The following is a 54,470-nucleotide window of genomic DNA, read 5'->3' as shown; positions in this document are numbered from 1 at the left end:
CCACACATGGGCGCGGAGCCCGGCGGCCCTCGCGCCTTCCACGTTGACGGCCCGGTCGTCGAAGAACACGCAGTCGTCCGCTCGCGCCCCGAGGCGTGAGGTGAGCAGGTCGAAGATCTCCGGGTCGGGTTTGGCGCAGTGGACGTCGGCTGAGAAGACGCGCACGCGGAAGTGCTGGGCCCACGGCTGTCGCTCGGCGAAGCGGGCGAAGGAGCTCGGCGCGTTGGACAGCAGGGCGAGCCGAACCCCGTTCGCGGTGAGTTCGTCGAGCAGTCGGGCGGAGGCCTCGTGGAGGCACGACCAGCCCTCGATGTCGATTCGGGTGAGATCGTGCACCGCGTCGGCGTCGAGCCGCGCCCCCGCGGAGTCGGCGACCGCCTTCCAGTACGTCTCGTCGGAGCAGCCACGGTCGTAGGCGTCGCGGTGGGCCCAGTAGGCGGGCTCGAACTCCGCCTGTGTCACACCGAGCCGGGCGGCGAGCCTGGGCAGCGCCTCGGTGCGGGTGCAGAGCACCTCGCCGTAGTCGAACACCACCCAGCTCATGCGCTCGTCCCCGTCTCGATCCGGCGGAGGGCGTCGGCCACGTCGTCCGAGGTGACGTCGCGGTGCAGCACGAACCGCACCTTGCCCGCCATCGGCAGCGCGAGGATGCCGAGCGCACGCAGGGCGTCGAGTGTGGCGGGCACGTCGGTGACCCCCGCGAGGACGATGTTGGTCTGCGGTTCGGAGACCTCCCAACCGAGCTCCCGCAGACCCGCGGCGAGGGCGGAGGCCTTCGCGTGGTCGTCGGCGAGGTCGTCGACGCGGTCGAGCGCGACGAGGCACGCCGCGGCGAGCACACCGCCCTGCCGCACGCCGCCACCGAGCATCTGCCGCATGCGCCTGGCCTGCTCCACGAACTCGGCGCTGCCCGCCACCACCGAACCGACAGGCGCCCCGAGTCCCTTGCTGAAGCAGGCCGACACGCTGTCGACACCGGCGGTCAACGCGGCGGGCGGCACTCCGAGCGCGACGGAGGCGTTCCAGATGCGGGCGCCGTCGAGGTGCACCCGCAGGCCCGCGTCGCGGGCGGCGGCCACCAGGAGCGCGTGCTCGTCGGGTGGTGTCACGGCCCCACCCGCGGCGTTGTGGGTGTTCTCCAACGACAGCAGCGTGGTCCGCAGCGTGTAGTACGGTCCGCTGCCGCCCGCCGCGGCCCGCACGGTCTCGGGGGTCGGCCGTCCGGGGCCACCGTCGTGGTCGAGCGGGTCGGGCATCCCTCCGGCGAGCCAGGCCGCCGAACCCAGTTCGTTGACGAGCACGTGCGCACCGCGGGGCGCGAGGAAGCGATCACCGCGTCGCAGGTGCGTCGAGAGCGCGACGAGGTTGGCCATCGTGCCGCTGGGCGTCCACAGCGCCGCCTCCGTGCCCAGGACCTCCGCGGCTCGTTCCTCCAGCCTGCGGATGGTCGGGTCGGTGTCGATGACGTTGTCGCCGACCTCGGCGCGAGCCATCACCGACCGCATGTGTTCGTCCGGCCGGGTGAGCGTGTCGGAGCGGAAGTCGAGGGGTGGCAGTTGGGCTGAGCTGGAGTCGACCGTCACGGGCCCGATGACATCACACGTGGGCGCGGGCTCGCCCCGGACCCCACTGATGGGTGACACTGCTCCTCGCGTGCAACCGTGGGGCCGGGGCCTTCCGTCTCCACCGTCGACAACAAGACCGACCGGAGACGTCTGCGTGGCCCACCATGACGACGAGTTCGCGGAGTACTTCGCGGCGAAGCGGGACTCCGTGCGCCGAACGGCGTACCTGCTGTGCGGGGACTGGCACCGTGCCGACGACCTCGCGCAGACAGCCTTCGTGTCGCTGCACCGCAGGTGGCGGCGGATCCGCGACCGCGCGGCCGTGGACGCCTACCTACGGAGGACGCTGGTACGTGCCGCGATCGACGAGTCGCGGCGGCCCTGGCGGCGCGAACAGTACACCGACGAGGTGCCCGAACCGCGGGTGGCGGGCGGCGGCGACGTGTTGGCCGAGAGGGTGAGCACACGTGAGGACCTGCTCGCCGGGCTCGCGAGGGTGCCTTCGAAGCAGCGTGCGGTGCTGGTGCTGCGTTACTTCGAGGGACTCGACGTGAGCAGTGTGGCGCGGGCGCTCGGCTGCAGTGAGGGCAACGTCAAGAGCCAGACGGCACGGGGGTTGGCGAACCTTCGGGCGGCGTTGGGCGAGGAGGTGGACACGCGTGGACGAGCGGCTGGATGAACGTCGGCTCCAACAGCTGTTGCGGGACGCGGCGGGTGAGGCGCCCGAGCCGTCCTTCACGATGGACGACGTGACCACCGCGTCGCGCCGCGCCACGGCCCGGCGGCGTTCGCTGGTGGCCATCGCGGCGGCCGTCGTGATGGGCGCGGGCACCGTGACGGGGGTGGTGCTGACCGGGTCCGAGCAGCAGGACGGCAGGTCCACGGCACTCGCGCCGAACGAAAGGCCGCTGTCGGGAGAAGTCGCGGAAAAAAATCCGGAGGGCGGGCAACCCGGCGACGGCGGTGAGCGTGGATTCGGTGTCGAGAGCTTCCCCGACGTCTCGCCGAAGCAGGGCGGCGGCACGGACGGGGAGGACGGCACCCCCGGGTGCCAGGTGATCGACCGGGAGCTCGCCACCGCCCTCGCTGGCGAGCTCCCGGTCGACCCGATCGGTGAGGCGATCCCCTACGACTCGTGCTTCGTGGAGGGCAACAGGGCAGCCGCCTACCGCGTGCCCGGTGGCACCGTCGCGGTGGTCTTCGATCAGGGGCCTGACGGCTCCTTCGGCGTTCCTCACGAGTTCGGGAATGCCGCTGCCTCGGTCCGCGTGGACGGTGGCTTGATCGCCGTGATCGGCATCGCGGACACCGCGGACCACGCGGACGTGCCGCTGCGGGACGAGCTTCCCGAGCTCGCCGAACGCGTCGCCGCCGCGCTGGATCGGTGAAACACGCCTAGCCGAACGCCGTGTTGGCCAGCCACAGGTCGAGCAGTCCCGCCTCGCCGCGTACGTCGAACGTGCTGTCCGGCGTGCGGCGGCGGTAGACGAGCAGCAGCAACTCCGTCAGCGGGGCTCGCACGGTGACGGTGGCGTCCCCGGTCCGCTCGTACTCCCTGCTCCAGCGGATCGACTCGCCGGTGGCGTCCACCCACCAGGAGGTGTCGGCGTCGGTGGCGGCGAACCGGAGTGTGTGGTCCTCGCCCAGCAGTTCGCGTTTGGTCGGGTCCGCCTCCAGTTGCTGCGGGAGCGAGATGAGTTCCAGCCACTCGTCGAGGCCGTCGGCGGCGGTGTCGTGATCGAGTGTGAAGGCGTCGCCGACGGCCAGCGCGGCGTCGGCCCGGTGGATCACGGTCTCGTGCAGGAATCGCCGGGCCCAGAACGCCGAGGTACGGCCGGGCACGGCCGTCCACAGCCGGAGGTCAGGGCCCGCGGCCGCCAGGGTTTCGGCGAGACGGGCGGCGCCCGAGGTGAGCCACCCGGCGAGTACACCGTGGTCGACGTCCGTGTCGGCCGACAGCGTGCGCAGCTCCGTGTCCGGTGGCGGCTCGGTGGCTCTGGTCGTGACGATCGTCTCCACCCAGCGGTGGCCCGCGCCGACATGGCGTGCGAGCTGCGCGAGGTTCCAACCGGGGCAGGACGGCACGGCAGTGTCGAGATCGGCGAGGTCGGCGCCTACAAGGTGCCCGGCGAACAGCTCGGTCTGCGCTGTGATGCCCGCGCACAGACGATCATGGTCGAGAGAGTTCATGACAGGTGGACAACTCCTCGGCGTCGAACTCATCGCTGCGGGCGGTCACCATCACGTCCCGTCGTCGGGAAGGTGGCAGACTATCCCGCCATGACCTCAGCAGCCAGTACGCCGAAGGGTGAGCGCAGGCGCGCCGCTCTCGTCACGGCTGCGTCCGAGTTGCTCGCGGAGGGAGGGTTCGACGCCGTGCGGCACCGTGCCGTGGCGGAGCGCGCCGGCCTGCCTCTGGCGTCCACGACCTACTACTTCGACTCCCTCGACGAGTTGGTGTGTGCGGCGGCGGAGCACCACGGGCGCGCCGAGTTGGAGGCCGGGCGGGCGAAGCTGGCGGCGCTGCCCACCGAGAACCGGCGGGTGGACGTACTGGTGGAGCTGGTGCTCGACCTGTTGCTGGGCCCGGACCCGCACTACGAGGCCGTCGTGTTGCGGTACGAGCGGCTCGTGGGCACGGGAAGGCGCCCTCACCTGCGCCCCCTGATGCGGCGGTTGTCCGCCGAGTTGCGCGAACTACTCATGGAGATCTTCGTGCGCTCGGGTTTCGAGATGGACGCCGATCGCCTCGAGAAGCTCATCGCTTTGGTGGACGGCTCCGTCGTCAACGCGCTCGTCGCGGTCGACCCCGAGCCGAGGGCGGTCGCTGCGCGTGTTCTCCGGGATGCGCTGAGTTGACCTGAGCGGGTCGAGGTGTCCACTGAGTGGGACCAGCACGCCCTTGGCGCCCCTGAGCTCGGTGTGTCGACCACAGCGTGGCTAGCCTGACCGTGTGACGGACAAGCCCCGAATCCCGAACGTGCTCGCAGGCCGGTACGCCTCACCGGAGTTGGTCCGGCTGTGGTCTCCGGAGTACAAGATCAGACTCGAAAGAGACCTGTGGCTCGCCGTGCTCAAGGCACAGCGGGAGCTCGGGGTCGAGGTGCCGGACGGCGTGGTGGCCGACTACGAACGCGTCGTCGACCGCATCGATCTCGACTCGATCGCGGCGCGCGAGCGCGTGACGCGTCACGACGTGAAGGCGAGGATCGAGGAGTTCAACGCCCTCGCCGGGCACGAGCACGTCCACAAGGGCATGACCTCGCGCGACCTCACCGAGAACGTGGAGCAGTTGCAACTCCGGCGGTCGCTGGAACACGTCCGGGTGCGGGTGGCCGCCGTGCTGGCGCGGCTGGCGGAGCTGGCCACGCGGCACAGCGAGCTGGTGATGGCGGGGCGTTCGCACAACGTCGCCGCGCAGGCGACCACGCTCGGCAAGCGCTTCGCGACGGCCGCTGACGAACTGCTGGTGGCGTTCGACCGCCTCGACGACCTCATCGCGCGTTATCCGTTGCGGGGCATCAAGGGCCCGGTCGGTACCTCCCAGGACATGCTCGATCTCCTCGGCGGCCCGGAGCGGCTCACGGAGCTGGAGGAGCGGGTGGCGGCGCACCTCGGGTTCGAGCGCGTGTTCACCAGCGTCGGCCAGGTGTATCCGAGGTCGCTCGACTTCGACGTGCTCTCCACGCTGGTGCAGCTCGCCGCCGCTCCGTCGAGCCTGGCCACCACGATCCGGCTCATGGCGGGCCACGAGCTGGTGACGGAGGGGTTCAAACCCGGCCAGGTGGGTTCGTCGGCCATGCCGCACAAGATGAACACGCGCTCCTGTGAGCGCGTCAACGGTCTGGCCGTGGTCCTGCGCGGTTACCTGTCGATGATCGGCGAGCTGGCCGGGGACCAGTGGAACGAGGGCGACGTGTCCGACTCCGTGGTGCGCAGGGTCGCGCTGCCGGACGCGTTCTTCGCTCTCGACGGCCTGCTGGAGACGTTCGCGACAGTGCTGGCGGAGTTCGGCGCCTTCCCCGCCGTGGTCGACCGGGAACTGGCGCGCTACCTGCCGTTCCTCGCCACCACGAAGGTGCTCATGGCCGCGGTCCGCGCGGGTGTGGGCAGGGAGACCGCGCACGAGGTGATCAAGGAGCACGCGGTCGCAGTCGCGCTGGCCATGCGCGAGCAGGGCCAGCAGGACAACGACCTGGTCGAGCGGCTCGCGGCCGACGACCGGCTGCCGCTGGACGTCGACGACCTCGAAAAGCTGCTCGCCGACCGGCTCTCGTTCACGGGCACGGCGGGCGCCCAGGTGGAGGGTGTCGTCGCGCGGGTGGAAGAGGTGGTGCGCCGGTTCCCCGAGGCGACGTCGTACGAGCCGGGCCCGATCCTCTAGGCGCCCGCGCGTTCATGCTGACGCTGCTGCTGGTCGGCATCGCCGGCTTCCTCGCCCAGCTCGTGTCGGGCACGCTCGGCATGGGTTACGGCATGACCTCCACCACCGCGTTGGTGGCCTTCGGTACCGCGCCGGCGATAGCGTCGGCGTCGGCCCACTTCGCTCAGGTCGGTACGTCGCTCGCGTCCGGGGTCTCGCACTGGCGGTTCCGTAACGTCGACTGGCGGACGGTGGGCATCCTCGCGGGTCCGGGCGTGGTGGGGGCCGTGTGCGGCGCGGTGTTGCTCGTGTCGTTCTCCGACGGCTTCGCGTCGGCGTGGATCAGCGTGATCCTGTTCGTGCTGGGCCTGTACGTGCTGGTGCGGTTCGCGTTCCTGCGGCTCGGCAAGTTGATCACCGACAAGCGCCCCGGCGCGCGCTTCCTCGCTCCGCTGGGACTCGTGGCGGGGTTCATCGACGCCACGGGCGGTGGTGGCTGGGGCCCCGTTGCCACCACGACGTTGCTGTCGAGCGGGCGACTGGAGCCGAGGAAGGTCGTGGGCTCGGTGCAGATGGCCGAGTTCGCGGTGACGGTGGCGGCGAGCGTCGCGTTCCTTGTGGTGCTGTCGTTGCACGGCATGGACTTCGGCGTCGTCGCGGGCCTGCTGCTCGGTGGCGTGCTCGCCGCGCCGATCGGGGCCGTGCTGGCCCGCCGGATGCCGCCGAGACTTCTGGGCACGGCGGCAGGAGGGCTGATCGTGCTGACCAACGGATGGCTGCTGCTCGACGTCCTCGGCGCCTCCCCGGCGGTGATCGCGGTGGTCTACGTCGGACTGGTCGGGTTGCTCGTGTCCGCCGGGGTGGCCGCCGTGCGGTCGATGCGCGAGGAGAAGCGCATCAACGCGCTGGTCGGCGAGGACGGGGTGAGCGACTCCGCCCGCGCCCGGCGCTGAGTGTTCAGAGCGTCATCACCTCGCCGTGGGCGGCGGTGCGTACCTCGGTGCCGTCCGGCGCGAGGTTCGTGTAGAGGCCGATGTAGACGGCGGGTCTGGCGAGCATGCCGTCGTGGACGGGGATCGCCAGCCGCGGCGACACCGCGCGCAGGTAGTTCACGGCCTCCCCTGCCTTCAGCCAGGGCGCCGCCGTGGGCAGCGCGAGCACGTCGACGCGGTGTTCCGGAACGAAGAACGAGTCACCGGGGTGGTAGAAGGCTCCGCCGTCGACCACGTAGCCGACGTTGGGGACGACGGGCAGGTCACTGTGCACGGTCGCGTGCTGGCCTCCGACGACGTCGATCCGCGTGCCGCCGAGGTCGAAGGTGTCGCCGGGATGGGCGGTGGTGACCTCGATCTCCAGGTTGTCGATGGTCTTCGTGGTGCCCGGGTCGACGATGAGGCGTGCGGAGGGGTTGGCCGCGAGCAGGTCCGGAAGTTTCTCCGTGTCGATGTGGTCGTAGTGCTGGTGGGTGATGAGCACGGCGTCGAGGTCGCGCACGGACTCGAAGCCGCTGGAGAAAGCGCCGGGGTCGAACAACAGCCGGGCGTGTTCGGTCTCCAGCAGTACGCAGGAGTGGCCGAAGTGAACGAGCTTCACGGTAGTCCCCTTGTTGGCGAGTTGGCAGTAACCTGTCGCTTCCCTACGCTGTCAGCATGACGAGCACCGAGCAGGCCGTCGAGACGTTCGACTCACTCGATCCGAGGACGGACAGGGTCGTCGGCACCTACCCCGTGCACGGCCCGGACGCCGTCGACGCCGCCGTGCGCAGGGCTCGCGGCGCCGCCGAGTGGTGGGCCTCGCTCGGGTTCGCGGGCCGCGCCGAACGGCTGCGTCGCTGGAAGGGCGTGCTCGCGCGGCGGATGTCCGAGTTGTGTGACGTGGTCAGCGCCGAGACCGGCAAACCGGCGGGGGACGCACAGCTCGAGACCGTCCTGGCCGTCGAGCACATCGAATGGGCGGCCCGCAACGCGCGCAGGGTGCTCGGCCCGAAGCGGCGCGCGTCCGGCCTGCTGCTGGCCAACCAGGCCGCCACCGTCGAGTACCGGCCGCTCGGCGTCGTCGGGGTCATCGGTCCGTGGAACTACCCGGTCTTCACACCGCTGGGCTCGGTGGCCTACGCGCTGGCGGCGGGCAACGCGGTGGTGTTCAAGCCCAGCGAGTACACACCCGGGGTCGGCGCCTGGCTGGTGGAGACGTTCGCGGAGGTCGTGCCCGAACAGCCCGTCCTCCAGCTCGTCACCGGATTCGGCGCCACGGGCGCGGCACTCGTGCGCGCCGACGTCGACAAGATCGCGTTCACCGGCTCGGCCGCCACCGGAAGGAAGATCATGGCCGCGGCGGCGGAACGCCTGACGCCGGTGGTCATCGAGGCGGGCGGCAAGGACCCACTGCTCGTGGACGCCGACGCCGACCTGGACGCCGCGGCCGACGCCGCGGTGTGGGGCGCGTTCTCCAACGCGGGCCAGACGTGCGTCGGAGTCGAACGCGTCTACGTGCACACGGCCGTGTACGACGAGTTCGTCGCCAGGCTCACCGAGCGTGCGCGGCAGGTGCGGCCGGGCGAGCACTACGGGCCCATGACCATGCGCTCGCAGCTCGACGTGGTGCGCAGGCACATCACCGACGCCCTCGCCAGGGGCGGGCGCGCGCTCGTGGGCGGTGTCGACGCCGTCGGCGAGCGCTACGTGCGGCCCACGGTGCTGGTGGACGTGCCCGAGGACTCCACGGCCGTGCGCGAGGAGACGTTCGGTCCGACGGTCACCGTGACGCGAGTGTCCGACATGGACGAGGCGGTCGAGAAGGCCAACGACTCCGCGTACGGGCTCGGCTCCACCGTGTTCTCGCGACGTCGCGGCATGGAACTCGCCAGGCGGCTGCGGACGGGCATGACGGCGATCAACGCGCCACTGTCGTTCGCGGGCATCGCGACGCTGCCCTTCGGCGGCATCGGCGATTCCGGGTTCGGGCGCATCCACGGCCCCGAGGGGCTGCGGGAGTTCGCGCGGCCCAAGGCCATCGCTCGGCAGCGGTACCGCATGCCGCTCGCCATGACCACGTTCTCGCGCACACCGAGGACCGACGAACTGGTGGGCAGACTCGTGTCGATGTTGCACGGCAGGCGCTGACGCCGGGCACGGGAACGGCGCCGTTTCCCTCCAAAACCCCCCCACGGCACACCGGGTTCCGTGCTACAAACGTCGGGTTCCTCGTACCGGGATCGACAGGGGGAGTAATGGGTCAGCCACCGGGCTGGTATCCACAGCAGCCGCGGCAGTACCCGCCGCAGCAACCCTCCTCGCCGTACGGGGCGGGGTGGCCGCAGCAGCCGGGCCACTTTCCCCAGCCCGGCCATCCCGGTGCCGGACCGCGCCCGGCGAGCCCCGCGATGGCGTACACCGCCGCCGCGCTCTTCGTCCCCGCGATCGTCATGGCGGTCATCGCCGCGGTGATCGGATGGAGTGGGGTACCCGGAAACGAGGTGCAGGCGGGCATGTACCTGTCGCTGTTCGGGCTCGCGTTCGCTTACGAGATCACCGGCAACGTCGACTTCGCCATCGCCGCGACCGTGACCCTGGCGAGCACCACGGCCGTGTTCACGCTGCTGGTGGCGCTTCGGGTGAACGCGTTCCGTTGGCTGCTCGCCGTGGTGGGGGTCGTCGCCGTCGCCTATCACGGCTACGCGGTGGTCTACCTCCTCGGTGCCGGCGTCGGCGGGCTCGTCGTACTACCTGCCGTAACGTTGCTGTTCTGGGTGGTCCCCACCCTGGTGGTGATGCTGCCGCCCGTCGGCAGGGCGATGCGCCGGAGCGGGCAGCAGAGCGTGGCGGGTGCGTTCGGACCGGGCTACGGTCCCGGTCACTGATCGTCCGAAGTTTCGGACGACGTCTGATACTCTGGCCGGATGGCTCGTCTCGTGCCCGCTGTGCTCCGTGCCGCCGACATCCTCGAAATCTTCCTCGGCGACGACGTCACGTTGTCGGCGAGTGAGATCGGACGCCGGCTCGACCTCCCCCGGTCCACGGCGCACGAACTGCTCACCACGCTCGTCGAGCGGCACTACCTGGTGCGCCGGTCGGGCGAGGAGACGACGTACCGGCTCGGACCGAAACTGCTCGAACTGGGATCGCGCTACCAGCAGCGGCTGGAGTTCGCCGCCGAGGCCGACGCCGTCGCGCGCCAGGTCGCCGCGGAATGCAGGGAGACCGTACACGTCGCCGTGCTCGACGGCATCGAGGTCGTGTACGTGTCCAAAGTAGATTCCACCCACTCCGTGCGGCTCATCTCCGAGGTGGGCAGGCGGCTTCCCGCGCACTGCACGGCGGTGGGCAAGGTCCTGCTGGCGGGCCTGCCCGACGCGGAGTTGTCGGCGCGGTTGAAGGGACACCGCCTCGTCGCGCTCACCGACAACAGCATCACCTCGCGTACCGTGCTGCGGCAGCAGCTCGCGCGGGTGCGGGACACGGGTGTGGCCCACGAACGCAGCGAGTCGAACCCGGACGCGGGCTGCGTCGCCGCGCCCGTGGTGGACGCGGCGGGCGAGTGGGTGGCGGGCATGAGCATCTCCATCCCCACCTCGCGCCACTCCGACGAGGCGTGGCCCAGGTGGGAGAAGCTGGTGCGAGAGGGAGCCGCCGAACTGACGCGCAGGCTCGGTGGTCGCCCCGTGTCCTCCTGACACGAGGAAGGGCCGCCTTCCCGGCCGACACGGCGAGAAGGCGGCCCTTGCTACGAGAGCGTCATCTCGGTGACAGGTGCGCGGGCACGTTCTGGAACGCGACCGGGCGCAGGAACCGCGCCGACGCGGTGATCCCCACCGACGTGTGCAGGGGCGAGGTGGTCGCGGGATACGGGCCGCCGTGGTGCATGGCCGCCGTCACGGACACACCCGTCGGCCACCCGTTCCACAGCACCCGGCCGACCCGCTGCGCCAACTCGGCCAGCAGCGGGCGGGCGACGTCGTCGGACTCCTCGCCGTGCACGGTGCCGGTGAGCTGGCCCTCCAGGGACCGCGCCACCGCGAGTAGTTGCTCGTCGTCGTCGTAGGTCACCACCAACGACGCCGGACCGAAGCACTCCGTCGCGAGCGTGTCCGGGTCGGCGAGCAGGTCGGCCGCCGTCGTGGCGAGCAGCGTCGGCGTGGGGCCGTCCTCGCCGAGCACGCCCTCGACGAGCACCCGCACGGAGCCGTGCCCGCGAAGCGTCTCCAGCCCCGCCGTGTAGCCGTCGGTGATGCGGTCGTTGAGCAGAGCGGCGGCGCCCTTGGCTCGGGCGTGCTCGGTGGCGAGTTCGAGGATCCGGGAGCCGGACGGCACGAGCAGCAACCCGGGCTTGGTGCAGAACTGGCCGGTGCCGAGCGTGAACGAGTCCACGTACCCCGTCGCGATCTCCCCGGCCCTCGCCTCGGCGGCCGACCTGGTGACGAACACCGGGTTCACGCTGCCGAGCTCGCCGTAGAACGGGATGGGCTCGGGGCGGGACACCGCGAGGTCGAACAGAGCCCGGCCGCCGCGCAGCGAGCCGGTGAAGGCCACCGCCTTCGTCCTCGGGTCGAGCACCGCGTCCCGGCCGTCGGCTTCGCCGTGGAACAGCGCGAACGTCCCTTCCGGCGCGCCGGCGGAAGTCAGCGCCTTGCGCACGAGCTCGGCCGTGGCGTCCGAGAGCTTCGGATGTCCCGGATGCGCCTTCACCACGACGGGGCAGCCAGCGGCCAGCGCCGAGGCCGTGTCACCGCCCGCCACGGAGAACGCGAACGGGAAGTTCGACGCCGCGAACACGACGACGGGGCCGAGCGGCAGCAGCACACGACGCAGCGCGGGACGCGGACCGGTGGGCCAGTCGGGGTCGGGCTCGTCGGAGATGACCTCGAACCCCTCCCGTACCTGGGCCGCGAACGACCGTAGCTGGAACGTGGTGCGCACCAGTTCACCGCGCAGTCTGCCCTCGGGAAGCCGGCTCTCCTCCCGCGCGAGCGGGACGAGCTCGTCGGCGGCCGCGTCGAGGGTGTCCGCGACGGCATCGAGCGCCGCCGCCCGCTTCTCGTCGGGCAGCTCGGCCCAGGGCCGCGCCGCCTCCGCCGCCGCGCCGAGCAGCGCGTCGGTCACGTCGGTCATGCGTCACCGTCCTTCTTGGTTCCGCGGAACTGCCAGTCCTCGGCGAACAGGTCGAACTTCGCCGCCTGGAACGGGTGCTCGGCCACGAAGTCGGTGTCGAGCTCCACGCCGAGGCCCGGCGCCGTCGGCAGCGCGAAGTAGCCGTCCTCGACGGGGGGCAGGCCGGGAGCGGCCTGCTTGACGTGCTCGTCGGCGAAGTCGTTGAAGTGCTCCTGGATCTTGAAGTTCGGCGTGCACGCCGCCAGGTGCAGGTTCGCCATGGTGAGCACGGGGCCGCCCACGTTGTGCGGGGCCACCAGAACGAAGTGCGTCTCGGCCGTGGCCGCGAGCTTGCGGGTCTCGGAGATGCCGCCGAGGTGCCCGATGTCGGGTTGGATGATGTCGGCGGCCTGGAGTTCGAACAGCTCGCGGAACTCGGCACGCTCGTGGATGCGCTCGCCGGTCGCCACCGGAGCGTCGACGTGCTGCGCAACCTTCGCCAACGCCTTGAGGTTCTCCGGTGGGACCGGCTCCTCCAGCCAGCTCGGGTCGAACTTCGCGATCGACGTGGCGATCCGCACGGCCTCGGCGGGGGCGAACCGGCCGTGCATCTCCACGAGGATCTCCACGTCGGGGCCCACGGCGTCCCTCACGGCCTCGACGAGCTCGATGGACCGGGTGCGCTCCTCGGGCTCCAGCTCCCACTGGCCGGGACCGAACGGGTCGAACTTCAGTGCGCGGTATCCACGCTCGACGACGCGCTTCGCGGCGGCGTGGAACTCCTCGGCGGTGCGCTCGACGGTGTACCAGCCGTTGGCGTACGCCTTCACGCGGTCGCGCACCTTGCCGCCGAGGAGCCGCCACACCGGCTGGCCCAGCGCCTTGCCGACGATGTCCCAGCAGGCCATCTCGACGCAGGCGATGCCGGACATCATGATCTCGCCCGGCCTGCCGTAGTCGCCACGCTTCATGCGCTGCACCAGCGACTCGATGTCGAACGGGTCGGTGCCGATCACGTGCCGGGGCACGGCCTCGGACAGGTAGCCCTTCAGTGCCTCGGTGTGGCCCAGCATCCTCGTCTCGCCCACGCCGGTCAGACCCTCGTCTGTGGTGACACGGACGAAGGTCAGGTCACGCCAGGGCGTACCCATCACGAAGGTCTCGACGTCAGTGATCTTCACTTCGCGCTCCTCATCGAGTCGGTGAAAGCGGTGGTGTTCGGCACGGCCAGATCCTGCGCGGGCAGGGAGGACGCCACGGCGTCGGTGGCGTACCTGGAGAGGGTCTCGAGCCCGATCTCGGCGCGGCGCACCCGCTCGCGGCTGAGGCTGACGGCGGTCGCGGTGAGGTGCGTGCCGCTCGGGTAGATGTTCGGGGCGTTGCGGAGCCCGAACTTCAGATACACCGGCGCGGCGACCCGGACGATCTCGGCGATCTCGAAGTGACGCACGAAGCCGCCGAGGTCGTCCGGTGATTCCACGTAGATGTCGATGGGAATGTCGATGGCCGCCCTCACGGCCGCGAGCTGGGCCAGCGACAGGTCGGTCGGCACGTTGTACGTGTTGGCGCCGTGCTCCTCGGCGATGCGGATCGACGCGGGGTTGGAGAGTCCCATCTGCACGCTGATCTTGAACTGGAGATCGGCGGGCAACTCGCCGGCCTCGCGCATGCGGGAGGCGACGGCGAGCACGCCGAGGTCGGTGACGAGGACGCTGCGCACGCCGGCCTCGGCCGTGCGGCGGATGTCCTCGAGGACGTGGACGAGTTGTTCGGTGCCGCGCGCCTGCGCGGCCACGGGGCCGCCACCCGTCGCGAGTGACGCGGCGCCGGTGTCCCAGCCCGCGACAGGGCGGGCGAACAGGCTGAGCTCGACACCCCGTCCTTCGGCCAGTGCGGCCATGGTGGTCAGCTCTTTGCCGGTGAGCAGCATGCCACCGCTGCCCTGGGACACCCGGTGGACGGTGACGCCCCGGGCGTCCGCCTCGTCGAAGACGGCCTCCATCGCCTCGACTCCCTCGACGCTGGGGATCTCGACGCGGTACGAGGCCCCGTCGGGGAAGCGTTTCGTACTGCTCGGCAGCTCACCGGGGTCTGTCGAAGGCAGGCCCAGCGAGCGCAGGAAAGTTCGGGACCGTTCCACCGCACCCACCAATCTTGTCCGAAATACCGGATAGCATCCGTAGCTGCGAACGAGATTAGGCGCGTGAGCGTTGACAGCGCAAGGGGTGGCCCTTACGGTTCCCGCCAACGTAATGACGGACGGGGTCCGATATTTCGGACATTAGCGATCGGGGAAGACAACGGTGCACCCTGACACCCCGCGGGTCTCGCCGCGCACGATCCGCGCGATCACTCTGCGACTGCTACCGCTGCTCGCGGTCCTGTACGTGATCGCCTACATCGACAGGTCGAACGTCGGCTTCGCGAAACTCACGCTCCAGGAGGAGCTCGGCCTCTCCGCCACGGTCTTCACGCTGGGCCAGGTGTTCTTCTTCGTGGCGTACGCGGTGCTGGAGGTGCCGAGCAACCTCGCACTGCACCGCTTCGGGGCGCATCGCTGGATCGCCCGCATCATGGTGACGTGGGGAATCGTCACCATCGCGACGGCGCTGGTGAGCGAGACCTGGCAGTTCTACCTCGCGCGCTTCCTGCTCGGCGCGGCCGAGGCCGGGTTCTTCCCCGGCGTGATCTACTACCTCACGCGGTGGTTCCCCTCGGCGCACCGCAGCGCCGCCATCGGTCTGTTCATGCTCGCAGGCCCCATCTCGTTCATCGTGGGCAACCCGCTGATGGGCGCGCTCAACGACCTGGACGGCGTGTGGGGCCTCGACGGCTGGCAGTGGATCTTCATCGCGACCGGTGTCCCTGCGGTGCTCGCGGCTCCCGTGGTGTTGTGGCTGCTGCCCAAGGACCCCGACAGCGCCGCCTGGCTCGACGAGGGTGAGCGCCGGGCTCTGAAGAGCGTCCTCGACGCGGAGAACGCGCAGGCCGGCGACCAGCCGCACAACGCGTGGAAGGTGCTCGGCGACCGCAGGGTGCTGGCCATGGCGGTGTTCTTCCTGTGCTTCCCGCTCGCCACCTACGGGCTCGCGTTCTGGCTGCCGACCATCGTCGAGGGCTTCGGTGGGTTGTCCGGCTTCGAGGTCGGGCTCGTGACGGCCATTCCGTACGTCTGCGTGATGGCGGGTCTGCTCGCCGTGCCGAGGCTCGCGCGCACCCGTGGCACACCGTTCGGCTGGCTCGCGCTGATGCTGGGTTTCTCGGCGGCCGGGTTCGCGGTCGCGGCACTCGTACCGTCGCCCGTCGTGCAGATGATCGGTATCTGTGTCGCGTCGATCGGTGGTTACGCCGCCCAGCCGGTGATGTGGGGTCTCGTGCCCCGGTTCCTCACCGGTGCCGCCGCCGCTGCCGGTATCGGAGCCATCAACGGCATCGGCAACCTCGGTGGCGGGTTCGGTCCGATGGGCATCGCGGCCGTCGTGGACGCCACCGGCTCCGCCCTCACCGGGCTGATCTTCCTCATCGTCGTGTCGGTGATCGGTGTCTTCGGTGCCTTCGGACTACGCAGGGTGCTGACCCGCTCGGCGAAGGAGCAGCCACCTCAGCCGGAGGCCGTTCCGAACGCGTGATTCTCACCGGCGATCCGCTCAGCTCCCTGGAGCGGGCGGATCGCCGGTCGCGCACCGTCACCACCGCCGAGGTGGTTTGCGCCGATCCGGCGAATCACTCCCGATTGCCCCTCCGCGGGCAACGTCACGCGATGTTCACACGTCTTCAACGGTGTAGGAGTCGGGTGACGAACGCGGCTCAGGGGCCGAGGGGTGTCGGGGGCTTCTCGGCCCCTGAGTTACGCTCTATGGGCATTGACCTGCGCAGAGTCTAGGAGCAGCCAGTCGTGGCCCGAGTAGTCGTCGACGTCATGCCCAAGCCCGAAATCCTCGATCCCCAAGGCCAGGCCGTCGCCGGTGCGCTCGGTCGGCTCGGATTCTCCGGGGTCACCGAGGTCCGTCAGGGCAAGCACTTCGAGCTGGAGGTCGACGACCACGTCGACGACGAGACGCTCGCCAAGATCGCGGAAGGCTTCCTCGCCAACCCCGTGATCGAGGAGTGGACGATCCGGAGGATCGAGTCGTGAGCGCCCGGATCGGAGTCATCACCTTCCCCGGCACGCTCGACGACGTCGACGCCGCCCGCGCGGTGACGCGATCGGACGCCGAGGCCGTGCCGCTGTGGCACGGTGACGAGGACCTCAAGGGCGTCGACGCGGTCGTCGTTCCCGGCGGTTTCTCCTACGGCGACTACCTGCGCTGCGGCGCCATCGCCCGGTTCGCTCCCGTGATGAGCTCGGTGGTCGAGGCCGCGGGCAGGGGGATGCCGGTGTTGGGCATCTGCAACGGCTTCCAGATCCTGTGTGAGGCGGGTCTCCTGCCGGGTGCGTTGGTGCGCAACGACAAGCTGCACTTCGTGTGCCGCGACCAGTGGCTGCGGGTGGAGAACAACACCACGAGCTGGACCACGCGATACGACCAGGGTGCCGAGGTTCTCATCCCGCTCAAGTCGGGTGAGGGCGGCTACATGGCCGACGAGGCGACGCTCGACGAGCTGGAGGGCGAGGGCCGCGTCGTGTTCCGCTACGTGGACGGCAACCCCAACGGCTCGCGGCGGAACATCGCCGGTGTGTGCAGTGCGAACGGCCGTGTCGTGGGTCTCATGCCGCACCCCGAGCACGCGATCGACGCGCTCACGGGGCCGTCGGACGACGGGCTGGGTGTGTTCTACTCCGCACTCGACGCCGTGAAGCCGCTGGTCACGTCCGCCTGACGAAAGCCTGCGGTTAGTCTGGACTCGTGGCAGCACCTCACGTGGACACCCCCGCCATCGACCCCACCGACACCACCGCACTCGCCGAGCAGACGCCGGAGCACACCCAGCCGTACGCGGAACTGGGTCTGGCAGACGACGAGTACGCGCGTATTCGCGAGATCCTCGGGCGCAGGCCCACGGATGCCGAACTCGCCATGTACTCGGTGATGTGGAGCGAGCACTGCTCGTACAAGTCGTCCAAGAAGCACCTGGCCTACTTCGGCGAGACCACAACGCCGGAGATGCGTTCCAAGATGCTCGCCGGCATCGGCGAGAACGCCGGTGTGGTGGACATCGGTGACGGTTGGGCCGTCACGTTCAAGGTGGAGAGCCACAACCATCCGTCCTATGTGGAGCCGTACCAGGGTGCGGCCACGGGCGTCGGCGGCATCGTGCGCGACATCCTGGCGATGGGCGCCCGCCCCCTGGCGGTGGCCGACCCGCTGCGGTTCGGACCGGCCGACGCTCCCGACACCCGCCGGGTCCTGCCCGGCGTGGTGGCCGGTATCGCCGGGTACGGCAACTGCCTCGGCCTGCCGAACATCGGCGGCGAGGTCGTGTTCGACGAAAGCTACGCGGGAAACCCGCTGGTCAACGCGCTCTGTGTGGGGGCGATGCGGGTCGAGGACCTGCACCTCGCCCACGCCTCGGGAGCCGGTAACAAAATCATCCTGTTCGGAGCCCGCACCGGGCTCGACGGCATCGGCGGGGTGTCCGTCCTCGCCAGCGACACGTTCTCGGGCGACGAGAACTCCGGTGGCCGCAAGAAGCTGCCGAGCGTGCAGGTGGGCGACCCGTTCACCGAGAAGGTGCTGATCGAGTGCTCGCTCGAACTGTTCGCGAAGAAGCTCGTGGTGGGCATCCAGGACCTCGGTGGTGCCGGACTCGCCTGCGCCACGTCGGAACTGGCCGCGGCCGGTGACGGCGGCATGCACGTCGACCTCGACCGCGTCCCGTTGCGCGCGGAGGGGATGACTCCGGCGGAGATCCTGTCCAGCGAGTCGCAGGAGCGCATGTGCGCCGTCGTTCGTCCATCCGATGTGGACGCTTTCATGGAGGTGTGCCGCAAGTGGGACGTCACCGCCACCGTGATCGGTGAGGTGACAGACGGCGACCGGCTGGTCATCGACTGGCACGGCCAGACGGTGGTCGACGTGCCGCCGCGCACGGTGGCGCACCAGGGCCCGGTCTACGACCGCCCGTACGCGCGGCCGGCCACCCAGGACGACCTCCAGGCCGACACCCCCGACAAGCTCGCCCGTCCGTCGACCCCCGCCGAACTGCGCGAGACGCTGCTGCGCATGATCTCCTCGCCGAACCTGGCGTCCAGGGAGTGGGTCACGCAGCAGTACGACCGCTACGTGCGTGGCAACACGGTGCTGGCGCAGCCCGCGGACTCCGGCATGGTGCGCATCGACGAGTCGACGGGGCGCGGCGTCGCCGTGTCCACCGACTGCAACAGCCGCTACGTCTACCTCGACCCGTACGCGGGCACGCAACTCGCACTGGCCGAGGCGTACCGCAACGTCGCCACCAGCGGCGCGATGCCGATGGCGGTCACCAACTGCCTCAACTTCGGCTCGCCGCGCGACCCGGGCGTCATGTGGCAGTTCGAGCGGGCCGTGCACGGGCTCGCCGACGGCTGCGCGCAGCTCGGCGTGCCCGTCACCGGCGGCAACGTGAGCTTCTACAACCAGACCGGCGACCAGGCCATCCTGCCGACGCCGGTGGTCGGGGTGCTCGGCGTGATCGACGACGTCAGCCGCCGAATCCCCACCGGCATCGGCGCCGAGGCCGGTGAGAGCCTGCTGCTGCTCGGTGAGACCCACGACGAGTTCGGAGGCTCGGCCTGGGCCCAGGTGATGCACGGCCACCTCGGCGGGCTGCCCCCGAAGGTCGATCTGGAGCGCGAGCGGCTACTGGCCGAGATCCTCGTGGCGGGCTCGCGCGACGGCATGATCTCGGCGGCGCACGACGTGTCCGACGGCGGGTTGGCGCAGACGATCGTCGAGATGGCGCTGATCGGGCAGTCCGGTGCCCGGATCGTGCTGGACCCGGATGCCGACCCGTTCGTGCAGTTGTTCTCGGAGTCGGCCGGACGCGTGCTCGTGGCCGTGCCCAGGACGGAGGAGCTGCGCTTCACGGAGATGTGCTCGGCGCGTGGTCTGCCGTGGCGTAAGACCGGCGTCGTCGACCCCGAGTCGAACGCCGTGCAGATCCAGGACGTCGCCGACTTCGGCCTCGACGAGCTTCGCGAGGCGTGGGAAGGAACGCTGCCCGCACTGTTCGCCTGACACCGGGCAAGACGACGAAGGGGGCCGTGAGCGGACAAGTGCTCACGGCCCCCTTCGCTGCTCGGCTCAGAAGTACATCGCGCTGAAGATGCAGAACGGGCCGTCCAGGTTGTCCCCGAGCACCATGAGCTCACCGTCGGGACCGACGAAGGTGGCGTTGGCGGTGATCTCGGTCGTGGTCACGTCCTCCGTCTGGAAAGTGGCGCCGGTGGCGGCGGCCTCCGCGATCGCCGACTTCGTGCTGTCGGTGACGCCGGCGCACAGCATGTTGTTCAGGGCGCCCACGTCGCCCGCGTTCAACGCGGCGCCGACCTCGTCGAGGAACGCCGCGCTGTCCCCGGAACCGGTGGAGCCCGTGCCGTCTCCCGTGCCGGGCTCGCCGACCGGGGACGACATGCCCGTGGGCGTGGTGTCGAGGCCGCCTGCGCCCTGGGTCTCTACGCTCGCGTCCTGCCAGCACCACTTGCCGTTCTCCTGGGCGAAGGTGGCGCTGACGGGATAGTTCTGACCGTCGACGGAGGCCGTACCCTGCGCGGTCGCCTGGTTGCCGGACACCTGGGGTTGCCCGTTCATCGTGACCTGACCGAGCTGGCCCGCCATCCCGATGGCCTCGTGCACCATCGCGGTCGCGTTCGAGCAGGCCAGTCCGGTCAGTGTGGCGGAGTCACCGGAGGTCAGCCCCGTGCTGACCTGTTGGGCGATGGCGGCCGGGTCTCCCGCGGCGTTGCCCTGACTCCCCGCGGGGGAGTTCCCCGTGCCGCCGGGCTCGTCGTCGTCGCTGAGCAGGAAGCCCGGAGCGACGAAGGCGGTGACGATGAACGCGACCACGGCAACGGCGGCAACGGAGATGCCGATCCACAGACCGGTCTTGCTCTTCTTCGGCTCCTGTGGTCCCCAGCCGCCGCCCTGCTGGCCGTACTGCGCCTGCTGGCCGTACTGGTTCTGCGGGTAGCTCGCGATCTGGGGGTAGCCCTGCGTCTGCGGATACTGCGCGCCCTGCTGGGGGAACCCGCCCGAGGCAGGCCCACCGTACGGCATGCCCGGCTGCTGGCCGTACGGGTCGGCGGGTTGGCCGTACGAAGGCTGACCGTACGGATTCTGCCCGGGTTGCTGGCCGTACGGAGACTCTCCGGGCTGTGGTGGGTACGTCATGTTCGCTGCCTTCCGTGGCTCGTGCGCCCCCAGTGAAGCGCCCCCCTCGGTCCATCAGACGTCCGCTGTGAGGGCTGCGGTTCCCCCGGCACGGGAGGGGCCTGCGCATTTCTGCCCGTAAGCGGCCGCGCCCGCGGTGCAGGGTGTGCGGGCGGTTCCCGGTCGGCGGTTCGGAGGTCCTCAGTAGTACAGGGCGTGGTAGACGCAGAACGGGCCGTCGGCGTTGTCGGCGGCGATCGAGAGCGTGCTGCCGTCGTCTCCGGTCAGGGAGAGTTCGATCGAGACGGAGCCGTCCGAGTCCTCCTCCGACGTCGCGGGGCCATCGGCGGTGAAGGTGACGCCGCTGGAGGCCGCCTTCTGGACCCCTTCCTTGGTGGAGTTCACGCCAGGGCAGACCATGCTCACGGCGGTGGCGGTGTCCCCGCTGTTCACCGTGGACACGAACTCGTTCAGAAACGCGTCCCCGTCCTCGGTGGCGTTGGCCGAGCCGGCCTCACCAGGCGTGCCGCTGGTGTCGCTGCCGGGCAGGTTGCCGCCTTTGATGGCGAGGTCATGCCAGCACCAGGAACCGTCCCGGTTGACGAGGGTGTTGTCGAAGGTGATGGGGATGTCGTAGAAGGTGACGCTTGTCTTGGCGAGGGCGGTGTCGCCGTCCTCCTGTACCTGGCCGTGGATCTCGGCGTCGGAGACCTCGCTGACCTCGGCGATGGTGCCCGTGACCATCCCGGTGGCGTCGGGACAGGCCAGCTCCCGTAGTGCGGTCGAGTCCTGTTTGTCGAGCGCGTCGCGGAGCTGCTCGGCCAGTGCCTGAGCACTGCCCACGCCCCCGCCCGCGTCGGCTGAGTTCGTCGACTCCTCGTCGTCGTTGAGGAGGAAGCCGGGTGCGACGAAGGCGGTGACGACGAACGCGACCACGGCGACGACGGTCACGGAGAGAGTGACCCACAGGCCGGTTCTGCGCTTCTTCGGCGGTGTCGGGCCGTACTCGCCCTGCTGGCCGTAGAGGTTCTGACCCTGCGGGTACTGTCCACCCGGGTAGCTCGGAAAACCCGGATAAGGGCTGCCGGGGTACTGGCCGACAGGCTGTTGCCCGGGCTGCGGTGGGTACGTCACGACCGTGCCTTCCGTAAGGAACTGCGCCCCTGAAGCGCTTTTCGAATCCCCCTCATATGCCACATCCGGAGGACTGCGGCTCCCCGAAACGCGAGCGCCTGCGCATTCTGCTCCGTCAGCGCGTGGGGTGGGAGGCGGGGTGGTCGGCACGGCGAGGGCTTCCACCCGGAAGCCCGGATGGAAGCCCTCTGCACGCGGTTCGGTCGTGTTCGATTGCTCGGTCGCTTCAGGAGCCGGACTCAGCCGGTGGCGAGGACCTTCAGCCGGTCGTAGGAGCCGTTGAACGTGTTCTGGTCGATCGGGCTCGACGTGTACTGCCAGAAGGTGTGGTAGCCCCAGTTGTACGGCAGCTCGCCCACCGACGAGGCGTACCGCGCAACCCACAGCGGCGCGGTGCTGGAGAAGTCGCCCGCGGTGCCGACGCACTGGTTCCACCAGCTCGTCGAGGTGTAGATGACCGGCCAGCGGCCCGTGCGGGCGTGATAGGTGTCGTGGAAGTCCTTGATCCACGCCGTCATCTGCGCCTTCGTCTTGCCGTAGCAGGTGGCGCCGTACGGGTTGTACTCCATGTCCAGTGCGCCCGGCAGGGTCTTGCCGTCACGGGACCAGCCGCCGCCGTTGTCGACGAAGAAGTTGGCCTGCGCCGCGCCGGACGACACGTTCGGCAGCGCGAAGTGGTACGCGCCCCGGATCATGCCCACGTTGTAGGAACCGTTGTACTGCTGCGCGAAATAGGGATTCTCGTAGCTGGTTCCCTCGGTCGCCTTGACGTATGCGAATCGTTTGCCCTGATTCCACCAGTAAGACCAGTCGACGTTTCCTTGCCAGCTGCTGACGTCGATACCCGGAACCGTGGCGTAGGCCCTCGCGCCGTCGGAGTTCAATCCCTGCGGTTCCAGAGCGCGTCGTTTCGTGTACGAGGTCGATCCGTCGCCCTCGTGCTTCCTGATCTGCGAACCCATTGCGTGGTCGACCTGGACCCGGTCGTTCGTGCTCGTGTCGGTGTCGACGTCGGCCGCCGCGGGGGTCAGTGCGCCGAGCAGGAGCGCACTGACGGACGCGGCGACGGTGGCAGCGGCGATTCGCCACCTTCTCCGTCCGATACCCATCGGAACTGTCCTTTCCTAGAACTGTGCCCTCGCTTTGAATCGCTCACTCAACGTGGCGGTTCGGCGGTTGATTGTGAGCACAGCGCGCCGAGGTTGTCACTGGTTGGCGTGAAAACTTTAGGCCGAGTGGGTAATTTTCTTGACTGATTACCGACGAAAGGAGGGGGAGAGCTCCTTTAGTGTCGGCGTTCGACCGGGCAGCGGTGAGCCGAACGATCAATGTGTCAGGGCCTCGGAGGCCTCGGAGTCCTCGGAAGCCTCGGAAGCCTCGGAGGCGCCGAGGGCTTCGCGAATTCGCGTCGGCGAGACGGCGGTTCGACGGATCGAAAGTGACCCGCGGCGATGTTCAGCGCAGCCGGCCGCTTGCGTGTAGGAGCTCCTCCGGAGTCACCAGGGCTGTGATGACGTCGTCCGGGTTCAGTGCGAGCGGACAGCCCCCGAGCAGGTCGATGATGTCCCTGCCGCGCACCTTCCGGGCATGCGGCCAGTCGCGGGGCGCGAGCGACCTCGCGGTGTAGGCGGGCACCACGACGTCGCCGTCGAGGTCGTGGACCCCCACCAGGGTGCGCTGCGCGGGCGTGTAGGCGAAGACGTACAGTTCGGCGTCGAGCACCGCGTGCGCGAGGTCCTCCTCGGGGCGGTGACGGGTGTAGACGAGCTGGAGCAGGTACTCCAGTTCGCTGCTGGGTTCGGGGAACCCGAGGGCCTGCGGCGAGGGCCGGTACTGGTCGTTGAAGTGGAAGTCGTCCACGATCTCGCCCCGGTCGTTGACCGGGTAGGCGCCGATGACGGCCCACGAGGGCACGTTGCCGTTCGGGTCGAACGCCTCGTCGATGACGTACAGCCAGCTGCCCGGATTCGCCCTGGCGTTGGCCCGCATGTCGGCCGTGATCTCGGGCTTGCGGACGGCGGCGGCCTGCTCGGGCACGAGGCGGTGGGAGTCGTCGCGCTGGCCCATGTACTTCCCCAGGTGGTGTCCGTGCCGACAGTCGCCACCAGCTTACTGTGGGAGCATGCCGTCTTCACGCTTGATTGATCCCGGCGAGTTGCGGGCCGCGTGCGAGGTCGTGGTGCCGTGGCTCGACGCCGGTGAGCCCGAGCCCGCGCGGGCGGAGGTGGCGAAGGCCGTCCGGCTGAGTCTGAAGACGCTCGCCGCCGTGGCTCCCGGCCGCAGTGTCGAGGTCCGGGTTCCTCCGTTCGCGGCCGTCCAATGTGTAGCCGGTCCCCGTCACACGCGCGGCACGCCTCCGAACGTCGTCGAGACGGATCCGAGGACCTGGCTGGAGCTCGCCCTGGGACGTCTCGAATGGACCGATGCGGTGGAGGGGGGAAGGGTCGCGGCGTCCGGAACGCGCGCCGACGTCTCGCACTGGTTGCCGATCGTCCGGCTGTAGTGGCGTTCTGCGCGAAAACGCTGCTGCGGCGGCTTGGACGGTGTCGACTCGCGGAGTACTTTTCGGTGATCAGGAGCGTTCTTCCGGGTACCATTCACCAGCCGTGACCGGCGCCGGAGCGAGAAGACCAGGAAGGAACAGACAGCGAGAATGGCTGCGCGAGGCGGTTCCGGGGCTGAGCACAGCACCCCCACCGCTCGTCGAATGATCGTCGGTGCGCAACTCCGCCGCCTGCGTGAGCTGGCGGGTATCACCCGGGGCGACGCGGGCTACCACATCCGCGCCTCCGAATCGAAGATCAGTCGGATCGAACTGGGCCGGGTCGGCTTCAAGGAGCGGGACGTCGCCGACCTGCTGACGCTGTACGGCGTCACGGACCCCGGCGAACGAGACGTCCTGCTCGACATGGCGAGGGAGGCCAACCAGCCGGGCTGGTGGCAGAAATTCAACGACTACACGCCCAAGTGGTTCGAGCCGTTCCTCGGCCTCGAGGAGGCGGCTTCACGTATCCAGACGTACGAGCTGCAGTTCGTCCCGGGGCTGTTGCAGACCGAGGACTACGCGCGGGCGGTCATCACGCACGGCGTTCCCGACGCGGCGGGCGAGGAGGCCGAGTCGAGGGTCGCGGTGCGGATGCGGCGGCAGCGGCTCCTGGTACGGCCGGACGCGCCGAGGCTGTGGGTGGTGCTCGACGAGTCGGTTCTCCGCCGTCCACTCGGCGGCCGGAAGGTGCACCGCGCCCAGCTCGAACGGCTTCTCGCGGTGACCACGTTGCCGAACGTCACGGTGCAGGTGGTGCCGTACGACCGCAGCGGTTACGCCGCCGACGGGCCGTTCACGCTCCTGCGCTTCGCCCAGCCGGAACTGCCGAACATCGGTTACGTCGACCACATCGCGGGTGGTGTCTACCTGGAGCGGGCGGACGAGATCGAGCTGATCGGGCGGTCGCTCGACCGGCTCGCCGTCGATGCCGAAACTCCGAAGCGTTCCCGGGACCTGATAGCCAAGGTCCTGTCGGAAAGCTGAGCCTGTTTCACGTTCACGTTTCCGCAGGTGATCGACTTGTCTTCTGAGCTGCGAAAAGGTTGTCCAGAGTGAGTTGTGTCACTATGTGATCAATCTTGCGTGCTCTCGCATCTGCACGTGCATCCACACCTGCATGCGGCGGTGCTACTCTGCGCGCACAATCGAATGCACGTGCAGATGCATCCTCCAAAGGTTGTCGGTCGGGAAGGTGAGGATCATGGCGAAGGCGGTCCGCGGTAGTGCTGCGGCAGTCTCTTCGGACGCGTTGGCGGACGTGACGTGGCGCAAGAGTTCGTACAGCAGTTCCATGGGCAACTGTGTGGAACTCGCCCGCCTGAGGTCGGGAGGCGTGGCCATGCGCAACTCCCGTGATCCGCACGGTCCTGCGCTCCTGTACACAAAGGCCGAGATCGCCGCGTTCCTCGCGGGCGCCAAGGACGGTGAGTTCGATGACCTCGCCGGCTGAGCTCCCCACCAAGACCCCCGGAACCCCCGGAACCCCTGAAACCGTAGAAGCCACCGAGGCCGCCGAAGCCGCCGAGGTGGAGGACACGCTCGGCAGGCTCGTCGAGCGCGGGTACAAGTTCGTGCACCCGCGCGACGCGGAAGGTGAGATCATCACCATCGTCGGGGTTCGTGTGCACGGCACCGTGGTCGACGTCGTCCGGCTCGACGCGGAGGACGAGGTCACGGCCATGCGGATGCCAGCCGAGGAGTCCGACATCCTCGCTCCCAGCACGTTGTTGTGGCGGCGGGACGGCGGTATGCGCGAGGTGGTCGACGCGCTGCTCGACCTGCCCGAAGCCCCGGAACCGCAGGTGCGCCCCCACGGTGCGGCCGCGCGGGGCTGCTGGGTTCGCGGCAACCGCGGTCAGGCCAAGTGGCTTCGTGCCACCGCGTGAGCTTCGCATCACGAGAACGGGTCGCCCACCAGGCTTTCGGGCCTAGACTGTGGACGGCCCGTTCTCGTACGTAGAGGAGCCTTTTCGTGGAGCAGGTCCGAGCGGATCAGGCGGAACCGGAGCCTCTGGAGTCGGAACCCCGTGAGGAATGCGGTGTCTTCGGAGTGTGGGCACCGGGCGAGGACGTCGCCAAGCTGACGTATTACGGCCTGTACGCCTTGCAGCACCGAGGCCAGGAGGCCGCGGGCATCTCGGTGTCCGACGGCAAGCAGATCGTGGTCTTCAAGGACCTCGGCCTCGTCAGCCAGGTCTTCGACGAGCAGGTGTTGTCGTCGTTGCAGGGGCACGTGGCCGTCGGTCACTGCCGCTACTCCACCACCGGGGCGGACACGTGGGAGAACGCCCAGCCCGTGTTCCGCACCACCAGCGCCGACACCGGGCTGTCGCTCGGTCACAACGGCAACCTGGTCAACACTCACGAACTGCACGAACGCGCCCGGGAACTCGGGGTCGTCGAGCGTGGTGGCGCCACCACCGACTCCGACCTGCTGTGCGGCCTGCTGGCCCACGCCGCCGCTGACCGTGGCATCGAGGCGGCGGCCCTCGACCTGCTGCCGGACGTGCGCGGGGCGTTCTGCCTGGCGTTCGCCGACGAGACCACCCTCTACGCCGCCCGCGACCCGCACGGAATCCGTCCGCTCGTGCTCGGCAGGCTCGAACGCGGCTGGGTGGTGGCGAGCGAGACCGCGGCGCTGGACATCGTCGGCGCGTCCTTCGTGCGCGAGGTCGAGCCCGGCGAGCTCATCGCCATTGACACGGACGGCCTTCGTTCCTCCCGGTTCGCGAACCCCGAGCCCAAGGGTTGCGTCTTCGAGTACGTCTACCTGGCTCGCCCGGACACGGTGATCGCGGGACGCAGCGTGCACGCCACCCGCGTCGAGATCGGTCGCAGGCTGGCGAACGAACACCCCGCCGAGGCGGACCTGGTCATCCCGGTGCCCGAGTCCGGCACCCCGGCCGCCATCGGGTACGCGCAGGCGTCGGGCATCCCGTACGGGTCCGGGCTGGTGAAGAACAACTACGTCGGGCGCACCTTCATCCAGCCGTCCCAGACCATCCGGCAGCTTGGCATCCGGCTGAAGCTCAACCCCCTGCGCGAGGTCATCCGGGGCAAGCGGCTGGTCGTGGTGGACGACTCCATCGTGCGGGGCAACACGCAGCGCGCGCTCGTGCGGATGCTGCGGGAGGCCGGGGCCGTCGAGGTGCACGTCCGCATCGCCTCGCCGCCCGTTCGCTGGCCGTGCTTCTACGGGATCGACTTCGCATCGAGGGCCGAGCTCGTGGCAGGCGGCGCCGACCTCGACGGCATCCGCCGCTCGATCGGAGCCGACTCGCTCGGGTACGTCTCGCTCGACAGCCTCGTCGCCGCGTCCGAGCAGCCCGCGTCCCGGCTGTGCGCGGCCTGTTTCGACGGCAGGTACCCGATCCCGCTCCCCGACGAGGAGTTGATCGGCAAGCACCTGCTGGAGAACCTCGGCTCCGACGGCAGCGCGGAGAGCTGGAGTGGCAAGCCGAGTCAATTGCCCACGTCGGCGTCGGGGTACGGTGCCGAGGATGCCGTTCGGCGTCCCTAGTCGTTACGGAATGAGGATGGAGCCGCTTTCGTGAGCGAGTCCGCGCGCGCCACGTATGCCGCTGCCGGTGTCGACATCGACGCAGGCGACGAAGCCGTCGAGTTGCTCAAGCCACATGCCGCGAGGGCGACCCGGCCCGAGGTGGTGGGTGGTGTCGGCGGGTTCGCGGGGCTGTTCGCGCTCAAGGCGGGCCGCTGGACGGAGCCGCTGCTCGCGTCGTCCACCGACGGCGTCGGCACCAAGATCGCGGTCGCGCAGGCGTTGGACAAGCACGACACGGTGGGCATCGACCTGGTGGCGATGGTCGTGGACGACCTCGTGGTGACCGGTGCGGAGCCGCTGTTCCTGCAGGACTACATCGCGGTCGGCAAGGTGAAGCCGGAGAAGATCGAGGCGATCGTCTCGGGTATCGCCGAGGGCTGTGTGCGTGCGGGCTGCGCGCTGCTCGGTGGGGAGACCGCCGAGCATCCCGGCATGATGGGCGAGCACGACTACGACCTGTCCGCCACCGGCGTCGGCGTGGTCGAGGCGTCGGCCGTGCTCGGGCCGGACCTGGTGCGGCCGGGCGACGTCGTGATCGGGCTCGGCTCCACGGGCCTGCACTCCAACGGGTACTCGCTCGCGAGGCACGTGCTGCTCGACATCGCGCGGATGCCGTTGGAGGGGCACGTCGAGGAGTTCGGCCGCACGCTCGGTGAGGAACTGCTCGAACCCACCCGGATCTACGCGAAGGACTGCCTCGCCCTCGTGGCCGAGGCCGAGGTGCGCACGTTCGCGCACATCACGGGCGGCGGGTTGCAGGCGAACCTCGAACGGGTGATGCCGCATGGGGTCGTCGCCCAGCTCGAACGGCACACCTGGACGCCCGATCCGGTGTTCGCGATGATCGCCCAGCGTGGCCGGGTGGAACGTGAGGAGATGGAACGCACGTTCAACATGGGCGTCGGCATGGTGGTCGTCGTCTCGCCCGAGGACGTGGACCGCGCGCTGGCCCTGCTCACCGCGCGGCACCTGCCCGCGTGGGTGTTGGGTGAGGTGCGCCCGTCGGACGACCCGGACGGCCCGCGTGTCACGCTCACCGGAGACCACCCGCGTTTCTGACCGATCGCGATGGCAGAGCACCTGCACGTCGACGCGCGTCTGGTGATTCCGGAGGCGGAGCTGTCGGAGCGGTTCTCGCGGTCGTCGGGCCCGGGCGGGCAGGGTGTCAACACGACGTCGTCCCGGGTGGAGTTGTCGTTCGACGTGGCACGCTCGCCATCGGTGCCCGACGACCTGCGCAATCGTTTGCTCGCGCGGCTGAGCGGCAGGTTGTCCCACGGTGTGCTCACCGTCGTGGCGGGCGAGCACCGCGAGCAGCTCGCCAACCGGCGCGCCGCGCGCGAACGGCTGGCGACGCTGCTGCGGCAGGCGGCGGCGCCCCCTCCGAGGAAGCGCCGTCCCACCAAGCCGACGAAGGGTTCGCAGGAACGCCGCCTGGCGAGCAAGAAGCGACGCGGCCAGCTCAAGCGCAACCGAAAGTCGTGGGACGACTGACGCCGTGTCCGCAGGCTGCGCACGAGTGTTCGCACTCTGTGCACGGGTGTTCGCCGTTCAGGCACGTCCGAGCGCAAGCGTTTTCGGGACCCCGTGCGGGAAGTGCGAACACGCGTTCCTGGGCTGCGGGCACGCGTTCACAACCTGCGGACACGATGTCGAGGGCCTTCATTCGTACGTCTGTTCGAGTGGATTTCTCCGCCGGGTGAGAAAAACGCCTGGTCAGAGGTTCGCCTGTCGCCCGATCGGGTAGCAGCGTGGCGAAGAGTGCTTCAGACCTGTCGCTGGGTGGGGGACAATGAACTCGCGAGGGGAGGCGAAGATGACGGTGACCGTGATCGATGTGACTACCGAGGAACTACTCCGTAGTCGTGAGGAGTTGCTGCAGCGGTTGCGCCTCACGCCCGACGAGTTGCGTGAGCGGGTGCGCAGCGAGGTCGCCACCTCCGACGAACGCGACGCGCTTCAGCGGCTCGACGAGATCTCGTTCCTGCTTGGCGAGTGAGTGTGACCTTCGACCTCGACCGGGCCACGACTGATTTCGCTCAACAGATCCAGGACCTGCTCGACTCCGTTCTTCCACCGCTTCGAGAAGCGGACCCTGAGGAACGAAGACTGAAGGTGATCCGGAAGCGGGAGTGGCGGGTCATCCGGCCGGGCAGTGCCGAGAAGGCCGGAAGCATCCGGCTCCTCAACGACGGCGTTCATGTCGCCGACCTGCACCTGTACTACTGGTGCGCTCCCGACCACGCGGATTCGCACCTCGCCGTCCGCAAGTCGAGCTTCGAGGTGCGCTCGCTCCAGGAGGGCACACCGTTGTTGCGGTTGGACTACCTCCACGACGCCCACAGCGTGCCCGCCGCGCACTGGAACGTCCATGCCGAGCGGGGTGCGGCCTCCGTGTTGCTGGCGCGATGCAACCCGAAGCACAAGGGGCTGCTGTCGCAAGTGCACATTCCCGTCGGCGGCACGCGGTACCGGCCGTGTCTGGAGGACTTCCTCGAAATGCTGTTGAGGGAGTTCGACTTCGACGCCTGCCCACACTGGGAGGACGCGGTGAGAGCGGGCAGGCGGCGCTGGCGGCTGCTGCAAACCCGTTCGGTGGTCCGTGACTCACCCGACACGGCTGCCGCGGTTCTCGAGAAACTGGGCTACACCGTGATCCCTCCCCCGGAAGGGGCGCGTGCGGCCAACGACGACGCGCTGTACGAGCGCTGACGCCCCGGTCGCTGTGGTGCTCACTCCCTCCAGTGGTACTGCCGTTCGGGGCGACCGGTGTTGCCGTACCGCAGCCGCACTTCGGCCTGGCCGGTTTCGACGAAGTGCTCCAGGTACCGCCTCGCGCTGGGCCGGGACAGCCTTGTGGCGTTCGCGCACTCCGTGGCCGAAAGGCCTTCCGGGTGCTCGGTCAGCGCGGACTTCACCAGCTCCGCCGTCTGCGTGGTGAGTCCCTTCGGCAGTGGCGCCGTGCCCGGCCGTCGCGCCCCGAACACGTCGTCCACCTCGTGCTGTGCGGCGGCGGGGCGCGTCGAGAGCCGAGCCAGTTTGCGGTGCAGGGAACCCACGTGGTCGAGCTGGTCGCGCAGTGCCGCGTACGAGAACGGTTTGATGAGGTAGTGCAGGGCACCGCCGCGTAGCGAGCCTCGGATGGTGTCCACGTCGCGCGCGGCCGTGATGACGATGACGTCGATGTCGACGGTCGCGGGGTCGGCGCGCAGTTCCCGCAGCACGGTGAGCCCGTCGATGTCGGGCAGGTAGATGTCGAGCAGCACGAGGTCCGGTTTCTCCTGGCGTGCCGTGCGCAGTGCCTCCGCTCCCGAGTGTGCCGCGCCGATCACGGTGAAGCCCGGGGTGCGGTTGACGTACCCGCTGTGCACCTTCGCCACCATGAAGTCGTCGTCGACCACCAGTACCCGGATCACGGTGACACCTTCTCCGCTGCCGAGGCGTACGGCAAGACGGCTGTGAACACCGCACCACCGTCGTTGCGCAGTTCGACCTGCCCGCCCCGGCGGCGACACGCCTGCCGGGTGAGCGCGAGCCCCAGGCCGCGTTGCCCTCCGTGTTCCGCGGCCTTCGTGGTGAAACCGTGCGCGAACACCTCGGTGGCGATCTCCGGTGCCACGCCGGGTCCGGAGTCGCGCACCACCACCTCGACGGCGTCGTCCCGCTCGCGGATGTCGACCTCGACCCAGGCGTGGGGTGCGCCACGTACGGCGTCGAGGGCGTTGTCGACGAGGTTGCCGACCACGGTCACGAGATCGGCCGACATGCGGTCGTCGGTCTCGGCGAGGCAGCTCTCGTCGGTGAGACGCAGGCCCGTGCCCTGTTCGGCCGCCAGGCTCGCCTTGGCGATGAGCAGGGCGGCGACGGCGGTGTCCCCGATCCGGGCGCTCACCTGGTCGTGCCATTCCTCGTGTTCCCTGCTCACGAGGTTCACGTAGTTGCGCACCTCGTCGTATTCGCCGAGCTCGATGAGTCCCGCGATGGTGTGCAGGCGGTTGGAGAACTCGTGCGCCTGCGCACGCAACGTGTCGGTGGTGCGCGAGCTGGCGGCCAGCTCCTCCCGCAGGGTCACGAGTTCGGTGCGGTCGCGCAGGGTCACCACCGCGCCGAGCCTGCGACCGTCGCGTGACACCGGCATGCGGTTGAGCACCAGCACCCGGCCCGCTCGCAGCACGATCTGGTCGACGCCGCCTGCCTGCCCGGTGAGCACGTCCCGCAACCTGCCACTGACGCCGAGGTCGTCGACGGCGGTGCCGACGCAGTCGCCGGGCAACGCGAGCAGTTCCCGCGCGTGGTCGTTGACGAGCGTGATGCGGTGTTGCTGGTCGAGCCCCACCACGCCTTCCTTGATGCCGTGCAGGAGTGCGTCCCGGTGTTCGACGAGACCGGTGATCTCCCGTGGTTCGAGGCCGAGGGTCTGTCGCTTCACCCGCCACGCGAGTAGCAGCGATCCCGTCACGCCCAGCACGAGGGCGATGCCGAGCAGGACGAGGGCGTCGGCGGGCCGGTTGGTGATGCCCTCGAAGAAGCCGGGTCTGGCCTTGCCCGCCGCGACGATGCCGAGCATGTCACCCCGCTTGCTCATCACGGGCACGTGTGCGACGAGGGAGTCGTCCACCTCGCCCACCCACGAACGCCCGTCGGCCACGGTGCTCTCGCCGAGCGGCAGCGGGTTCCGTAGCTGTGAGGGGTCGGGCGAGGTGAGTACTGTCCGGTCGGATCCCGCGATGATCACGAAGTCGGCGCCGGACAGGCTTCGGGCGCTCTCGGCGAAACTCGGCAGCGGGTCGCGGTTCACGGGGTCGGCGAGGCTCACGCGCACGCCCGGCGTCGCGGCCACGTTCTCCGCCACCGACAGCAGCGCCCGGCCCTCGTCCTCGGCGAAGTTGTGTTTCGACTGGATCACGGAGTACACGGCGACGCAGCCGAGCAACGCGAACACGAGCGACAGGTGCCATCCGAGGAGCTGCCTGGCCAGGGACCCCTTGTTACCCACCGGGCCACTATGACAGCGGGGACGGCGGGGCGCGGGTGACCACAAAGACCACAACGAGCGTTACGTCCGCAAGCGCGACTCGAAAGCGGCCGCTCGGGCACGATGACGCGCTGACGAAGGAACAGTCCGCTCAGTCTGCTCACAGTGAGGTGAGAATTGCGCCAACCGAAGACGTGGCTCGCGGTGCTCGGCGCGGCACTGCTCGTCCTGCTGGTGCCCCCGCTCGTCTCGTCAGGCGGTGACGACGCGGGCTCGCGCATCCGGGGCCTGCGGGTGATGGTGCCCAACACGCCCGGTGGCGGCTACGACATCACGGCCCGCACCGCGGTGAAGGTGCTGGAGGACAACGATCTCAACGGGCCGACCGAGGTGTTCAACCTGCCGGGCGCGGGCGGCACCGTCGCGCTGGGCCGGCTCGTCGCCGAACGCGGCAACGGCAAGCTCGCCATGTCGATGGGGCTCGGTGTCGTCGGCTCGGTCTACACGAACTCGTCTCCCTCCACGCTGCAGGACACGACGCCCATCGCGAAGCTGACCGAGGAAGCCGACATCATCGTGGTCGGCAAGGACTCGCCCTACTCCGACGTCCACGACCTGCTGGACGCGTGGAAGGCGAACCCCGGTGGGCTTCCCGTGGGCGGGGGTTCCTCGCCAGGCGGCCCCGACCACCTCGCGCCGATGTTGACGGCCAAGGCCATCGGCCTCGACCCGAAGAAGGTCAACTACGTGCCGTTCGACGGCGGCGGTGAACTGATGGCGTCGGTGCTCGGCGGCAAGATCGCGTTCGGTGTGTCCGGCATCGGTGAGACCCGCGACCAGATCGAGGCCGGGGAGCTGCGGGCGCTGGCGGTGACGAGTCCGGAGCGGGTGCCCGGTATCGACGCGCCCACTCTGCAGGAGGTGGGGGTGGACGTCAGCTTCACCAACTGGCGCGGGATCGTCGCGCCTCCGGGGCTGTCGGACGCGGACCGGCAGAAGCTGATCGATTTGTTCACCGCGATGCACGGCACCGAGCAGTGGCGCGAGGCGTTGCGGGTCAACGGCTGGAGCGACGCGTTCTCCACCGGCGACGAGTTCGCCCGGTTCCTCTCGGACGAGAACGACCGCGTCGCCTCGGTGCTGAAGGAGTTGGGGCTGGCATGAGCGCACCTGTGGTGAACACCGTCGAGGGTTCCGGCTCGGGCGAGCAGCCGTCCCGTGGCGGCTGGTGGCGCGGACGCGGTGAGTTGGGGCTGTGTGCCTTCCTGTTCGCGCTCGGCGTCCTGGTCATCACGGACGCCCTGAACCTGTCCACCGACTTCGCGCAGCGCGGACCGCTCGGACCGAAGGCCGTGCCCGTGGTCGTGGGCACGTTGCTGCTGCTCGTCTCCGGGTTGCTGGCCCGCGACGTGCTCCGCGGGGGCCGGGGTGAGGCCGAGGGAGGCGAGGACGTCGACCTGTCGACGCCCACGGACGGCAGGACGGTCCTGCTGCTGTCCGCCGCGTTCCTCGTCAACGCCGCGTTGATCGACTTCGTGGGATTCCCGTTGTCGTCGGCGCTGATGTTCTGGGGAGCCGCGTACGCGCTGGGCAGCCGGAACACGGTGCGTGATCCGCTCATCGCCGCGGTGCTGTCGGTGGTGACGTGGGTCGTGTTCAACGAGCTGCTGGGTGTGTCCCTGCCCGGCGGTCCACTGATGGAGGTGCTGTAGCCGATGGACTTCGCGGCATCGCTTTCGAACCTGCTCGACGGCTTCGGCACCGCCCTCACGCCGACGAACCTGCTGTTCGCCGCCATCGGCGTGGTGCTCGGCACGGCCATCGGCGTGCTGCCGGGCATCGGGCCCGCGATGGCGGTGGCCCTGCTGCTGCCCGTCACCTACGGTCTCGACCCCACGGCGGCGTTCATCATGTTCGCCGGCATCTACTACGGCGGCATGTTCGGCGGGTCGACCACGTCGATCCTGCTCAACACCCCTGGTGAGAGCGCCTCGGTGGTGACCGCCATCGAGGGGTATCCGCTCGCGAAACGCGGCCGGGCTCCACAGGCGCTCGCCGCCGCGGCCATCGGCAACTTCGTCGGCGGCCTGATCGGCACGATCGCGTTGGTGTTGCTGGCGCCCCTCGTGGCGTCGTTGGCGGTGGACATCGGGGCCCCGGACTACTTCGCGGTGATGGTGCTGGCCTTCGTCGCCGTGACCTCGGTGCTCGGCCGTTCCCGGGTGCGGGGATTCGCCTCGCTGCTCCTCGGCCTGACGATCGGGCTCATCGGTCTCGACCAGATGACCGGACAGGCGCGCCTGACGTTCGGTTCCCTGCACCTGTCCGACGGCGTCGACGTGGTGATCGTGGCGGTGGGCCTGTTCGCCGTGGGCGAGGCCCTGTGGGTGGCCGCGCACCTGCGGCAGAAGCCGGAGCAGCCGCTGACGGCGGGTACGCCGTGGCTCGGCCGGGAGGACGTGCGGCGGACCTGGAAGCCGTGGCTGCGCGGCCCGGTGATCGGGTTTCCGTTCGGGGCGATCCCGGCCGGTGGCGCGGAGATCCCGACCTTCCTGTCGTACGTCACCGAGCGGCGCCTTTCGAAGCGCAAGGACGAGTTCGGCAAGGGAGCCATCGAGGGCGTGGCGGGTCCCGAGTCCACCGCGAGTGCGTCGGCGGCGGGCACGCTGACCACCATGCTCACGCTCGGGTTGCCGACCACGGCCGTCACCGCCGTGATGCTGGCCGCGTTCCAGCAGTACGGCATCCAGCCCGGCCCGCTGCTGTTCGACCACGAGGGCGGGCTCGTGTGGGCATTGATCGCCAGCCTCTTCGTGGGACTCGTGCTGCTGCTCGTGATCAACCTGCCGATGGCGCCGTTGTGGGCGAAACTCCTGCGTATTCCCCGGCCCTACCTGTACGCGGGGATCCTGTTCTTCGCCTCCGTCGGCGCGTACTCGGTGGGCGGCCAGGTGATGGACCTGCTGCTGCTGTTCGCCATCGGGGTGATCGGCTTCGTGATGCGGCGGTTCGGGCTGCCCGTGCTGCCCGCGATCATCGGGGTGATCCTCGGCCCGGCTGCCGAGTTGCAGATGCGGCGGGCTTTGCAGATCAGCAACGGCGACCTCGTCGGACTCGTCAACTCGCCGATGGCGGTGACGGTCTACGTGATCGTGGCCCTGATCCTGGCCTGGCCGGTGTTGCGGCGCCTGCTGCCCCGTGCGCAGGACCGGGAGAAGGCCCCGACCGCCTGAGGGTGGCTCAGCCCTCGACGCGGTCGCGGCACTCTTCGAGGATGCGTTGCAGGTGAACACCCCTGTGCACGTCACAGGGGTGTTCCCGGACGCCGGAGTCGATCATCGCCGCGAAGTCGTCCAGCAGCGCGGTGAACGACGCCGCCTCGCCTTCGGGTTCTCTGCCGAGCAGGCGCAGGCCGTGTTGTCCGTAGACGGCGAACTCGATGGCCGTGGGCATGATCGGCAGTCGGGACGCCAGGCTCACCGTGCTGGTCGCGCCGCCCTCGTGTTCCAGCATGACGTGCCACGACTCTCCAGGACCACGACGGGCCGCGACCACCGCCGTGATCTTCCCGAGCGCCGCGTCGATGAGGTCGAACGCGTGCGGTCCGATGTCACCGAGCGCGCCTATCTCGTGCCGCCACGCGGCTCTGCCGTACTTCTCCCCGAGCAGGGCGCCCGAGAGCCACCGGGCGCTTCCGCCGGTCCAGCCTCCGGTGTCGGCGAGGCCTGCCAGCCAGTCACGGGTACGCATCGCGTAGCGCAGTGTCAACACGAGCAGCGCCACCACGCCGGACTCGGACACGGCACGGGCCACACGCTCGGCCTGTGCCAGATCGGCGGCGAGCGGCTTCTCCAGGATCAGGTGCTTGCCCGCTTCCGCCGCGGTGACGGCGAGCTCCGCCTGCACGGCGGGCGGAACGGCGAAGGCGACGGCGTCGACGGCGCCGAGCAGGTCGGTGAACGTGTCACAGGCGGTCGCCCCGTACTCCTCGGCCAACTCGGCGGCGGCCTCGGACCTGCGCGTCCACACGGCGCTCAACGTGGTGGCGGGGTGATCGGCGAGGCCGGGCGCGTGTACCCGGCGCGCCCATGATCCGGCGCCGACGAGGCCGACTCTCACTGGCGAGTCCACTGGCTCCACGGTGTCCACAGCCGCAGCTTAGGTCACCGGATCAGCGGTACGACTGGCCCGGCGCTCGCCGACACCTGGTGTCGGCGAGCGCCTGCCACTGGCGTTCGATGCACAGCACACGCGGACGCGAGGGTGGATTCGACATGCCTTCCGCATCCACCCTCGCGTCCGCGTCGGATCAGCGGCGGTAGTCGTCGTACCCGTCGTCGTACGGGTCCTCGTACCGGTCCTCGTCCTCGCGGCTGTCGTCGTTGGACGACTTGCCCGACAGCTCACGCTGCAGTGCATCGAAGTCCGTGGTGGGAACGCTGTACTTGAGCTCCCGGGCCACCTTTGTCTGCTTGGCCTTAGCTCGGCCGCGCCCCATGGCTCGACCCCCTTGCACAGGGGCGGGGCGGCCGGGGGAAATCGGCGGCCCCGCGTCGTCTCGACTACTTTCCTGAACACACCGTACCGTGCCCGATGGTGCTTATGCGACGTGGCACGGTGTGCGAACGCTGACAGTATCCCCCGCGACGCCGTCAACAGACCAGCCGGTGCCCGGCGAGTGGGTAACTCGTGTCACGATTCACGGGTGCTTCGACCGTTCGCGGCCTACCTGAGGGTGTACGAACCGTTGTCGTCCTTCGGCGACCCGCCGGACGACGCGCTGCTCGCAGCGGTGGAACGGTCCGAGATGACGCCGAACGAGGCGATAGCACGCGAGCAGTGGCTATGGCTGAAATCACAGGTCTCACCCGTCCACACACTGCCCGCCGAAACGCGTGACGGGCGGGCTGGGCCGAGTCTGCTCACCGATGTGCTCGTGATCGAACCCGGCGAGGTGCCGATCAGTGACGACTCCGTCGAGCTCGCCACCGAGCCGCTCGTGTGCCCGTTGGAGATCAGGGCGCGGTCGGCCGCCGCGCTGTCGAGCTTCCTCGACGACGCGCCCCCGGCGTTGCAGGCCGAAGTGCTCGAAGCGAAGGGACTCACCCCCGAGTCGGTGAGGAGCCGGTCGCACACCGCACTGCGTGACCTGTACGGGTCGACCATGCACGTACTGTCGACCAACTGGACCGTGCCGCTGCCCTGGTTCACCATCGTCGACCCCGACGAGCGGCGGATCGTGCTGGGCACCGGCCCGTCGGACCCCATCCGCGAGGTGTCGTGGCGGGTGGCCATGGCCGACGCGCTGGAGCGCATCACGGAGGCGGAGGTGCTGGTGCGCGACGCGCTCGGCGACACTGGCCCCACCCGCATCCTCGCCGAGACCAACCGGTGGTTGTCGAGTTTCCACCCCCACTCGGCCGTGGAGCTCGACTACGGCGGTCTCGTCCAGTTGATCGAGGACCCCGTGCTCGCCACCGACACGAGCGCCGACGAGGTGCACGCCATCCTCGACGCCCTCCGCCGGGAGGCCGTCGAGGAGATCGCCGAGCCGTTCGAGAACCTGCGCGACTACTGGGGCGACCTGGCCTCCCGGGAGCGGTTCAACTAGGTGAGCTGGCGCGCCAGCTCGGCCTCGAACTCGGCGGTCACGCGCAGTTCACCGACCTCCCGGCCGGCACCCTGGACGAGCCCGGCGCCGCGGCCGAGGCCGTCGACCACCGCTCGGGCGGCGGGGTTGCCGGGTACTGCGCCGAGTGCCCGCAACGCGGCCACGAGCATCGGACCCCGCGCCCGTGACGCACCGTCGTCCGTCTTCAGGGCCACGGTGGTGCCGTCCGGCAGCGTCATGGCGTGCACGCCCTCCGCGCCCGCCTTGCACAGCAGACCCGGCACCGCCAGCATCAGCAGCGTGTCCTCCCGGCCGGTGCCCGCGACGAGCCACGGGTTCGCGCGCATGACCTCGCCGACCCGGGTGCGGGAGGCCGCGGAGAACGCCCTCGCGAGCCCGGTGAGTGAGAACGCGAACAGGGGAGCGCCGCAACCGTCGACGCCCACGGCGGCGATCTTCTCGCCCGTCAGCTCGACCACCGTGTCGGCGATCGTGCGCTGCAACGGGTGGTCGGGGTCGGTGTAGTCGGCTGTCGACCAACCCCGCTGTACGCAGGTCGTGAGCATCCCGGCGTGCTTGCCCGAGCAGTTCATGGCGGCCCGGCGGGGGTCGGGTGGGCAGTGCAGGTCGTCCTCGCCCAGCCCAGCGGCGGCCAGTATCGCCAGGGCGCGGTCGACGTGGCCGGGCTCTCCCGTGTGTGACGCGCAGACGAGCGCGAGATCGGTGTCGTCGATCTCCAGCCCGGCGTTCAGCATCCCGAGTGCCTGGAACGGCTTGTTCGACGACCGGGGAAACACCGGCGTGTCAACGTCACCGAGGGTGGCGCGGACCGTGCCGTCCGGCGCCATGACGACCATGGCGCCCCGGTGCACGCTCTCCACGAAACCCGACCGCACCACCTCGACCAGCACGGGATTGCCTGTCGCGAAGCTCATGTGGATCCGTTCTCAGTCCTCTTCGCCGCTCGGCGGGCCCTGGCGGCGTTCGCTCTCCAACAGTTCGTCGACCGACGCCGCCCCTTGCGCGTAACGGCGTGCGATCTCCGCGTTGAACGAATCTACGACGGCCTGGACCTCGCGTCGGCGCTTGGAGACGGATCTCTCCTGTTCCCGGTAACTCTCCAGGGTCTCGGCGAGCTTGTCGTCCGACAGCGAGGTGACGTCGGAGAGGTCGGCGTCGCCCACGAGCGCCTCCGCGCGGCGCCGGTACTCGCCCGCCCTCGACGGCTCCAGCTTCTGGTAACGGCCCAGTCCCGTGGCCGGGCCCAGCGCGTTGTCGGCGAGGATCGCGGTGAGCTGGTCCACCACCCGCGTCTGCCCGCCGGACGCGCGGCGCTGCTGTTCCGCCTTCACGATGTCGATCCGAGCGTGGAGCAGTCGTCGCAGGTAGGACAGGTCGGTCTCCTCCTGCGCCGCCTCGTTGCGACGTTCGCGCAACGTCGGCATCGGGAGGCGGTCGAGGTCGCGGGCGTAGTCGGCGGCCAGCACTCGGTCGATCCGACGGCGCCCGCCGGGCCGGACTTCGATCACGGAGTCATCCTGCTCTACGACGTTGGAATCCACCAGTGGAACGCGAGCACATGTCAGCCGCGCAGACGCTGCGCGGCGTCCCGGCCCGGGGCGGCGTGCTCCCGGGGCACCGAGTCGGGATCCACCGAGGCCTGCACCGCCCGGTCCTTCTCGCCCGCCACGAGTTCGGCGTCCATCGGCGTGGAGCGTTTGAGCAGTGCCAGCGCGATGGGGCCGAGTTCGTGGTGCTGGGCCACGCTGCCGACCCGCCCCACGGTGCGCTCGCCCAGCAGCACCGGATCGCCCGTCTCCGGGTAGATCTCCTGCGATCCGTCGAGGTGCAACAGCACCATGTTGCGCGGTGGCCTGCCCACGTTGTGCACCTTGGCGACCGTCTCCTGGCCCCGGTAGCAGCCCTTCGCCACGTGGGCGGCCGAGCCGATCCAGTTCACTTCGTGCGGGATCGTGCGCTCGTCGGTGTCGACGCCCAACTTCGGGCGCAGGGACTCCACTCGCAGCGCGTCGAACGTCCACGACCCCGCCGGGCGGGCTCCGGCGTCGGTCAGCCTGTTCCACCAGTCGCCGAGTTCCGACCTGGGGACGAGCAGATCCACACTCGACGGCCCCGGCCACGGCATCCGCCGCGCCACGACGTCGGAGAACCAGCCGGCCGCGTAAGGGCGCCTTTCGAGTTCGATGCCGAAGCGCGCGAGCAGCTCGGGCACCTCGGGCCCGAGCAGAGTCAGCAGTGCCCAGTCGTCACTCGCGTCGGCGATGTCGACCTTCGACCAGAACTTCATGGCCTCGAAGTAGGCGAGCAGCGTTTGCTTCTCGCCGCCCTTCGGCAGCGCCGTGGTGGCCGTGGCACCGGGGTCGGTGTCGAGGAAGACGGTGCCGTCGACGTGGGCCAGCACCAGGTGCGCGTCGATGCGGCCCTGGCTGTCGAGCACGAGCGCCTCGGTGCCCTCCCCGTCGGGCAGCCCGGTGACGTGCTGCGAGATGACCAGGTGCAGCCAGGAGAGCCGTTCCTCGCCGGTCACGGTGATGACCTGCCGGTGAGAGCGGTCGACGACGGCCACGCCACGACTGGCGGTGCGCTGCTCGGCGAACGGGTCACCCCAGTGCCACGGCACACCGGCCTCGGGATGGTCTTCGGGGGGTGCGACGGCGCCGGGACGCCTCAGCAGCGGAGACTCATACGCCATGCCCCGATCGTAGGCTGGACCGCCCACGGCCGGTGAGTACGGTGGTCCCATGCGCGTACTGGCCTTTCTCGACGGCACCCTCGGAGACCCCGCCCAACCGTACGTCCGGGTGGACAACACCGGTGTGCTGCGAGGAGACGGAATCTTCGAGACGGTCCTCGTCGTGGACGGCAGGCCCAGGGAACTCGGCCCGCACCTCGACCGGCTCGCGCGGTCGGCCGCCATGCTCGACCTCCCCGAGCCCGATCTGGCCGCGTGGGAGGGCGCCGTACAGCAGGTGATCGACAACTGGCAGGGATCGTCGGAGATCGCCGTCAAACTCGTCTACACGCGTGGCTCGGAGGGGGACCCGGACGCCGAGCCCTTCTGCTACGCGCTGGGCATGGAGATCGACGAGAAGGTCAAGAGGGCCAGGAGCGAGGGCATCGCGGTGGCGCTGCTGGAGCGCGGGTTCGGGCCGGAGATCGCCGAACGTGCCCCGTGGCTGCTCCTCGGCGCCAAGACGCTGTCGTACGCGGTGAACCTCGCCGCGTTGCGTGAGGCGGCGCGACGCGGGGCCGACGACGTCGTCTTCACGGCGACCGACGGCTCGGTGCTGGAGGGCCCGACGTCGACCGTGGTCATGGTGGCCGACCGCACTCTCTACACACCGCCGCCCACGGTCGGCATCCTGCCCGGCACCACGCAGCGCGCCGTGTTCCGGGCCGCCGAGGCCGCGGGCTGGACGGTGAAGGTGGAGAACATCCCGGCCTCGGAGCTGCTGTCGGCCGACGGGCTGTTCCTCGCGTCGTCGGTGCGGAAGGTGACGAGGGTGCACACGGTCGACGGCACGCGCCTGGCCGATTCGACGGAACTGCACCGGGAGTTGTGCGACGCCTACGAGGCGCAGTACGCGTGAGCGGGCCGGGTCAGCCGACCACGCGCTGAAGCAGCGCGGAGGAGTGGGGGGTCATCGGCTGACCCACCATCGCGCGTTCCTCGACCCAGCCGAGGTCGCCGTTGTTGACGAGGCCGTAGAGGCGCTTGGCCGCGGTGACCTCCTTGGCGCTGGCGGAACGCACCACGGCGTCGGTGCCGAGCTCCCACGCCGTCTGGCCCCTGGGCTTGCCGTAGTAGAGCTCGACGATGCCCGTGGAGTGGGCGAGCAGCAGTTCGATGGTGTCGTCCGGCTGAGGCCGCCACCAGCCCGTCTCCCGCGCCGCGAGACGCAGCACGCCACCGTCGTCGTCGAGCAGCCAGGTCCGCGACTCGTGGTGGAGGAACGGCCTCCCGTCGTGGGCGATGGTGAGCTGCTGGGCGAAGCGGTACGTGCGGTCCAGCGTGGGGTAGCTGATCTCGCCCTCGCCGCGCCAGACCCCGACGAGTGGGAGGAGCGCGAGGCAGGCGTCGTTGAGTTCGGCGCCTTCGCGCAGGTTCGCGGTGTCACCGGGGATGGGCAGGTCGTCGAACTGCGGCACGTTGCGGTGAGCCGTCTTCTCGGCTCGCTCCGCGGCAGCCCGGATAGCGTCGTCGCCGCTCGTCATGACGTCGTGGCTCGCTGTCTCGGTGTCGGTGTCGGTGTCGAACTCGCGTGGATCAGTTGTCGGAGTACAGGCGGTACACCACGTAGGCGCTGAACCACACGGACGCGACGACGACCAACACCATCAGTGCCGTAAAGATGAACTCCACGGGCGAAGGATAACCCGCTGACCCCCTCCGGCACCTGTCCGACCCCTGAGAGGCCTGACACAGCACGAGGCCGCCCCCCGGTGTGCGGGTGGGCGGCCTCGCGGTGAACGATTCCTCAGGCGACCGTCACGGCCACCTGGTGCACTCCGGGTCCTTCGGCTCGGACGCTGGCCTCGCCGTTGCCCGAGGAGTGCAGGGCACGCACCGTCCACGTGCCCGGTGCGGCGTAGAACCGGAAGTCACCCTCCGGCGACGCCTGCACCTCGCCCGTGAACTCGCCCGTCGAGTCGAGCAGTCGCACGTACGCGCCGCCGACCGGACCGCCCGCGCCGGTGACCTTGCCCGCCACCACGATCTGCCCGTGGGTGTCCTCGTCGGCGGCCAGCGCCGTCTGCGCCGGCGCTCCGCAGCCGTCCGTCATCGCTGTTCTCCCGTCTCCACCGGCACGCCGACCAGCGAGCCGTACTCCGTCCACGAACCGTCGTAGTTCTTCACGTCCTTCAGCCCGATCAGCTCGTGCAACGCGAACCACGTGTGGCTGGAGCGCTCGCCGATGCGGCAGTACGCGATGGTGGGCTTGGAGGTGTCCAGCCCCGCGTCCTTGTAGAGCCGCTCCAGCTCCTCGGCGGACTTGAAGGTGCCGTCCTCGTTGGCCGCCTTCGACCACGGCACGTTGATCGCGCTGGGGATGTGGCCGCCCCGCTGGGCGGTCTCCTGCGGCAGGTGGGCCGGAGCGAGCAGCTTGCCCGAGAACTCGTCGGGCGAGCGGACGTCCACGAGGTTCTTCGTGTTGATGGCCTCGACGACCTCGTCACGGAACGCGCGCAGCGAGTGGTCCTGTTCCTTGGCCGTGTAGTTCGTGCGCTCCCGGTTCACCTCGTCGGTGCTCAGGGTGCGGCCGTCGAGCTCCCACTTCTTGCGCCCACCGTCGAGCAGCTTCACCCTCTCGTGGCCGTACAGCTTGAAGTACCAGTACGCGTACGCCGCGAACCAGTTGTTGTTGCCGCCGTAGAGGATCACCAGGTCGTCGCCTGCGATGCCCTTGGCGGACATGAGCTTCTCGAAGCCCTCGCGGTCGACGAAGTCGCGCCGTACGGGGTCCTGGAGTTCGGTCCGCCAGTCGATCCTGACGGCGCCCGGGATGTGTCCGCCGTCGTAGGCGGTGGTGTCCTCGTCGACCTCGGCGAACACGACGCCCTGCGTGTTCAGGTTCTCCTCGGCCCACTCGGTGGTGACCAGCACGTCTTCACGGCTCATGGCGGCACTCACTTTCTTTCATCGACGAAACGGGAAAGACCAGGTTGGCTCTCGGTGCCTCACGCACGCTTGTCTCGTGGTGTGACCCGCCGGAGCAGCGGATACACCTCACAGCCGAGGCAGAAGTCGAATGCCGCGTTGAGGAACGCGGCCAACAGGGCGAACGCCGTGGCGATCTGCGCCATCACGAGAGTGTCGGTCGCGTAGCCGACGACTCCGACGAGGGTGAACCCGAACCCGACGGCCTGGGCGAACCGCAGCGGCGCGGCGTCCTCGCGCTCACTCGTGGGTCGCAGCCTGGGAGCGACCAGCGTGCGGTACAGCACCGAGTACGGGGCCATCCGGAGTCCACCGAAGGCACCGAGGGCGAACACCACGGTCTGGACCGCGAGCAGGGGCCACCATCCGCTGATCAGAACGATCGCGAGGACGACCGTGGTGACCGTAGCCGCGAACCGGGGGCCGCGTGGGTCCACGGATGCCTCTGCGGACATGTCACCTCCTAGTGCGTCGACTGCCGGTCCCTCGCGAGGCTGTTCGACGGACACAGACTGCTCCGCACGCGGCACAGGTCGACGGCGCGCCGTTGCGTCAGGAGGTAGAGGGGCAGCCTGGTCACACGCCCAGCGTACTCAGTCGACACCCCTCCGGAAACGGTGTTCATTCTGTGAGACGCACGTGGGGGGCCAGAGCCTCCCGCAGTGTGGCGATCTTCGGCACCCCGCTGATCCGTAGCAACTCGGTGCCCTCGTCGTCGAAGGCGATCGTGGTGGGGGTGCGCAGGACTCGCAGGGCCTCGGCGAGGCCGGGCCGGTCGGTGATGTCGAGATCCACGTGCGCGATCCCGTCCGTGCTCTCGGCGACCCTCGACAGCACCGCGCGCGCGTGCCGGCAGGGCGCGCAGAACGTGGTCGACAACTGCACGAGCGTCACCGCGCCCGGGGTGAGCACGTCGACGACCGGGGCGGGTGGCGGGGCCGGATCGGACGGTGACACGGCTGACATGCCTGACATGCCTGACATGGTGGGGCGGCGGATCCTCCCGTTGCGCAGGGACAGCACCGTGCCCGTGAGCACACCCAGGACGAGTGTGCCCACGAGCACCAGAACACCGGTCATCGGAGCTCGTCAGCCGCCGAACGCACCGGTGACGCGGGCGAACGAGACGTTCTTCGCCTCGCCGTGCAGGGTCAGCGACCCGGAGTCGACCCTGATGGCGGTGGGCGTCACGGTGAACGGCATGTCACCCGCGTTGATGTCGGCCTCGAAGTTCGGCAACAGCGCCTGCTGCACCTCGTCCGGCACGACGGTGGTCTCCTGGTCGTTGCCGAACTGGAGGCGGTGCGGCGTGATGCGGATCGTGGTGCCGTCGAGCTCGATCATCGCGAAGGCGAAGATCTCGATGCGCTCGCCCGCGATGTCGGCCTTGCCGGACAGCCGCACCCCCGCGGTCGAGTCGTCGCTGTCCTGCTCGACCTGCGCCTCCCGCTCCTCGCCGACGCCCTCGCCGTGAAGCACGTACGCCTTCGACGACGGCTCGATGCGCAGGTCCTCGATGTTCGTCAGCGGCGGCACGCGGGCGATGTCGCTGGCCTTGAGGGTGATCTCGCCCGCCACCCTGCCGATCTCGATGTTGTCGACGTTGCCCGAGGTGAGATCGGAGATCGGGGCGGTGACGTCGTGGAGGTTCGCGCGCACGGAGACGTCCTGCAACTGCTGCACCCGCACACCGTTGGCGCTGATGCTGATGTGATCGTATTCGCCGGACAAAGCCTGCGTGGCGAACGGGAATCCGTGGATCTCGACCGCAGGGTCCTGGCTCAGACCGAGTTGTTCGCGAGCCTTTTGTGACACGGTGTGCTCGGCGAAGGTGGCCGCCGCGAAGTCGGCGCCCACCAGCAGTCCCACGAGCACGACCAGCACGATCACGATGCGCTTCACTCGACGTCGGCTCCTCGTCCCCTCCGACTGCGCCGTCTCCGTTACCGCGGTGTTCACAATCACATCCGTTCTGTTAAAAGCATGTTTCACCGAACCCAAATTGGTGTGACGCCGGTTCCAGAACCACTGTGGTCGCAGGACCCGACACTATTCTTGATTGAACCGGGACATCGTTTCGGCGTCCGCGGAAAGCCTGGTGTGCGAGGTGGTGGCCATGAGCCTGGACCTGTTGGTGTTGACCCCGGAACAGCGAGCCACCTCCGTTCTTCCCGCGCTCGAACTGTTGCCGCATACGGTACGGGTGCGCGCACCCGAGATCACCGCCCTCCTGGACGCGGGGCACCTCGACGTCATCGTCGTCGACGCCCGCAGTGACCTGGCGTCCGCCAAGAGCCTGTGCCGCCTGCTGAAGGGTCCCGGCGAGGAGAACTCCACGCCGGTGATCACGGTGGTGGGCGAGGGCGGGCTCGTGGCCGTGAGTTCCGAATGGCGCACCGATGACATTGTGCTCCCCACCGCGGGGCCCGCCGAGCTGGACGCCCGGTTGAGGCTGGTCACCACCCGGGGAGCTGCCGCGGCCACGGCGGGCACCGAGCTGCGGGTGGGCGACCTGGTGATCGACGAGGCCACCTACACGGCTCGGTTGCGCAGGCGCACGCTCGAGTTGACCTACAAGGAGTTCGAGCTGCTGAAGTACCTCGCGCAGCACGCGGGGCGGGTGTTCACCAGGGCGCAGCTGCTCCAGGAGGTGTGGGGCTACGACTTCTTCGGCGGTACGCGCACGGTCGACGTCCATGTCCGCCGCCTGCGGGCCAAGCTCGGCCCCGAGCACGAGCAGATGATCGGCACGGTGCGCAACGTGGGGTACAAGTTCGAGCGTCCGGCCAAGGCCGGGAAGACTTCCGGGTTCGCCGAGGATCTGACCCAGGAGCTGACCCCGCGCTGAAGCCGCGGGACCGCCGAAGCCATCCCGCCTCTGGGTGGCATGGTTCTCTTTTGCCGAGTCAGCTCGGCGGCGTGGACGAGGCGTACCGCTGCGGGGCCTGGGTTCCGCACGGCGGCGTTCGCCGTGCGGCTGAGGCGGCGAACGCACCTGCGGTTCGTGCCGTCCCGCTGAGCGCGTCCCCGGGGCTAGGGTTGGTTCATGCGCGACTTCGTGTGGGCCGACGAACTGACGGACGAGCGGACCGAGGACGTGCGGGCGCTGCTGCTGGCGGCTCGCGAGACGGACGGCAGGCCGGACGTCGAACCCGGTGGACCGCTTCCCGGGGAGTTCTCGGGCCCCCGGCACCTGTTGTGCTCCGTCGGTGAAGGTCCCGCCACCGTGCTCGTGGCCTACGCCCACCTCGACCCGCGCGGTGACGCGTTCGGGCGGCAGGTCGCCGAACTCGTCGTGCACCCCGCGCACCGACGACGCGGCCACGGGACGGCGACCCTGGACGAGGTGCTGCGGGCCGCCACCGGACCGCTGCGGGTGTGGTCGCACGGCGACCACCCCGCCGCCGCCCGCCTCGCCGAGCGGTTCGGGCTCTCGCGTGCCAGGGAGCTGCTGGTCATGGGAGTGTCGTCGGCCGAACAGGAGTGGCCGGAACCAGCCCTGCCCGACGGTGTCCGGCTGCGGACGTTCGAACCGGGCCGTGACGAGCAGGCCGTGATCGACGTCAACGCGCGGGCGTTCGACTGGCACCCGGAGCAGAGCGCGTTCGATGTGAAGGCCCTGCGGGAAGCGCAGCGCGAGAACTGGTTCGACGCGGAAGGGTTCTTCCTCGCCGAGAACACCGACGGGCGGGTGGTCGGCTTCCACTGGACGAAGGTGCACCCGCCGAACCCGAACCGCTTCGGCGGGCAGCCCGTCGGGGAGGTGTACGTCGTCGGGGTCGATCCCGACGCGCAGGGCGGCGGGCTCGGCAAGGCACTGACCCTCGCCGGGCTGCGGCACCTGCGGAGGCGTGGTCTGGAGCAGGTCATCCTCTACGTCGAGGGGGACAACGCGCCCGCCGTCGCCGTCTACCGCAAGCTGGGTTTCGAGGTGGTCGAGACCGACGTCCAGTACGCACGAGGGGCGTGAGCGGGACTTCTCGTCCTGCCACGCCCCTCGCGGTCGAAGAAGCCGGTTTCAGCCGAAGCGGCCGGAGATGTAGTCCTCGGTGGCCTTGTTCCGCGGCGTCGAGAAGATCTTGGTGGTCTCGTCGATCTCCACGAGTTCGCCGGGCTGACCGACGCCCTTGAGGTTGAAGAACCCGGTCGCGTCACTCACGCGGGCCGCCTGCTGCATGTTGTGCGTGACGATCACGATCGTGTAGTTGGACTTCAACTCCAGCATCAGGTCCTCGATGGCCTGCGTGGAGATCGGGTCGAGCGCCGAGCACGGTTCGTCCATCAGCAGGACGTCCGGCTGCACCGCGATGGCCCTGGCGATGCAGAGCCGCTGCTGCTGACCACCGGAGAGGCCCGAACCAGGCTTGTTCAACCGGTCCTTGACCTCGTTCCACAGGTTGGCCGACCGCAGCGACTGCTCGACGACGTCGTCCATGTCGGCGCGCTTCATCTTCCGGTTGTTCAGCTTGAGCCCCGCGGCCACGTTGTCGTAGATCGACATCGTGGGGAACGGGTTGGGCCGCTGGAAGACCATGCCGATCTGCGTGCGCACCCGCACGGGGTCCACGTTCGGCGCGTAGAGGTCCTGGTCGTCCATGAAGACCTGACCCTCCACCCGCGCGCTCGGCACCAGCTCGTGCATGCGGTTGAGCGTGCGGAGGAACGTGGACTTGCCGCAGCCGGAAGGACCGATCAGCGCGGTGACCGACCGTGGCTGGATCGTCATCGACACGCCCTGCACGGCGAGGAACTTGTCGTAGTAGATGTCGAGATCCTTGACCTCGATGCGCTTTGCCACAGTGCTTCCTATCCAGGTGTTTGCTTCAGCCGCGGGTCTTCGGGGCGAACAGTCGGGAGATGAGCCGAGCGACGAGGTTGAGCGCCATCACGATGATGATGAGCAGCAGCGCCGCTGCCCAGGCCCGGTCGAGTGCGGGTTGGGGCGGGGTGCCCGGAGCAACGTACTGGTAGTACGAGAAGACCGGTAGCGTGGCCATTCGGCCGTCGAACGGGTCGAAGTTGTCGCTCGTGGTGATGCCCACCGTCACCAGCAACGGAGCCGTCTCACCGATGACTCGGGCGATCGCGAGCGTGACGCCGGTCGCGATCCCGGCCAGAGCGGTCGGCAGCACCACCTTCAGGATAGTGCGCCACTTGGGCACACCGAGCGCGTACGACGCCTCGCGCAGCTCGTTCGGCACGAGCTTGAGCATCTCCTCCGTCGAGCGCACGACCACGGGAATCATCAACACGCTCAACGCGATGGCGCCCATGATGCCCATGCGAACGCCCGGACCGAAGATCAGGGCGAAGAGTGCGTACGCGAACAGACCGGCGACGATCGACGGGATACCGGTCATGACGTCGACGAAGAACGTGATCGCCTTGGCGAGCTTGCCCCGCCCGTACTCCACGAGGTAGATGGCCGTCAGCATGCCGACGGGCACCGAGATCACCGTGGCGAGCGCCGTGATGATCAGCGTGCCCATGATGGCGTGGTACACGCCACCGCCCTCGCCGAGGACTCCACGCATCGAGTACGTGAAGAACTCCACGTCGAAGCGGGCCATACCCTTCGACACCACAGTGATCACGACGGAGATCAGTGGCAGCAGGGCGAGGAGGAAGGCGCCCGTGACGACGGCCGTGACCAACCGGTCCTTGGCCTTGCGGGCACCCTCCACGGCGCGCGCCCAGGCGTAGACGGCGACGGTGTAGCCGAAGGCGGCGACGATGGCCGCGCCCGCGACGTTCCACTCGGCGAACTGCCACAGGCCCAAACCGGCGAGCAAGGCGAGTCCCAGCACGAGCCACGGACCGAACTTCGGGAGCTGGCCGTGGGTGAGCGGGACGCCGGAGAGCGGGGTGTGCAGGTCGGTGTGGTCCATGTCGGGAGAGGTCGTCGGACTGGACATCAGTTGGCTCCCGAGAATTCCTTGCGCCGTTCGATCACCGCGCGGGCGGCCATGTTCACGACCAGCGTGAGCGCGAAGAGCACCAGCCCGGACGCGATCAGTGTGTTGACGGAGATGCCGGTGGACTCGGGGAACTGCAACGCGATGTTGGCCGCGATGGTCCCTGGGTTGCCGGTGCCGATGAGGTTGAAGGTGACGCCACCGGACACCGACAGCACGATGGCCACGGCCATGGTCTCGCCGAGCGCGCGGCCGAGGCCCAGCATCGACGCGCCGATGATGCTCGACCTCCCGAACGGCAGTACCGCCATCCGGATCATCTCCCAGCGGGTGGCGCCCAGCGCGAGCGACGCCTCCTCGTGCAGCCGAGGTGTCTGCCGGAACGCCTCGCGTACGACGGCCGTGATGATGGGCAGGATCATCACCGCGAGCACGATGACGGCCACGAGCATGGTGCGGCCCGTGGCAGACGGCGGCCCCTCGAAGAGCGGGATGAACCCGAGGTTCTCCGCGAGCCAGCCAGTGGGCTCCACGGTGAGCGGCGCGAGCTGGTTGAAACCCCACAGACCGTAGACGATGCTCGGCACGGCCGCGAGCAGGTCGATCACGTACCCCAGGACCTGCGCGACACGGCGCGGGGCGTAGTAGGTGACGAACAACGCGATGGCCACCGCGAGTGGCGCCGCGATGAGGAGGGCGAACACCGCCGAGAGCAGGGTGCCGAACAGCAGCGGCCAGATGTAGACGACGAGTCCCTCGCCGTCGGGGATGTCCTCCGCCGGTGCGACGAGCGCGGGCCAGGCCTCGACGAGGAGGAACGCCGCGACACCCGCGAGTACGACAAGGATCAGGACGCCCGCGCCTGTGGAGGCGCCAGCGAAGATGCGGTCACCTGGCCGCTGCGGCACTTTTCGCGTGCGCGGCCTTTCCGCTGTGCTGGGCAATTGCCATCCCTTCTGGTGCTCGTCGCGGTGCCCGAGTCATGACGTGCCACGACACCTGGACACGGCATCCGGGTGGTCACCTGGTCAGGTGACCACCCGGACAGGTTGCTGTTGTGCGTGTCAGCTGCCGGAGCCGATCGCGTCGACGGCGGGCTGGATCTCCTTGCGCAGAGCGTCGGAGATGGGGGCGGAACCGGCGTTGTCCGCCGAGGCCTGCTGCCCCTCGGAGCTGATCATGTGGTTGAAGTACGCCTTCACGATTTCGGCCTTCGCGGGGTCATCGTAGTTGGTGCAGGCCAGAGCGTACGAAACCAGGACGATGGGGTACGTGCCCTCCTCGGTGGTGTCGCGCGCCAGCTCGTAGGCGAAGCTGTAGTCACCGCGACCCTCGACGCGCTCCGAGACCTCGAGCACCTTGGCGGCGGCCTGCGGCGAGTAGGCGACGAACTCGTCGCCGACGCCGACCTTCACCGTGCCGAGGTCGCCGGCCATGCTGGCGTCGGCGTAACCGATGGTGCCGTTGCCGTTGCTGACGGCCTGGACCACGCCCGAGGTGCCCTGGGCGGCCTCGCCACCCTCCACCGGCCAGTCGCCGCTGACCTCGTGCGGCCACTCGTCACCCGCGGCGGCCTTGAGGTACTCGACGAAGTTCTCCGTGGTACCCGACTCGTCCGAGCGGTTGACCGGCGTGATGGCGAGGTCGGGGAGGTCGACGTTCGGGTTGTCGGCCGCGATCTCCGGGTCGTTCCACTTGGTGATCTTCTGGTTGAAGATCTTCGCGATGGTCTCGGGCTTGAGGTTCAGCTCCTCGACGCCCTCCAGGTTGAAGATCACCGCGACCGGCGACACGTACGTCGGGATCTCCACGACGTCGCCGCAACGCTCCTTGGCCGCCGCCAGTTCCTCGTCGTCCAGGTAGGCGTCGCTGCCACCGAAGTCCGAACCGCCGTTGATGAACTGCTCACGACCGCCACCGGAGCCGATGGGGTCGTAGTTCACCGTCACGCCGGAGTTGTTGTCGAGGAAGCTGGCCTGCCACGCCTTCTGCGCGGCTTCCTGCGAGCTGGCGCCTGCGCCCGAGATCGTGCCGGACAGTCCCGAGTCGTCGCCGCCTTGTCCACCGCCCTGCTCGTTGGCCGAACCGCAGGCCGCGATGCCGAGGGTGAGAGCGGCAGCCGCCGGAAGGGCGACGACGCGGCCCAGGGGGTAACGCTTCACAGTAGACCTCTTCCGAAAGGTGGAGGCCGGTCGCTGCCGACCTCGGGGGATGCTCACGATGCTGGACGCTATGGGCGCCACGTGACGCGGCAGGACAGCGTTGGTGAACAAAAGCTGAACGAAGTCGGACATCCGTCGAACGTCACGGCGACATCACAAGGACGTGACGCAGCGTTAGCATCGAAGGGGCCGTCAGCGGTACGCAACATGGACACCCGGTGTGGGGCAAGCAGCTTTTCGGGTGTTTCACGGCTCGATGGTCGAGTAGCCCGGCATACGCCCTGTGGCCACGAACACCATTCGGCGAGCCACCGACACGGCGTGGTCGGCGTACCGCTCGTAGAACCTGCCGAGCAGGGTCACGTCCACGGCCGTGGCGACGCCGTGCTCCCAGTTCTTGTCCATGATGACGCTGAACAGGTGGCGGTGGATGTCGTCGACCTGGTCGTCGTCCGATTCGAGGCTGCGGGCGGCCTCGATGTCGCGAGTCTTGATGATCTGCTCGACCCGGCGGGCCAGCCGGACGGCGATCTTGCCCATGTCCGCGAAGTACGGCTGCACGTTCTCGGGCAGCACCGGCTCGGGGTGACGGCGGCGGGCGGCCTTGGCGACGTGCAGGGCGAGGTCGCCCATTCGCTCCAGGCTCTCGGCCGCGTGGATGGCGGCGAGCACGATCCGCAGGTCGGTGGCCACCGGCGCCTGCAGGGCGAGCAGGGCGTAGGCCTGCTCCTCGCAGTCGGCACGGGCGTCGTCGACAAGTGTGTCGTCGCTGATGACCCGTTCGGCGAGTTCGAGGTCCGACTCCAGCATGGCCTTGGTGGCCCGCTCCATGGCGTCCGACACCGAGGCGGACATCTCGGCCAGCTTGGTGGCCAGGTTTTCCAGTTCGACGTGGTAAGCCTCGCGCATGAGGATCACTCTACGTCCGGGTTAGCACCCCTGCCGTACAGCGCAGTGAATCCTGCGTGAACCGGAGCTGTACGCCCGTCATGCGGGAGCGGCCTGCTGGGTGGTGGCGGAATCGGTTCCCTGGTCGACCTTCTCGTCCGGGGCTCCGGCCGGTTCCTCACCGGGCAGCGGGGTGTTCTCGATCAGCGACTCGAACAGCTCGTCGACGTCGGCCTCCAGCAACACCTCGTTGCCGCGCTCGTTGGCCTCGCCGACGGTCGGGACGGTGAGGAAGGTGACCCTGCCCGCGTCCATGCCCCTCATCGACTGCGCGAGCGTGATCATCTGGTCGACGCCGATGTTCTCGCCGAACGTGGACTGCGCGAACGCCTGCACGAAGCCGGTCAGCTTACCCATGTCGAGCAGCACGTCCGTGGACATGACCTTGCGCAACAGGGACGACAGGAACTGCTGCTGGCGCTGCATCCTGCCGTAGTCGGAGAACGTCGGGTCGCCGTAGACCTTGCGGGCCCGCACGTAGCTCAGCGCCTGGTCGCCCTTGAGCACCACGTCCCCTGTCTCCGCGACGATCAACCCGAGTTCGGCGTCGCGCATGGGCTCGGTGAAGTGCACGGTCACCCCGCCGACGGCGTCCACCATGCCTTTGAAGCCCTGGAAGTCGATGCCGACGAAGTGATTGATCTTCATGCCGGAGATCTGCTGGATGACCTTCGTCACGCAGCGGGGGCCACCGAGGTTGAACGCCGAGTTCAGCTTCACCGCGTCGGCCGCGGGGACGACCTCGCCGTACTCGCCCGTGGCCGAGTTCCATCGCTGGCACTCCGGTCGCGTGATCTCCAGGTCACGCGGAAAGGACACCACGACGGCGCGTTTCCGGTCCTTGGGGATGTGCGCGAGCATCACGGTGTCGGACCGCGCACCGCCGACCGTCTCGGCCGAACCGACGTTCTCCTCGGCGCTCGCGCCCTCCCTGGTGTCGGATCCGACGATGAGGAAGTTCTCGTCGCCGAGCTGCGCGGACGCCCGCCGGATGTCCGCCGAGTTCTCGTCCAGTGCCGCGATCTCGTTGAACTGTCCCTCGAACCAGGTCTTGGCGCCCCAGCCGACACCGGTGCCGAGGAACACGAGCGTGGCGATCACGACGGCGCTCGCGCGTGAGGCGAGAACCCGGCGCCTTCCGGGCTTGCCCCGCGTGGCGGGTGCGTCGGGTTCGGGCTCGGTGTCTTCGGTGCCCGCTTCGGCTTCGGTGGGGCCGACCGGTTCAGGCTCACCGTCGTCGTCGGGGTCGGGGTGGGTGCTGCGCGGGCCGCCTCGCCGAGGTGACTTCGAACCCACCGGCACCACGCGCTGCAACGCGGTCATCGTGTGCTCGAAGAGGCGCTGCCGCTTCTGCCGCTTCTTGCGTTCCTCCGCTTCGAGCTCGTCGTGCGCGGCGGAGAACCGCGCCAGCGACTCGTCGATCTTGCGGCGGTACTTGGTCGCGTCGTCGACCGGCTCCAACTGGTCGGTCATGGTGAGCCGCTCCTCGAGCGACCGCTCCGGCCGCTCGGGCACGGGACGGCGACGGGGCCTCGGCGGTGCGGGCGGTGCGGGCGGCACGGCCTGAGCCGGTTCCTCCACCACGGGCGGGGCTTCAGGCAGGGCGACGGGCGGGGCGACGGGGTCGGGGTCGGCG

At 69.3% G+C, this 54,470-nt stretch carries 59 protein-coding genes (1 of these 59 cut by a window edge); 28 read left to right on the top strand and 31 right to left on the bottom strand.

Annotated features, from left to right (window positions below; all coding sequences use genetic code 11):
• Both SACCYDRAFT_RS24445 and SACCYDRAFT_RS24440 read right to left on the bottom strand, forming a co-directional pair.
• Positions 1 to 543 carry the 5' portion of an HAD family hydrolase gene (locus tag SACCYDRAFT_RS24445; protein ID WP_005460354.1) on the bottom strand. 39 nt of this gene lie to the left of the window's left edge, so only the first 543 of its 582 coding nucleotides appear in the window; it begins with the start codon at positions 541 to 543; its stop codon lies beyond the left edge, outside the window.
• Entirely contained in the window at positions 540 to 1,583 is a 1,044-nt protein-coding gene (locus SACCYDRAFT_RS24440) for a threonine aldolase family protein (protein ID WP_043536887.1), read from the bottom strand. The genes SACCYDRAFT_RS24445 and SACCYDRAFT_RS24440 overlap by 4 nt, the downstream gene beginning before the upstream one ends.
• Positions 1,584 to 1,719: 136 nt before the next feature.
• Here SACCYDRAFT_RS24440 and SACCYDRAFT_RS24435 point away from each other — a divergent pair, with 136 nt between their 5' ends.
• The gene (locus SACCYDRAFT_RS24435; RefSeq protein ID WP_005460352.1) at positions 1,720 to 2,244 is read left to right on the top strand and encodes a SigE family RNA polymerase sigma factor; all 525 of its coding nucleotides are present in this window, start codon (positions 1,720 to 1,722) and stop codon (positions 2,242 to 2,244) included.
• On the top strand, positions 2,225 to 2,953 hold the full coding sequence (locus SACCYDRAFT_RS24430) for a hypothetical protein (protein ID WP_005460351.1): 729 nt from the start codon (positions 2,225 to 2,227) through the stop codon (positions 2,951 to 2,953). Before SACCYDRAFT_RS24435 ends, SACCYDRAFT_RS24430 begins: the two co-directional genes overlap by 20 nt.
• 7 nt (positions 2,954 to 2,960) lie before the next feature.
• Here the strand turns inward: SACCYDRAFT_RS24430 and SACCYDRAFT_RS24425 are convergent, their stop codons facing one another.
• The gene (locus SACCYDRAFT_RS24425) at positions 2,961 to 3,755 is read right to left on the bottom strand and encodes a maleylpyruvate isomerase family mycothiol-dependent enzyme (protein ID WP_005460350.1); all 795 of its coding nucleotides are present in this window, start codon (positions 3,753 to 3,755) and stop codon (positions 2,961 to 2,963) included.
• A 90-nt stretch (positions 3,756 to 3,845) separates the two neighbouring features.
• Between SACCYDRAFT_RS24425 and SACCYDRAFT_RS24420 the strand changes: the two genes are divergently transcribed.
• The 3 genes from SACCYDRAFT_RS24420 to SACCYDRAFT_RS24410 all read left to right on the top strand — a co-directional run bounded on the left by SACCYDRAFT_RS24420 (position 3,846) and on the right by SACCYDRAFT_RS24410 (position 6,881).
• Positions 3,846 to 4,424, top strand: a complete 579-nt coding sequence (locus tag SACCYDRAFT_RS24420) for a TetR/AcrR family transcriptional regulator (RefSeq protein ID WP_005460348.1) — start codon at positions 3,846 to 3,848, stop codon at positions 4,422 to 4,424.
• A 94-nt stretch (positions 4,425 to 4,518) separates the two neighbouring features.
• Complete coding sequence (gene purB, locus SACCYDRAFT_RS24415) at positions 4,519 to 5,949, top strand: adenylosuccinate lyase (RefSeq protein WP_005460347.1); 1,431 nt, start codon at positions 4,519 to 4,521, stop codon at positions 5,947 to 5,949.
• A gap of 14 nt (positions 5,950 to 5,963) precedes the next feature.
• On the top strand, positions 5,964 to 6,881 hold the full coding sequence (locus SACCYDRAFT_RS24410; protein WP_005460346.1) for a sulfite exporter TauE/SafE family protein: 918 nt from the start codon (positions 5,964 to 5,966) through the stop codon (positions 6,879 to 6,881).
• A gap of 4 nt (positions 6,882 to 6,885) precedes the next feature.
• Here SACCYDRAFT_RS24410 and SACCYDRAFT_RS24405 read toward each other — a convergent pair whose 3' ends face one another.
• Positions 6,886 to 7,521: an MBL fold metallo-hydrolase gene (locus tag SACCYDRAFT_RS24405; protein WP_005460345.1), complete on the bottom strand. Its 636-nt coding sequence runs from the start codon at positions 7,519 to 7,521 to the stop codon at positions 6,886 to 6,888.
• A 56-nt stretch (positions 7,522 to 7,577) separates the two neighbouring features.
• On the opposite strand from SACCYDRAFT_RS24405, the gene SACCYDRAFT_RS24400 reads away from it, so the two are divergent.
• From SACCYDRAFT_RS24400 to SACCYDRAFT_RS24390, 3 genes are all read left to right on the top strand, one after another.
• Positions 7,578 to 9,050: an aldehyde dehydrogenase family protein gene (locus SACCYDRAFT_RS24400; protein ID WP_005460344.1), complete on the top strand. Its 1,473-nt coding sequence runs from the start codon at positions 7,578 to 7,580 to the stop codon at positions 9,048 to 9,050.
• 107 nt (positions 9,051 to 9,157) lie between these two features.
• The gene (locus tag SACCYDRAFT_RS24395) at positions 9,158 to 9,787 is read left to right on the top strand and encodes a hypothetical protein (RefSeq protein WP_005460343.1); all 630 of its coding nucleotides are present in this window, start codon (positions 9,158 to 9,160) and stop codon (positions 9,785 to 9,787) included.
• Between the two features lie 39 nt (positions 9,788 to 9,826).
• Entirely contained in the window at positions 9,827 to 10,600 is a 774-nt protein-coding gene (locus SACCYDRAFT_RS24390; protein WP_005460342.1) for an IclR family transcriptional regulator, read from the top strand.
• A gap of 61 nt (positions 10,601 to 10,661) precedes the next feature.
• Here SACCYDRAFT_RS24390 and SACCYDRAFT_RS24385 read toward each other — a convergent pair whose 3' ends face one another.
• From SACCYDRAFT_RS24385 to SACCYDRAFT_RS24375, 3 genes are read right to left on the bottom strand one after another with little or no spacing between them, the layout of a single operon-like run.
• Entirely contained in the window at positions 10,662 to 12,035 is a 1,374-nt protein-coding gene (locus SACCYDRAFT_RS24385) for an aldehyde dehydrogenase (NADP(+)) (RefSeq protein ID WP_005460341.1), read from the bottom strand.
• Positions 12,032 to 13,195, bottom strand: coding sequence for a mandelate racemase/muconate lactonizing enzyme family protein (locus SACCYDRAFT_RS24380; protein WP_005460340.1), 1,164 nt, complete (start codon positions 13,193 to 13,195; stop codon positions 12,032 to 12,034). The genes SACCYDRAFT_RS24385 and SACCYDRAFT_RS24380 overlap by 4 nt, the downstream gene beginning before the upstream one ends.
• Positions 13,192 to 14,154 (bottom strand): U32 family peptidase, encoded by a 963-nt coding sequence (locus SACCYDRAFT_RS24375; RefSeq protein ID WP_043537524.1) that lies wholly within the window; start codon positions 14,152 to 14,154, stop codon positions 13,192 to 13,194. The genes SACCYDRAFT_RS24380 and SACCYDRAFT_RS24375 overlap by 4 nt, the downstream gene beginning before the upstream one ends.
• Positions 14,155 to 14,317: 163 nt before the next feature.
• On the opposite strand from SACCYDRAFT_RS24375, the gene SACCYDRAFT_RS24370 reads away from it, so the two are divergent.
• The 4 genes from SACCYDRAFT_RS24370 to purL all read left to right on the top strand — a co-directional run bounded on the left by SACCYDRAFT_RS24370 (position 14,318) and on the right by purL (position 19,171).
• Complete coding sequence (locus SACCYDRAFT_RS24370; protein WP_005460337.1) at positions 14,318 to 15,643, top strand: MFS transporter; 1,326 nt, start codon at positions 14,318 to 14,320, stop codon at positions 15,641 to 15,643.
• 266 nt (positions 15,644 to 15,909) lie between these two features.
• Positions 15,910 to 16,149, top strand: a complete 240-nt coding sequence (gene purS, locus SACCYDRAFT_RS24365; RefSeq protein ID WP_005460336.1) for a phosphoribosylformylglycinamidine synthase subunit PurS — start codon at positions 15,910 to 15,912, stop codon at positions 16,147 to 16,149.
• Positions 16,146 to 16,835: a phosphoribosylformylglycinamidine synthase subunit PurQ gene (gene purQ, locus SACCYDRAFT_RS24360; protein ID WP_005460335.1), complete on the top strand. Its 690-nt coding sequence runs from the start codon at positions 16,146 to 16,148 to the stop codon at positions 16,833 to 16,835. Before purS ends, purQ begins: the two co-directional genes overlap by 4 nt.
• Positions 16,836 to 16,876: 41 nt before the next feature.
• Positions 16,877 to 19,171, top strand: coding sequence for a phosphoribosylformylglycinamidine synthase subunit PurL (gene purL, locus SACCYDRAFT_RS24355; protein ID WP_005460334.1), 2,295 nt, complete (start codon positions 16,877 to 16,879; stop codon positions 19,169 to 19,171).
• A 66-nt stretch (positions 19,172 to 19,237) separates the two neighbouring features.
• Here the strand turns inward: purL and SACCYDRAFT_RS24350 are convergent, their stop codons facing one another.
• The 4 genes from SACCYDRAFT_RS24350 to SACCYDRAFT_RS24335 all read right to left on the bottom strand — a co-directional run bounded on the left by SACCYDRAFT_RS24350 (position 19,238) and on the right by SACCYDRAFT_RS24335 (position 23,503).
• Positions 19,238 to 20,323 (bottom strand): hypothetical protein, encoded by a 1,086-nt coding sequence (locus SACCYDRAFT_RS24350; RefSeq protein WP_005460333.1) that lies wholly within the window; start codon positions 20,321 to 20,323, stop codon positions 19,238 to 19,240.
• Positions 20,324 to 20,503: 180 nt separating this feature from the next.
• Positions 20,504 to 21,436 (bottom strand): hypothetical protein, encoded by a 933-nt coding sequence (locus SACCYDRAFT_RS24345; protein ID WP_005460332.1) that lies wholly within the window; start codon positions 21,434 to 21,436, stop codon positions 20,504 to 20,506.
• Between the two features lie 239 nt (positions 21,437 to 21,675).
• On the bottom strand, positions 21,676 to 22,545 hold the full coding sequence (locus tag SACCYDRAFT_RS24340; RefSeq protein ID WP_005460331.1) for a lysozyme: 870 nt from the start codon (positions 22,543 to 22,545) through the stop codon (positions 21,676 to 21,678).
• A gap of 346 nt (positions 22,546 to 22,891) precedes the next feature.
• Positions 22,892 to 23,503, bottom strand: coding sequence for a type VII secretion system-associated protein (locus SACCYDRAFT_RS24335; RefSeq protein ID WP_005460330.1), 612 nt, complete (start codon positions 23,501 to 23,503; stop codon positions 22,892 to 22,894).
• A 55-nt stretch (positions 23,504 to 23,558) separates the two neighbouring features.
• On the opposite strand from SACCYDRAFT_RS24335, the gene SACCYDRAFT_RS24330 reads away from it, so the two are divergent.
• From SACCYDRAFT_RS24330 to SACCYDRAFT_RS24290, 9 genes are all read left to right on the top strand, one after another.
• Positions 23,559 to 23,939 carry a sterol carrier family protein gene (locus SACCYDRAFT_RS24330; RefSeq protein WP_005460329.1) on the top strand — a complete coding sequence of 127 codons (381 nt, stop codon included), beginning with the start codon at positions 23,559 to 23,561 and terminating at the stop codon, positions 23,937 to 23,939.
• Positions 23,940 to 24,089: 150 nt separating this feature from the next.
• Positions 24,090 to 24,965 carry a helix-turn-helix domain-containing protein gene (locus SACCYDRAFT_RS24325; protein WP_005460328.1) on the top strand — a complete coding sequence of 292 codons (876 nt, stop codon included), beginning with the start codon at positions 24,090 to 24,092 and terminating at the stop codon, positions 24,963 to 24,965.
• Between the two features lie 217 nt (positions 24,966 to 25,182).
• The gene (locus tag SACCYDRAFT_RS24320) at positions 25,183 to 25,431 is read left to right on the top strand and encodes a DUF397 domain-containing protein (protein ID WP_005460327.1); all 249 of its coding nucleotides are present in this window, start codon (positions 25,183 to 25,185) and stop codon (positions 25,429 to 25,431) included.
• Positions 25,415 to 25,867 carry a hypothetical protein gene (locus SACCYDRAFT_RS24315; protein ID WP_005460326.1) on the top strand — a complete coding sequence of 151 codons (453 nt, stop codon included), beginning with the start codon at positions 25,415 to 25,417 and terminating at the stop codon, positions 25,865 to 25,867. Before SACCYDRAFT_RS24320 ends, SACCYDRAFT_RS24315 begins: the two co-directional genes overlap by 17 nt.
• A gap of 86 nt (positions 25,868 to 25,953) precedes the next feature.
• Entirely contained in the window at positions 25,954 to 27,501 is a 1,548-nt protein-coding gene (gene purF / locus SACCYDRAFT_RS24310; protein WP_005460325.1) for an amidophosphoribosyltransferase, read from the top strand.
• Between the two features lie 30 nt (positions 27,502 to 27,531).
• Positions 27,532 to 28,602, top strand: a complete 1,071-nt coding sequence (purM, locus tag SACCYDRAFT_RS24305) for a phosphoribosylformylglycinamidine cyclo-ligase (protein WP_005460324.1) — start codon at positions 27,532 to 27,534, stop codon at positions 28,600 to 28,602.
• A gap of 9 nt (positions 28,603 to 28,611) precedes the next feature.
• Positions 28,612 to 29,037, top strand: coding sequence for an alternative ribosome rescue aminoacyl-tRNA hydrolase ArfB (arfB, locus tag SACCYDRAFT_RS24300; protein WP_005460323.1), 426 nt, complete (start codon positions 28,612 to 28,614; stop codon positions 29,035 to 29,037).
• A gap of 322 nt (positions 29,038 to 29,359) precedes the next feature.
• Positions 29,360 to 29,542, top strand: coding sequence for a hypothetical protein (locus SACCYDRAFT_RS24295; RefSeq protein WP_005460322.1), 183 nt, complete (start codon positions 29,360 to 29,362; stop codon positions 29,540 to 29,542).
• Positions 29,543 to 29,658: 116 nt separating this feature from the next.
• Positions 29,659 to 30,255, top strand: a complete 597-nt coding sequence (locus SACCYDRAFT_RS24290) for a hypothetical protein (protein WP_232283740.1) — start codon at positions 29,659 to 29,661, stop codon at positions 30,253 to 30,255.
• A 20-nt stretch (positions 30,256 to 30,275) separates the two neighbouring features.
• Here the strand turns inward: SACCYDRAFT_RS24290 and SACCYDRAFT_RS24285 are convergent, their stop codons facing one another.
• Together SACCYDRAFT_RS24285 and SACCYDRAFT_RS24280 are read right to left on the bottom strand one after the other, a co-directional pair.
• Entirely contained in the window at positions 30,276 to 30,959 is a 684-nt protein-coding gene (locus SACCYDRAFT_RS24285; protein WP_005460320.1) for a response regulator, read from the bottom strand.
• Entirely contained in the window at positions 30,956 to 32,539 is a 1,584-nt protein-coding gene (locus SACCYDRAFT_RS24280) for a sensor histidine kinase (RefSeq protein ID WP_005460319.1), read from the bottom strand. The genes SACCYDRAFT_RS24285 and SACCYDRAFT_RS24280 overlap by 4 nt, the downstream gene beginning before the upstream one ends.
• 156 nt (positions 32,540 to 32,695) lie before the next feature.
• Between SACCYDRAFT_RS24280 and SACCYDRAFT_RS24275 the strand changes: the two genes are divergently transcribed.
• The 3 genes from SACCYDRAFT_RS24275 to SACCYDRAFT_RS24265 are packed head-to-tail and all read left to right on the top strand — an operon-like array spanning position 32,696 to position 35,751.
• Positions 32,696 to 33,682 (top strand): Bug family tripartite tricarboxylate transporter substrate binding protein, encoded by a 987-nt coding sequence (locus SACCYDRAFT_RS24275; RefSeq protein ID WP_005460318.1) that lies wholly within the window; start codon positions 32,696 to 32,698, stop codon positions 33,680 to 33,682.
• Entirely contained in the window at positions 33,679 to 34,230 is a 552-nt protein-coding gene (locus SACCYDRAFT_RS24270) for a tripartite tricarboxylate transporter TctB family protein (RefSeq protein WP_005460317.1), read from the top strand. Before SACCYDRAFT_RS24275 ends, SACCYDRAFT_RS24270 begins: the two co-directional genes overlap by 4 nt.
• A gap of 3 nt (positions 34,231 to 34,233) precedes the next feature.
• Positions 34,234 to 35,751: a tripartite tricarboxylate transporter permease gene (locus SACCYDRAFT_RS24265; protein ID WP_005460316.1), complete on the top strand. Its 1,518-nt coding sequence runs from the start codon at positions 34,234 to 34,236 to the stop codon at positions 35,749 to 35,751.
• 7 nt (positions 35,752 to 35,758) lie between these two features.
• On the opposite strand, the gene SACCYDRAFT_RS24260 is transcribed toward SACCYDRAFT_RS24265, so the two are convergent.
• Positions 35,759 to 36,649, bottom strand: coding sequence for a Gfo/Idh/MocA family protein (locus SACCYDRAFT_RS24260; RefSeq protein WP_043536883.1), 891 nt, complete (start codon positions 36,647 to 36,649; stop codon positions 35,759 to 35,761).
• 178 nt (positions 36,650 to 36,827) lie between these two features.
• Complete coding sequence (locus tag SACCYDRAFT_RS24255; protein ID WP_005460313.1) at positions 36,828 to 37,016, bottom strand: DUF3073 domain-containing protein; 189 nt, start codon at positions 37,014 to 37,016, stop codon at positions 36,828 to 36,830.
• Positions 37,017 to 37,223: 207 nt separating this feature from the next.
• Between SACCYDRAFT_RS24255 and SACCYDRAFT_RS24250 the strand changes: the two genes are divergently transcribed.
• Positions 37,224 to 38,129 carry a hypothetical protein gene (locus SACCYDRAFT_RS24250; RefSeq protein WP_005460311.1) on the top strand — a complete coding sequence of 302 codons (906 nt, stop codon included), beginning with the start codon at positions 37,224 to 37,226 and terminating at the stop codon, positions 38,127 to 38,129.
• On the opposite strand, the gene SACCYDRAFT_RS24245 is transcribed toward SACCYDRAFT_RS24250, so the two are convergent.
• The 3 genes from SACCYDRAFT_RS24245 to ygfZ are packed head-to-tail and all read right to left on the bottom strand — an operon-like array spanning position 38,126 to position 40,842.
• The gene (locus SACCYDRAFT_RS24245; RefSeq protein ID WP_005460309.1) at positions 38,126 to 39,064 is read right to left on the bottom strand and encodes an asparaginase; all 939 of its coding nucleotides are present in this window, start codon (positions 39,062 to 39,064) and stop codon (positions 38,126 to 38,128) included. The genes SACCYDRAFT_RS24250 and SACCYDRAFT_RS24245 overlap by 4 nt on opposite strands.
• 12 nt (positions 39,065 to 39,076) lie before the next feature.
• Positions 39,077 to 39,658 (bottom strand): RsiG family protein, encoded by a 582-nt coding sequence (locus SACCYDRAFT_RS24240; protein ID WP_005460308.1) that lies wholly within the window; start codon positions 39,656 to 39,658, stop codon positions 39,077 to 39,079.
• A gap of 53 nt (positions 39,659 to 39,711) precedes the next feature.
• Complete coding sequence (ygfZ, locus tag SACCYDRAFT_RS24235) at positions 39,712 to 40,842, bottom strand: CAF17-like 4Fe-4S cluster assembly/insertion protein YgfZ (protein WP_005460306.1); 1,131 nt, start codon at positions 40,840 to 40,842, stop codon at positions 39,712 to 39,714.
• 49 nt (positions 40,843 to 40,891) lie between these two features.
• On the opposite strand from ygfZ, the gene SACCYDRAFT_RS24230 reads away from it, so the two are divergent.
• Entirely contained in the window at positions 40,892 to 41,740 is an 849-nt protein-coding gene (locus SACCYDRAFT_RS24230; RefSeq protein ID WP_005460305.1) for an aminodeoxychorismate lyase, read from the top strand.
• Between the two features lie 10 nt (positions 41,741 to 41,750).
• Here SACCYDRAFT_RS24230 and SACCYDRAFT_RS24225 read toward each other — a convergent pair whose 3' ends face one another.
• The 7 genes from SACCYDRAFT_RS24225 to SACCYDRAFT_RS24200 all read right to left on the bottom strand — a co-directional run bounded on the left by SACCYDRAFT_RS24225 (position 41,751) and on the right by SACCYDRAFT_RS24200 (position 45,711).
• Positions 41,751 to 42,365: an FABP family protein gene (locus SACCYDRAFT_RS24225; RefSeq protein WP_005460304.1), complete on the bottom strand. Its 615-nt coding sequence runs from the start codon at positions 42,363 to 42,365 to the stop codon at positions 41,751 to 41,753.
• Between the two features lie 263 nt (positions 42,366 to 42,628).
• The gene (locus SACCYDRAFT_RS24220) at positions 42,629 to 42,934 is read right to left on the bottom strand and encodes a DUF1416 domain-containing protein (RefSeq protein WP_005460302.1); all 306 of its coding nucleotides are present in this window, start codon (positions 42,932 to 42,934) and stop codon (positions 42,629 to 42,631) included.
• Positions 42,931 to 43,770, bottom strand: a complete 840-nt coding sequence (locus tag SACCYDRAFT_RS24215; protein WP_005460301.1) for a sulfurtransferase — start codon at positions 43,768 to 43,770, stop codon at positions 42,931 to 42,933. Before SACCYDRAFT_RS24215 ends, SACCYDRAFT_RS24220 begins: the two co-directional genes overlap by 4 nt.
• Positions 43,771 to 43,829: 59 nt before the next feature.
• A complete protein-coding gene (locus SACCYDRAFT_RS24210; RefSeq protein WP_005460299.1) occupies positions 43,830 to 44,264 on the bottom strand; it encodes a DUF4395 domain-containing protein in 435 nt (144 codons plus the stop codon).
• A gap of 8 nt (positions 44,265 to 44,272) precedes the next feature.
• Positions 44,273 to 44,389: a putative leader peptide gene (locus SACCYDRAFT_RS27285; protein ID WP_332306961.1), complete on the bottom strand. Its 117-nt coding sequence runs from the start codon at positions 44,387 to 44,389 to the stop codon at positions 44,273 to 44,275.
• A 41-nt stretch (positions 44,390 to 44,430) separates the two neighbouring features.
• Entirely contained in the window at positions 44,431 to 44,889 is a 459-nt protein-coding gene (locus tag SACCYDRAFT_RS24205) for a TlpA family protein disulfide reductase (RefSeq protein ID WP_005460296.1), read from the bottom strand.
• Positions 44,890 to 44,898: 9 nt separating this feature from the next.
• On the bottom strand, positions 44,899 to 45,711 hold the full coding sequence (locus SACCYDRAFT_RS24200; protein ID WP_005460294.1) for an LmeA family phospholipid-binding protein: 813 nt from the start codon (positions 45,709 to 45,711) through the stop codon (positions 44,899 to 44,901).
• Between the two features lie 214 nt (positions 45,712 to 45,925).
• On the opposite strand from SACCYDRAFT_RS24200, the gene SACCYDRAFT_RS24195 reads away from it, so the two are divergent.
• Both SACCYDRAFT_RS24195 and mshD read left to right on the top strand, forming a co-directional pair.
• Complete coding sequence (locus SACCYDRAFT_RS24195) at positions 45,926 to 46,657, top strand: winged helix-turn-helix transcriptional regulator (protein ID WP_005460292.1); 732 nt, start codon at positions 45,926 to 45,928, stop codon at positions 46,655 to 46,657.
• Positions 46,658 to 46,855: 198 nt separating this feature from the next.
• Entirely contained in the window at positions 46,856 to 47,779 is a 924-nt protein-coding gene (gene mshD, locus SACCYDRAFT_RS24190; RefSeq protein ID WP_005460290.1) for a mycothiol synthase, read from the top strand.
• A gap of 48 nt (positions 47,780 to 47,827) precedes the next feature.
• Here mshD and pstB read toward each other — a convergent pair whose 3' ends face one another.
• The 6 genes from pstB to SACCYDRAFT_RS24160 form a co-directional block, all read right to left on the bottom strand.
• The gene (pstB, locus tag SACCYDRAFT_RS24185) at positions 47,828 to 48,607 is read right to left on the bottom strand and encodes a phosphate ABC transporter ATP-binding protein PstB (protein WP_005460288.1); all 780 of its coding nucleotides are present in this window, start codon (positions 48,605 to 48,607) and stop codon (positions 47,828 to 47,830) included.
• Between the two features lie 25 nt (positions 48,608 to 48,632).
• A complete protein-coding gene (gene pstA / locus SACCYDRAFT_RS24180) occupies positions 48,633 to 49,724 on the bottom strand; it encodes a phosphate ABC transporter permease PstA (RefSeq protein ID WP_005460287.1) in 1,092 nt (363 codons plus the stop codon).
• Positions 49,724 to 50,668, bottom strand: coding sequence for a phosphate ABC transporter permease subunit PstC (pstC, locus tag SACCYDRAFT_RS24175; protein ID WP_005460285.1), 945 nt, complete (start codon positions 50,666 to 50,668; stop codon positions 49,724 to 49,726). Before pstC ends, pstA begins: the two co-directional genes overlap by 1 nt.
• Before the next feature lie 120 nt (positions 50,669 to 50,788).
• Positions 50,789 to 51,886 carry a phosphate ABC transporter substrate-binding protein PstS gene (gene pstS, locus SACCYDRAFT_RS24170; RefSeq protein WP_005460284.1) on the bottom strand — a complete coding sequence of 366 codons (1,098 nt, stop codon included), beginning with the start codon at positions 51,884 to 51,886 and terminating at the stop codon, positions 50,789 to 50,791.
• A 246-nt stretch (positions 51,887 to 52,132) separates the two neighbouring features.
• Positions 52,133 to 52,795, bottom strand: coding sequence for a phosphate signaling complex protein PhoU (phoU, locus tag SACCYDRAFT_RS24165; protein WP_005460281.1), 663 nt, complete (start codon positions 52,793 to 52,795; stop codon positions 52,133 to 52,135).
• 78 nt (positions 52,796 to 52,873) lie between these two features.
• Positions 52,874 to 54,470 (bottom strand): LCP family protein (locus SACCYDRAFT_RS24160; RefSeq protein WP_005460279.1); only part of this gene is annotated, 1,597 nt, incomplete at its 5' end.

This window comes from Saccharomonospora cyanea NA-134 (genome assembly GCF_000244975.1).
In the GTDB taxonomy this organism is placed as follows: Bacteria; Actinomycetota; Actinomycetes; order Mycobacteriales; family Pseudonocardiaceae; genus Saccharomonospora; species Saccharomonospora cyanea.
Note: the sequence above shows the minus strand (reverse complement) of the source record. Positions and strands in the feature narration are given on the sequence as shown.

Excerpts from the sequence above, each read along its gene's own strand:
- SACCYDRAFT_RS24425 (WP_005460350.1), bottom strand. The coding sequence starts at position 3,755 with ATGAACTCTCTCGACCATGATCGTCTGTGCGCGGGCATCACAGCGCAG.
- SACCYDRAFT_RS24420 (WP_005460348.1), top strand. The coding sequence starts at position 3,846 with ATGACCTCAGCAGCCAGTACGCCGAAGGGTGAGCGCAGGCGCGCCGCT.
- SACCYDRAFT_RS24410 (WP_005460346.1), top strand. The coding sequence starts at position 5,964 with ATGCTGACGCTGCTGCTGGTCGGCATCGCCGGCTTCCTCGCCCAGCTC.
- SACCYDRAFT_RS24400 (WP_005460344.1), top strand. The coding sequence starts at position 7,578 with ATGACGAGCACCGAGCAGGCCGTCGAGACGTTCGACTCACTCGATCCG.
- SACCYDRAFT_RS24395 (WP_005460343.1), top strand. The coding sequence starts at position 9,158 with ATGGGTCAGCCACCGGGCTGGTATCCACAGCAGCCGCGGCAGTACCCG.
- SACCYDRAFT_RS24390 (WP_005460342.1), top strand. The coding sequence starts at position 9,827 with ATGGCTCGTCTCGTGCCCGCTGTGCTCCGTGCCGCCGACATCCTCGAA.
- SACCYDRAFT_RS24385 (WP_005460341.1), bottom strand. The coding sequence starts at position 12,035 with ATGACCGACGTGACCGACGCGCTGCTCGGCGCGGCGGCGGAGGCGGCG.
- SACCYDRAFT_RS24350 (WP_005460333.1), bottom strand. The coding sequence starts at position 20,323 with ATGACGTACCCACCACAGCCCGGAGAGTCTCCGTACGGCCAGCAACCC.
- SACCYDRAFT_RS24340 (WP_005460331.1), bottom strand. The coding sequence starts at position 22,545 with ATGGGTATCGGACGGAGAAGGTGGCGAATCGCCGCTGCCACCGTCGCC.
- SACCYDRAFT_RS24335 (WP_005460330.1), bottom strand. The coding sequence starts at position 23,503 with ATGGGCCAGCGCGACGACTCCCACCGCCTCGTGCCCGAGCAGGCCGCC.
- SACCYDRAFT_RS24330 (WP_005460329.1), top strand. The coding sequence starts at position 23,559 with ATGCCGTCTTCACGCTTGATTGATCCCGGCGAGTTGCGGGCCGCGTGC.
- SACCYDRAFT_RS24325 (WP_005460328.1), top strand. The coding sequence starts at position 24,090 with ATGGCTGCGCGAGGCGGTTCCGGGGCTGAGCACAGCACCCCCACCGCT.
- SACCYDRAFT_RS24320 (WP_005460327.1), top strand. The coding sequence starts at position 25,183 with ATGGCGAAGGCGGTCCGCGGTAGTGCTGCGGCAGTCTCTTCGGACGCG.
- SACCYDRAFT_RS24315 (WP_005460326.1), top strand. The coding sequence starts at position 25,415 with ATGACCTCGCCGGCTGAGCTCCCCACCAAGACCCCCGGAACCCCCGGA.
- arfB (WP_005460323.1), top strand. The coding sequence starts at position 28,612 with ATGGCAGAGCACCTGCACGTCGACGCGCGTCTGGTGATTCCGGAGGCG.
- SACCYDRAFT_RS24295 (WP_005460322.1), top strand. The coding sequence starts at position 29,360 with ATGACGGTGACCGTGATCGATGTGACTACCGAGGAACTACTCCGTAGT.
- SACCYDRAFT_RS24270 (WP_005460317.1), top strand. The coding sequence starts at position 33,679 with ATGAGCGCACCTGTGGTGAACACCGTCGAGGGTTCCGGCTCGGGCGAG.
- SACCYDRAFT_RS24265 (WP_005460316.1), top strand. The coding sequence starts at position 34,234 with ATGGACTTCGCGGCATCGCTTTCGAACCTGCTCGACGGCTTCGGCACC.
- SACCYDRAFT_RS24255 (WP_005460313.1), bottom strand. The coding sequence starts at position 37,016 with ATGGGGCGCGGCCGAGCTAAGGCCAAGCAGACAAAGGTGGCCCGGGAG.
- SACCYDRAFT_RS24245 (WP_005460309.1), bottom strand. The coding sequence starts at position 39,064 with ATGAGCTTCGCGACAGGCAATCCCGTGCTGGTCGAGGTGGTGCGGTCG.
- ygfZ (WP_005460306.1), bottom strand. The coding sequence starts at position 40,842 with ATGGCGTATGAGTCTCCGCTGCTGAGGCGTCCCGGCGCCGTCGCACCC.
- SACCYDRAFT_RS24230 (WP_005460305.1), top strand. The coding sequence starts at position 40,892 with ATGCGCGTACTGGCCTTTCTCGACGGCACCCTCGGAGACCCCGCCCAA.
- SACCYDRAFT_RS24225 (WP_005460304.1), bottom strand. The coding sequence starts at position 42,365 with ATGACGAGCGGCGACGACGCTATCCGGGCTGCCGCGGAGCGAGCCGAG.
- SACCYDRAFT_RS24220 (WP_005460302.1), bottom strand. The coding sequence starts at position 42,934 with ATGACGGACGGCTGCGGAGCGCCGGCGCAGACGGCGCTGGCCGCCGAC.
- SACCYDRAFT_RS24215 (WP_005460301.1), bottom strand. The coding sequence starts at position 43,770 with ATGAGCCGTGAAGACGTGCTGGTCACCACCGAGTGGGCCGAGGAGAAC.
- SACCYDRAFT_RS24210 (WP_005460299.1), bottom strand. The coding sequence starts at position 44,264 with ATGTCCGCAGAGGCATCCGTGGACCCACGCGGCCCCCGGTTCGCGGCT.
- SACCYDRAFT_RS24205 (WP_005460296.1), bottom strand. The coding sequence starts at position 44,889 with ATGACCGGTGTTCTGGTGCTCGTGGGCACACTCGTCCTGGGTGTGCTC.
- SACCYDRAFT_RS24195 (WP_005460292.1), top strand. The coding sequence starts at position 45,926 with ATGAGCCTGGACCTGTTGGTGTTGACCCCGGAACAGCGAGCCACCTCC.
- mshD (WP_005460290.1), top strand. The coding sequence starts at position 46,856 with ATGCGCGACTTCGTGTGGGCCGACGAACTGACGGACGAGCGGACCGAG.
- pstA (WP_005460287.1), bottom strand. The coding sequence starts at position 49,724 with ATGTCCAGTCCGACGACCTCTCCCGACATGGACCACACCGACCTGCAC.
- phoU (WP_005460281.1), bottom strand. The coding sequence starts at position 52,795 with ATGCGCGAGGCTTACCACGTCGAACTGGAAAACCTGGCCACCAAGCTG.